Annotated in this window: 53 protein-coding genes and 1 riboswitch; of the genes, 26 read left to right on the plus strand and 27 right to left on the minus strand. The window is 69.8% G+C overall.

Going from position 1 to position 57671, the window contains the following annotated elements; all coding sequences use genetic code 11:
- The first annotated feature begins 26 nt into the window (after nt 1–26).
- Nucleotides 27–1115: a Glu/Leu/Phe/Val dehydrogenase gene (locus M1M07_RS06475; RefSeq protein ID WP_248673617.1), complete on the plus strand. Its 1089-nt coding sequence runs from the start codon at nt 27–29 to the stop codon at nt 1113–1115.
- A gap of 83 nt (nt 1116–1198) precedes the next feature.
- Here M1M07_RS06475 and M1M07_RS06480 read toward each other — a convergent pair whose 3' ends face one another.
- On the minus strand, nt 1199–1708 hold the full coding sequence (locus M1M07_RS06480; protein ID WP_248673618.1) for an Lrp/AsnC family transcriptional regulator: 510 nt from the start codon (nt 1706–1708) through the stop codon (nt 1199–1201).
- A gap of 218 nt (nt 1709–1926) precedes the next feature.
- Here M1M07_RS06480 and M1M07_RS06485 point away from each other — a divergent pair, with 218 nt between their 5' ends.
- Nucleotides 1927–3483 (plus strand): amino acid permease, encoded by a 1557-nt coding sequence (locus M1M07_RS06485; RefSeq protein WP_248673619.1) that lies wholly within the window; start codon nt 1927–1929, stop codon nt 3481–3483.
- Between the two features lie 153 nt (nt 3484–3636).
- On the opposite strand, the gene glnA is transcribed toward M1M07_RS06485, so the two are convergent.
- A complete protein-coding gene (gene glnA, locus M1M07_RS06490) occupies nt 3637–5073 on the minus strand; it encodes a type I glutamate--ammonia ligase (protein ID WP_197251007.1) in 1437 nt (478 codons plus the stop codon).
- A gap of 211 nt (nt 5074–5284) precedes the next feature.
- Between glnA and M1M07_RS06495 the strand changes: the two genes are divergently transcribed.
- Complete coding sequence (locus tag M1M07_RS06495) at nt 5285–5761, plus strand: RDD family protein (protein ID WP_197251008.1); 477 nt, start codon at nt 5285–5287, stop codon at nt 5759–5761.
- Nucleotides 5762–5942: 181 nt separating this feature from the next.
- Here M1M07_RS06495 and M1M07_RS06500 read toward each other — a convergent pair whose 3' ends face one another.
- The 5 genes from M1M07_RS06500 to M1M07_RS06520 all read right to left on the minus strand — a co-directional run bounded on the left by M1M07_RS06500 (nt 5943) and on the right by M1M07_RS06520 (nt 12303).
- Nucleotides 5943–6683: a DUF4191 domain-containing protein gene (locus M1M07_RS06500; RefSeq protein WP_197251009.1), complete on the minus strand. Its 741-nt coding sequence runs from the start codon at nt 6681–6683 to the stop codon at nt 5943–5945.
- Between the two features lie 58 nt (nt 6684–6741).
- Nucleotides 6742–7752, minus strand: a complete 1011-nt coding sequence (gene lipA / locus M1M07_RS06505; RefSeq protein WP_197251010.1) for a lipoyl synthase — start codon at nt 7750–7752, stop codon at nt 6742–6744.
- A gap of 76 nt (nt 7753–7828) precedes the next feature.
- Nucleotides 7829–8608, minus strand: coding sequence for a lipoyl(octanoyl) transferase LipB (gene lipB / locus M1M07_RS06510; protein ID WP_197251011.1), 780 nt, complete (start codon nt 8606–8608; stop codon nt 7829–7831).
- A 174-nt stretch (nt 8609–8782) separates the two neighbouring features.
- Nucleotides 8783–10525 (minus strand): 2-oxoglutarate dehydrogenase, E2 component, dihydrolipoamide succinyltransferase, encoded by a 1743-nt coding sequence (gene sucB, locus M1M07_RS06515; RefSeq protein WP_248673620.1) that lies wholly within the window; start codon nt 10523–10525, stop codon nt 8783–8785.
- Nucleotides 10526–10788: 263 nt separating this feature from the next.
- A complete protein-coding gene (locus M1M07_RS06520; RefSeq protein WP_248673621.1) occupies nt 10789–12303 on the minus strand; it encodes a leucyl aminopeptidase in 1515 nt (504 codons plus the stop codon).
- A 99-nt stretch (nt 12304–12402) separates the two neighbouring features.
- Here M1M07_RS06520 and gcvT point away from each other — a divergent pair, with 99 nt between their 5' ends.
- Entirely contained in the window at nt 12403–13503 is a 1101-nt protein-coding gene (gene gcvT, locus M1M07_RS06525) for a glycine cleavage system aminomethyltransferase GcvT (RefSeq protein WP_248673622.1), read from the plus strand.
- Nucleotides 13504–13535: 32 nt separating this feature from the next.
- Nucleotides 13536–14648, plus strand: a complete 1113-nt coding sequence (locus M1M07_RS06530; protein WP_197254054.1) for a branched-chain amino acid aminotransferase — start codon at nt 13536–13538, stop codon at nt 14646–14648.
- 98 nt (nt 14649–14746) lie between these two features.
- Here the strand turns inward: M1M07_RS06530 and M1M07_RS06535 are convergent, their stop codons facing one another.
- Together M1M07_RS06535 and cobT are read right to left on the minus strand one after the other, a co-directional pair.
- Entirely contained in the window at nt 14747–15496 is a 750-nt protein-coding gene (locus M1M07_RS06535) for an adenosylcobinamide-GDP ribazoletransferase (RefSeq protein WP_197254057.1), read from the minus strand.
- Nucleotides 15496–16614, minus strand: a complete 1119-nt coding sequence (gene cobT, locus M1M07_RS06540; RefSeq protein ID WP_197254058.1) for a nicotinate-nucleotide--dimethylbenzimidazole phosphoribosyltransferase — start codon at nt 16612–16614, stop codon at nt 15496–15498. Before cobT ends, M1M07_RS06535 begins: the two co-directional genes overlap by 1 nt.
- A 120-nt stretch (nt 16615–16734) precedes the next feature.
- Here cobT and M1M07_RS06545 point away from each other — a divergent pair, with 120 nt between their 5' ends.
- Nucleotides 16735–16944, plus strand: coding sequence for a hypothetical protein (locus M1M07_RS06545; protein ID WP_197254059.1), 210 nt, complete (start codon nt 16735–16737; stop codon nt 16942–16944).
- Nucleotides 16945–16971: 27 nt separating this feature from the next.
- Here M1M07_RS06545 and M1M07_RS06550 read toward each other — a convergent pair whose 3' ends face one another.
- On the minus strand, nt 16972–17670 hold the full coding sequence (locus tag M1M07_RS06550) for a DUF3043 domain-containing protein (RefSeq protein ID WP_248673623.1): 699 nt from the start codon (nt 17668–17670) through the stop codon (nt 16972–16974).
- Between the two features lie 198 nt (nt 17671–17868).
- Between M1M07_RS06550 and M1M07_RS06555 the strand changes: the two genes are divergently transcribed.
- Together M1M07_RS06555 and M1M07_RS06560 are read left to right on the plus strand one after the other, a co-directional pair.
- Complete coding sequence (locus tag M1M07_RS06555; RefSeq protein ID WP_197254061.1) at nt 17869–18219, plus strand: iron-sulfur cluster assembly accessory protein; 351 nt, start codon at nt 17869–17871, stop codon at nt 18217–18219.
- A 145-nt stretch (nt 18220–18364) separates the two neighbouring features.
- Complete coding sequence (locus tag M1M07_RS06560; protein ID WP_197254062.1) at nt 18365–19336, plus strand: carbohydrate kinase family protein; 972 nt, start codon at nt 18365–18367, stop codon at nt 19334–19336.
- Between the two features lie 69 nt (nt 19337–19405).
- On the opposite strand, the gene asnB is transcribed toward M1M07_RS06560, so the two are convergent.
- Nucleotides 19406–21331 carry an asparagine synthase (glutamine-hydrolyzing) gene (gene asnB / locus M1M07_RS06565; RefSeq protein WP_248673624.1) on the minus strand — a complete coding sequence of 642 codons (1926 nt, stop codon included), beginning with the start codon at nt 21329–21331 and terminating at the stop codon, nt 19406–19408.
- A 306-nt stretch (nt 21332–21637) separates the two neighbouring features.
- Between asnB and M1M07_RS06570 the strand changes: the two genes are divergently transcribed.
- Both M1M07_RS06570 and M1M07_RS06575 read left to right on the plus strand, forming a co-directional pair.
- Nucleotides 21638–22699: a cytochrome c oxidase subunit II gene (locus M1M07_RS06570; RefSeq protein WP_248673625.1), complete on the plus strand. Its 1062-nt coding sequence runs from the start codon at nt 21638–21640 to the stop codon at nt 22697–22699.
- Between the two features lie 33 nt (nt 22700–22732).
- Nucleotides 22733–23149, plus strand: a complete 417-nt coding sequence (locus M1M07_RS06575) for a cytochrome c oxidase subunit 4 (protein ID WP_197254067.1) — start codon at nt 22733–22735, stop codon at nt 23147–23149.
- A gap of 769 nt (nt 23150–23918) precedes the next feature.
- Here the strand turns inward: M1M07_RS06575 and M1M07_RS06580 are convergent.
- The 4 genes from M1M07_RS06580 to M1M07_RS06595 all read right to left on the minus strand — a co-directional run bounded on the left by M1M07_RS06580 (nt 23919) and on the right by M1M07_RS06595 (nt 28246).
- Complete coding sequence (locus tag M1M07_RS06580) at nt 23919–25577, minus strand: cytochrome bc complex cytochrome b subunit (RefSeq protein ID WP_197254069.1); 1659 nt, start codon at nt 25575–25577, stop codon at nt 23919–23921.
- Nucleotides 25574–26701 (minus strand): ubiquinol-cytochrome c reductase iron-sulfur subunit, encoded by a 1128-nt coding sequence (locus tag M1M07_RS06585; protein WP_197254071.1) that lies wholly within the window; start codon nt 26699–26701, stop codon nt 25574–25576. The genes M1M07_RS06580 and M1M07_RS06585 overlap by 4 nt, the downstream gene beginning before the upstream one ends.
- Nucleotides 26698–27534 carry a c-type cytochrome gene (locus M1M07_RS06590; RefSeq protein WP_197254138.1) on the minus strand — a complete coding sequence of 279 codons (837 nt, stop codon included), beginning with the start codon at nt 27532–27534 and terminating at the stop codon, nt 26698–26700. The genes M1M07_RS06585 and M1M07_RS06590 overlap by 4 nt, the downstream gene beginning before the upstream one ends.
- Before the next feature lie 100 nt (nt 27535–27634).
- Nucleotides 27635–28246 (minus strand): heme-copper oxidase subunit III, encoded by a 612-nt coding sequence (locus M1M07_RS06595; protein ID WP_197254139.1) that lies wholly within the window; start codon nt 28244–28246, stop codon nt 27635–27637.
- Between the two features lie 139 nt (nt 28247–28385).
- On the opposite strand from M1M07_RS06595, the gene M1M07_RS06600 reads away from it, so the two are divergent.
- The gene (locus M1M07_RS06600) at nt 28386–28832 is read left to right on the plus strand and encodes a hypothetical protein (protein ID WP_248673626.1); all 447 of its coding nucleotides are present in this window, start codon (nt 28386–28388) and stop codon (nt 28830–28832) included.
- 65 nt (nt 28833–28897) lie between these two features.
- The gene (trpD, locus tag M1M07_RS06605) at nt 28898–29968 is read left to right on the plus strand and encodes an anthranilate phosphoribosyltransferase (RefSeq protein ID WP_197254075.1); all 1071 of its coding nucleotides are present in this window, start codon (nt 28898–28900) and stop codon (nt 29966–29968) included.
- 7 nt (nt 29969–29975) lie between these two features.
- Here the strand turns inward: trpD and M1M07_RS06610 are convergent, their stop codons facing one another.
- Together M1M07_RS06610 and M1M07_RS06615 are read right to left on the minus strand one after the other, a co-directional pair.
- Nucleotides 29976–30251 (minus strand): Lrp/AsnC family transcriptional regulator, encoded by a 276-nt coding sequence (locus tag M1M07_RS06610; protein ID WP_197254077.1) that lies wholly within the window; start codon nt 30249–30251, stop codon nt 29976–29978.
- Nucleotides 30252–30282: 31 nt separating this feature from the next.
- On the minus strand, nt 30283–32076 hold the full coding sequence (locus tag M1M07_RS06615) for a DEDD exonuclease domain-containing protein (protein ID WP_197254079.1): 1794 nt from the start codon (nt 32074–32076) through the stop codon (nt 30283–30285).
- 472 nt (nt 32077–32548) lie between these two features.
- Nucleotides 32549–32715: riboswitch (cyclic di-AMP (ydaO/yuaA leader) on the plus strand.
- A gap of 11 nt (nt 32716–32726) precedes the next feature.
- Here M1M07_RS06615 and M1M07_RS06620 point away from each other — a divergent pair.
- The 12 genes from M1M07_RS06620 to M1M07_RS06675 all read left to right on the plus strand — a co-directional run bounded on the left by M1M07_RS06620 (nt 32727) and on the right by M1M07_RS06675 (nt 43603).
- On the plus strand, nt 32727–33308 hold the full coding sequence (locus M1M07_RS06620; protein ID WP_197254081.1) for a C40 family peptidase: 582 nt from the start codon (nt 32727–32729) through the stop codon (nt 33306–33308).
- A gap of 160 nt (nt 33309–33468) precedes the next feature.
- A complete protein-coding gene (locus M1M07_RS06625) occupies nt 33469–34512 on the plus strand; it encodes a C40 family peptidase (protein ID WP_248673627.1) in 1044 nt (347 codons plus the stop codon).
- Between the two features lie 70 nt (nt 34513–34582).
- On the plus strand, nt 34583–35917 hold the full coding sequence (locus M1M07_RS06630) for a hypothetical protein (RefSeq protein ID WP_248673628.1): 1335 nt from the start codon (nt 34583–34585) through the stop codon (nt 35915–35917).
- Nucleotides 35918–35961: 44 nt separating this feature from the next.
- Nucleotides 35962–37089, plus strand: a complete 1128-nt coding sequence (locus tag M1M07_RS06635) for a glycosyltransferase family 4 protein (protein ID WP_248673629.1) — start codon at nt 35962–35964, stop codon at nt 37087–37089.
- A gap of 43 nt (nt 37090–37132) precedes the next feature.
- Nucleotides 37133–37522, plus strand: a complete 390-nt coding sequence (locus M1M07_RS06640; RefSeq protein ID WP_197254085.1) for a polyketide cyclase / dehydrase and lipid transport — start codon at nt 37133–37135, stop codon at nt 37520–37522.
- A 98-nt stretch (nt 37523–37620) separates the two neighbouring features.
- Nucleotides 37621–38058, plus strand: a complete 438-nt coding sequence (locus M1M07_RS06645) for an SRPBCC family protein (RefSeq protein ID WP_197254087.1) — start codon at nt 37621–37623, stop codon at nt 38056–38058.
- A gap of 29 nt (nt 38059–38087) precedes the next feature.
- Entirely contained in the window at nt 38088–39293 is a 1206-nt protein-coding gene (locus M1M07_RS06650; protein ID WP_248673671.1) for an ArsA family ATPase, read from the plus strand.
- Entirely contained in the window at nt 39290–39718 is a 429-nt protein-coding gene (locus M1M07_RS06655) for a hypothetical protein (protein ID WP_197254088.1), read from the plus strand. Before M1M07_RS06650 ends, M1M07_RS06655 begins: the two co-directional genes overlap by 4 nt.
- Nucleotides 39719–39735: 17 nt before the next feature.
- On the plus strand, nt 39736–40716 hold the full coding sequence (locus tag M1M07_RS06660) for an ROK family protein (protein WP_248673630.1): 981 nt from the start codon (nt 39736–39738) through the stop codon (nt 40714–40716).
- A gap of 129 nt (nt 40717–40845) precedes the next feature.
- Entirely contained in the window at nt 40846–41613 is a 768-nt protein-coding gene (locus M1M07_RS06665; RefSeq protein ID WP_248673631.1) for a 1-acyl-sn-glycerol-3-phosphate acyltransferase, read from the plus strand.
- A gap of 54 nt (nt 41614–41667) precedes the next feature.
- Nucleotides 41668–42159, plus strand: a complete 492-nt coding sequence (locus M1M07_RS06670) for a polyadenylate-specific 3'-exoribonuclease AS (protein WP_197254093.1) — start codon at nt 41668–41670, stop codon at nt 42157–42159.
- Between the two features lie 58 nt (nt 42160–42217).
- Nucleotides 42218–43603 carry a class II 3-deoxy-7-phosphoheptulonate synthase gene (locus M1M07_RS06675; RefSeq protein ID WP_197254096.1) on the plus strand — a complete coding sequence of 462 codons (1386 nt, stop codon included), beginning with the start codon at nt 42218–42220 and terminating at the stop codon, nt 43601–43603.
- Between the two features lie 76 nt (nt 43604–43679).
- Here the strand turns inward: M1M07_RS06675 and pknB are convergent, their stop codons facing one another.
- The gene (gene pknB, locus M1M07_RS06680) at nt 43680–45698 is read right to left on the minus strand and encodes a Stk1 family PASTA domain-containing Ser/Thr kinase (RefSeq protein ID WP_197254098.1); all 2019 of its coding nucleotides are present in this window, start codon (nt 45696–45698) and stop codon (nt 43680–43682) included.
- A gap of 150 nt (nt 45699–45848) precedes the next feature.
- Here pknB and M1M07_RS06685 point away from each other — a divergent pair, with 150 nt between their 5' ends.
- On the plus strand, nt 45849–46220 hold the full coding sequence (locus M1M07_RS06685) for an Rv2175c family DNA-binding protein (protein ID WP_248673632.1): 372 nt from the start codon (nt 45849–45851) through the stop codon (nt 46218–46220).
- A 44-nt stretch (nt 46221–46264) separates the two neighbouring features.
- On the opposite strand, the gene M1M07_RS06690 is transcribed toward M1M07_RS06685, so the two are convergent.
- The 4 genes from M1M07_RS06690 to M1M07_RS06705 all read right to left on the minus strand — a co-directional run bounded on the left by M1M07_RS06690 (nt 46265) and on the right by M1M07_RS06705 (nt 51584).
- A complete protein-coding gene (locus M1M07_RS06690; RefSeq protein ID WP_248673633.1) occupies nt 46265–47167 on the minus strand; it encodes a phytoene/squalene synthase family protein in 903 nt (300 codons plus the stop codon).
- Nucleotides 47160–48764, minus strand: a complete 1605-nt coding sequence (locus M1M07_RS06695) for an alpha-(1->6)-mannopyranosyltransferase A (RefSeq protein WP_248673634.1) — start codon at nt 48762–48764, stop codon at nt 47160–47162. Before M1M07_RS06695 ends, M1M07_RS06690 begins: the two co-directional genes overlap by 8 nt.
- Before the next feature lie 91 nt (nt 48765–48855).
- Nucleotides 48856–50442, minus strand: a complete 1587-nt coding sequence (crtI, locus tag M1M07_RS06700; RefSeq protein WP_248673635.1) for a phytoene desaturase family protein — start codon at nt 50440–50442, stop codon at nt 48856–48858.
- Nucleotides 50442–51584 (minus strand): polyprenyl synthetase family protein, encoded by a 1143-nt coding sequence (locus tag M1M07_RS06705; RefSeq protein ID WP_197254107.1) that lies wholly within the window; start codon nt 51582–51584, stop codon nt 50442–50444. The genes crtI and M1M07_RS06705 overlap by 1 nt, the downstream gene beginning before the upstream one ends.
- 151 nt (nt 51585–51735) lie before the next feature.
- Here M1M07_RS06705 and metF point away from each other — a divergent pair, with 151 nt between their 5' ends.
- Nucleotides 51736–52656: a methylenetetrahydrofolate reductase [NAD(P)H] gene (gene metF, locus M1M07_RS06710; RefSeq protein WP_248673672.1), complete on the plus strand. Its 921-nt coding sequence runs from the start codon at nt 51736–51738 to the stop codon at nt 52654–52656.
- 7 nt (nt 52657–52663) lie between these two features.
- Here the strand turns inward: metF and M1M07_RS06715 are convergent, their stop codons facing one another.
- Genes M1M07_RS06715 through M1M07_RS06735 form a run of 5 tightly spaced genes read right to left on the minus strand, consistent with a single transcriptional unit; the run spans nt 52664 to nt 57645 of the window.
- Nucleotides 52664–53803: a glycosyltransferase gene (locus M1M07_RS06715; protein ID WP_248673636.1), complete on the minus strand. Its 1140-nt coding sequence runs from the start codon at nt 53801–53803 to the stop codon at nt 52664–52666.
- A gap of 1 nt (nt 53804) precedes the next feature.
- Nucleotides 53805–54542 carry a DUF3153 domain-containing protein gene (locus tag M1M07_RS06720; protein ID WP_197254111.1) on the minus strand — a complete coding sequence of 246 codons (738 nt, stop codon included), beginning with the start codon at nt 54540–54542 and terminating at the stop codon, nt 53805–53807.
- 32 nt (nt 54543–54574) lie between these two features.
- Nucleotides 54575–55417, minus strand: coding sequence for a carotenoid biosynthesis protein (locus M1M07_RS06725; protein ID WP_197254113.1), 843 nt, complete (start codon nt 55415–55417; stop codon nt 54575–54577).
- Nucleotides 55414–57003 carry an NAD(P)/FAD-dependent oxidoreductase gene (locus M1M07_RS06730; protein WP_248673637.1) on the minus strand — a complete coding sequence of 530 codons (1590 nt, stop codon included), beginning with the start codon at nt 57001–57003 and terminating at the stop codon, nt 55414–55416. The genes M1M07_RS06725 and M1M07_RS06730 overlap by 4 nt, the downstream gene beginning before the upstream one ends.
- A 9-nt stretch (nt 57004–57012) precedes the next feature.
- The gene (locus M1M07_RS06735; RefSeq protein WP_197254117.1) at nt 57013–57645 is read right to left on the minus strand and encodes an N-acetyltransferase; all 633 of its coding nucleotides are present in this window, start codon (nt 57643–57645) and stop codon (nt 57013–57015) included.
- Nucleotides 57646–57671: the final 26 nt, after the last annotated feature.

The raw sequence follows: 57671 nt of genomic DNA on the forward strand, positions 1-57671 counted from the left end.
CCCACCGCCCGAAAGGAATCCGTCGCGTGAGCACCCCCACCGTCATCCGCCCCCTCGAGGACACCGCAGCAGGAGTCTTCGGCCGGTCCCGCAACCTGTCGGATCGCCCGCACGAACAGGTCGTGTTCTGTGAGGACGCCGCGACCGGGCTCCGCGCGATCATCGCGATCCATTCCACCGCACTCGGACCCGCGCTCGGCGGCACCCGCTTCTACCCGTACGCCGACGAGCGGCAGGCGCTCGACGACGTGCTGCGCCTCTCGCGGGGAATGACCTACAAGGCGGCGGTCTCCGGCGTCAACCTCGGTGGCGGCAAGGCCGTGATCATCGGCGACCCGACCACGGACAAGACCGAGGCGCTGCTCGCCGCGTACGGCCGGTTCGTCGACTCCCTCGGCGGTCGCTACATCACCGCCGCCGACGTGGGAACCTTCGCCTCCGACCTCGACGTCGTCGGCCGCAGCACCGCCCACGCGGTCGGCCGGACCGTTGCGGCCGGTGGATCCGGGGACAGCTCCCCGCTCACCGCGCTCGGCGTGTTCCAGGCGATGCGTGCCGGTTCCGAGAACGTTTGGGGCGCACCGAATCTCGACGGACGTGTCGTCGGCGTCGAGGGTCTCGGCAAGGTCGGGTATTCGCTTGTCGGCCTGCTCGCCGCGGACGGCGCCCACGTGGTGGTCTCCGACGTGAATCCGGCCGCGATCGAACGCGTCGTCGCGGACTTCCCGAACGTGCGGGTCGCCGACAGTGTCGTCGAGGCGCCGCTGGACGTCTACGCGCCGTGTGCGCTGGGCGGCACGCTCTCGCCGGTCACGGCCCGGTCCCTGGACGCGCGGCTCGTGTGCGGCGCGGCGAACAACCAGCTCGCGTCCCCCGAGGTCGAAAACCTGCTGGGGGAGCGGGGGATCACGTGGGTGCCCGACTACGTGGCCAACGCCGGCGGCCTGATCCAGGTGGCGGGCGAGGTCGACGGTTTCGACGCGGCGGCCGTGCGTTCCGACGTCGAGGCGATCTTCGACCGCACCTCCGAGATCTTCGAGATGGCACGGGTTCTGGGCACCGGGCTCGGCGCCGCCGCGAACCGGATCGCGGAGCAGCGCATCGACGCAGCGTGACATCGATGCAGTAATACGAAACAGAGGCAGGGGAGTCGCTACGGCGGCTCCCCTGCCTCGTTGCGTCCGTCCGTGTGTCGCCGTCAGGGAAGGTCCGCGACCGGCGTCGAACGGCCGTGACCGGCACCGCGGGTGAGCTGATCGAGCAGAGGCTGCGTCCGGTACGCCACAGGCGTCGTCAGGGCCAGCGTCGTGGTGGTGTGTGCGACGCCTTCGATCGAGTGGATGCGTTCGAGCACCTGCAGCAGGTTCTCCTGCGACTGGGCGGCCATGCGGATCAGCAGGTCCTCCCGGCCCGTGGTCGCGTGCACCTCGAGCACCTCGGGGAACCGTTCCAGTTCGGCGATCACGTGGCCCATGCGGGCTTGGACGAGCTCGGCGCCGATGAACGCCTGCAGTGGCAGGCCCAGCTTCGGTAGGTCGACGACCGGCCGGTATCCCGTCACGGCTCCCGACTCCTCGAGCTTCCGGATGCGCGACTGGACGGTGTTGCGTGCGACGCCGAGCTTCGCCGACAGGTCGACGATCCCGGCGCGAGGGTTGTCGGTGAGCTCGGCGAGCAGGGCCGCGTCGAGACGGTCGAGACTGAGCACGGTGACATCCTTTCCACTGTGATGCGGGTCACTAGTTGAGCATAGTGCATAGCTGTTGAAGAAGATATTGACACCATTCTCGCTGGTGCCATGATTGCTGCATAGAAATGCTCACAGAATCTCTCATCGACGCAGCATGAAGCGCCATCTGTGAGCGAACGCCCCCGGCTACCCACGAGGTCCGGTGGGGCAATACAACCCACACCGAGGAGCACAACATGCCCGGAGTCGGCATCTGGCGCACCAAATCTGTAGAGCAATCGATCGCGGACACCGATGAACCCGGTTCGAGGCTCAAGCGTGAACTCACCGCGAAAGATCTGACCGTATTCGGTGTCGCCGTCGTGGTCGGCGCCGGCATCTTCACCCTCACCGCCCGCACCGCCGGGAACGTGGCCGGCCCCTCGATCTCGCTGGCCTTCGTTCTCGCCGCCATCACCTGTGGCCTCGCCGCCCTCTGTTACGCGGAGTTCGCCTCGACGGTTCCCGTCGCCGGCAGCGCCTACACCTTCTCGTACGCGACGTTCGGCGAGTTCGTCGCCTGGATCATCGGCTGGGACCTGATCCTCGAATTCGCCCTGGCGTCCGCCGTGGTCGCGAAGGGGTGGTCCATGTATCTCGGCGGATTGTTCGGCGGCAGTGAACACACCACGATGCATCTCGGGCCCCTCGCATTCGACTGGGGTGCACTGCTCATCGTCGGTGCGATCACCGTCATCCTCGCCGTCGGTACCAAGGTGTCCTCGCGGGTGTCTGCGGTCGTCACCGCCATCAAGGTCGCGGTCGTGCTGCTCGTGATCGCCGTCGGCGTCTTCTACATCAAGGCGAGCAACTACGCGCCGTACATTCCGCAGGCCGAGGAAACGCAGACCACCGCGACCGGCGTCCACCAGTCCCTGTTCTCGGCGCTGACCGGCGCCGGTGGCAGCACCTACGGCTGGTACGGCCTCCTCGCCGCGGCGAGCCTGGTGTTCTTCGCCTTCATCGGATTCGACGTCGTCGCCACCACCGCCGAGGAAACGAAGAACCCGCAGAAGTCGCTTCCGCGCGGCATCCTCGGATCGCTCGCCATCGTCACCGTCCTCTACGTCGGCGTCACCCTGGTGCTCACCGGCATGGTCAAGTACACCGATCTGCGGACCGGCAGCGCCCTCGTGGGTGACGGCAGCGCCACCCTGGCCACCGCGTTCGAGGCACACGGCATCACGTGGGCGCAGATGGCCATCAACATCGGCGGCCTCGCCGGCCTCACCACGGTCGTGATGGTGATGATGCTGGGCCAGACCCGCGTGCTGTTCGCGATGTCCCGTGACGGACTCATGCCGAAGAAGCTCGCCACCACGAACCACAAGGGCGTCCCGGTGCGCATCACCCTGATCGTCGGCGCCGTCGTCGCCGTCCTCGCGGCGGTGTTCCCGATGGGTGTGCTCGAGGAAATGGTCAACATCGGCACGCTGTTCGCGTTCGTGCTCGTGTGCATCGGTGTCATGGTTCTCCGCCGGATCCGTCCGGACCTGCCGCGCGGTTTCCGCGTCCCGATGGTGCCGCTGGTGCCGATCCTCGCGGTGCTCGCCTGCGGCTGGCTGATGCTGAACCTGTCCGTCGAGACCTGGATCCGGTTCGTCGCCTGGATGGCCATCGGTGTGGTGGTGTACTTCGCCTACGGTCGCCGCAAGTCGGTCCTCGGACAGCGACTGCGAGCAGAGCAGCGGCGGGTCGACGAGGTCGAGCAGGTCTCCGAACCGCGCGAGGTCCCGCAACCCGAACCGGTGTAACCGCCCGTACCCGTGCGCGTTTCCGGTAGCACCAGCTACCGGAAACGCGCACGAGCCTTGTTCGGGTAGCTGCGCAAAAACGAATCGGTCCGCTCGCCCGGAGAGGGCGAGCGGACCGATTCGTGAATCGCTGTGGTCAGCGACCTACGCGACTCAGCAGTCGAAGTACAGCTGGAACTCGTAGGGGTGCGGACGCAGGTTGACCGGAGCGATCTCCTGCTCGCGCTTGAGCGAGATCCAGGTCTCGATCAGGTCGGTGGTGAACACGCCGCCCTCGGTGAGGTACTCGTGATCCTGCTCGAGACGGTCGATGACCGCGTTGAGGGACGTCGGAGCCTGCGGGATGTTCTTGGCCTCCTCCGGCGGGAGCTCGTAGAGGTCCTTGTCGACCGGAGCCATCGGCTCGATCTTGTTCTTGATGCCGTCCAGGCCGGCCATCATCTGCGCGGCGAAGTTCAGGTACGGGTTGCCCGAGGAGTCCGGCGCGCGGAACTCGAGGCGCTTGGCCTTCGGGTTGTTGCCGGTGATCGGGATGCGGACCGCGGCGGAGCGGTTGCGCTGGCTGTACACGAGGTTGATCGGAGCCTCGTAGCCCGGAACCAGGCGGTGGTACGAGTTGATCGTCGGGTTCGTGAAGGCGAGCAGCGACGGCGCGTGGTGCAGGATGCCGCCGATGTACCAGCGGGCGACGTCCGACAGGCCCGCGTAGCCGGCCTCGTCGTGGAACAGCGGCTTGCCGTCCTTCCACAGCGACTGGTGGACGTGCATGCCCGAGCCGTTGTCGCCGAACAGCGGCTTCGGCATGAAGGTGGCGGTCTTGCCGTTCTTCCACGCGGTGTTCTTGACGATGTACTTGAACAGCTGCAGGTCGTCGGCCGCGGCGAGCAGCGTGTTGAACTTGTAGTTGATCTCGGCCTGGCCGCCGGTGCCCACCTCGTGGTGGCCGCGCTCGAGCTCGAAGCCGGCGAGCTGCAGGTTGGTGGAGATCTCGTCACGCAGGTCGACGTAGTGGTCGTACGGGGCGACCGGGAAGTAGCCACCCTTCGGGCGCACCTTGTAGCCGCGGTTCGGGGTGCCGTCGGCGTTGTACTCGTTGCCGGTGTTCCAGGAGCCGGAGATCGAGTCGAGTTCGTAGAACGCGCCGTTCATCTTCGAGTCGTAGGAGACGGAGTCGAAGATGTAGAACTCGGCCTCGGCACCGAAGAACGCGGTGTCGGCGATGCCGGTGGACTTCAGGTACTCCTCGGCCTTGCGGGCGACGTTGCGCGGGTCGCGCGAGTAGGACTCGCGGGTGAAGGGGTCGTGGACGAAGAAGCTGACGTTCAGGGTCTTGGCGGCGCGGAAGGGGTCGATACGCGCGGTGGTTACGTCCGGGAGGAGGAGCATGTCCGACTCGTGGATGGACTGGAAGCCGCGGACCGAGGATCCGTCGAAGGCCAGGCCGTCCTCGAAAACATCCTGGTTGAATGCCTTCGCGGGGATCGAGAAGTGCTGCTCGATGCCGGGCAGGTCGGTGAAGCGGATATCGACGTACTCGACGTTTTCGTCCGCGATGTACTTGATGACCTCTTCGGCCGTGGTGAACGCCACGCTTGTGCTCCTTCAGTCGGTGCGCGCCAGTGTGATGGGCGCCTGCGTCGAATGCAGACGGTATGGACTCGGTGTTGCCCGCCCATCAAACCCATGTTTCGCCAGTGTTACACCTCGCGTCGTCCTGCGGTGAGGGCACAGGTTGTGGTAAAGGTCACCGGCGGTACACGGGCTCGCCCTTCTAGGGCGGTGCACAGCCTATCCTGGACGCATGGCACGGATGACGGGCAGTTGGCTTTCCGGTCCCTCGGCGGCACTGCCGAAGGACCAGCAGCGCGAGCAGGACTATCCCGGGCAGCTGCTCGGACTCCCGCAGAACGGACCCGGATCGCTCGCCACCACGGGCAAGCGTGTGCTCGCTCTGATGATCGACTGGTTCACTGCGATGGGTGTCGCGATGCTGCTCGTCGGCGAGAACCCGCTCGAGAGCTCGAACCTGTCCGCCTACACCCTGATCGTCTGGTTCGTCGTCGGCGTCCTGTGCGTGACGCTGTTCTCGTTCACCCCCGGCCAGTACATCGCCGGCCTGCAGGTCGCGCGGGTCGACGCTCCGGTGCGGGTCGGCATCATCCGCGCCCTGTCGCGTCAGCTGCTCCTCGTGTTCATCGCCCCCGCGCTGGTCACCGACCTCGACAACCGCGGCCTGCAGGATCGGGCCACCCAGACCGCCGTCGTCCGCAGCCGCTAGGGCTTTCGGTCCCGGCAATCGACGCGGTGAGTACGAAGTCGCTCACACTGCAGCGTGGGCGAATTCCGAAAGCGTGGACGGATTCCGAGGCGCGGATCGGAGACGACCTGACACGACGACCTGACACAACGAGAAGGGCCGCTCCCGTGATCGGGAGCGGCCCTTCTCGTTCGCGTTCTCGTCAGCGTCGGCGGATCGTGCGCTGCACGCTGCGCATTTTCGCGCCGGGCGGCAACGGACCCTTCGGCATCGCGGGACCGGACTTCTTGGTGCTCAGCGCCGACAGTCGGCCCTCGATGGCATCCATGCGCTTGGTGTCGATGTTGCGGGGCAGCTTCGACAGATGCTTCTGCAACTGCGACAGCTCCACCTGGCCCTCGTCGTTGCCGACCACGACCTCGTAGATCGGGGTGTCGCCGACCAGTCGTGCCACGCGCTTCTTCTCCTGCGCGATGAGACCCTTCACCCGGCCGGGCGAGCCCTCACCGACCAGGATGACGCCGGGACGACCGATCACGCGGTGCACGGCGTCGAGCTGGGTGGTGCCGGCAACGGCCTGGGTCACGCGCCACGCGCCCTGAAGGTTGTCGAGCGCCCACGCGGCCGCACCGGCCTGGCCCTCCGCTCTCGCGTAGACGGTCTTCTGCACGCGGCGACCGAAGACGATGAACGCCAGCAGCGCGCCGACGATGATGCCGATCGGCAGGAAGAACCACTGCAGCCCGAAGATCAGGCCGATCAGGAAGAACACGACGATCGACGCGACGAGCACACCGATCATCCACGGCAGCAGAAGCTTGTCTTCTTTGCGCTGGATCTGGAAGGCCTGCCAGAGCTGCGTGCGCCGCTCCTTCGATGCCTGCTTGCGCGCGGCCTTCGCCGCGGCTTTCGCTTCCTTGGTGGGTTTGCTGCCGTTCGCCATGCTTATCAGGATACGTTCCCCGTGATGGCGTCCTCGCCACCACGGGTCCCGTCTCCGGCTACTGCCCGAAGCGGGCGAGAACCGAGCTCGCCTCCTGCGACGCGGTGCCCTCCTGCGCGAGATGCGCCTGGCCCGCGGGCAACTCGCGGCCGTGATGGGCCATCGCCTGCGCGTAGAGGCGACCGGCGCGATAGGACGAACGCACCAGCGGTCCGGCCATCACGCCCGCGAAGCCGATCTCCTCGGCGGTCTTCGAGTGCGCGACGAACTCCTCGGGCTTGACCCACCGCTCCACCGGATGGTGCCGCGGGGACGGACGCAGGTACTGGGTGATGGTCACGATGTCGCAGCCGGCGTCGTGCAGGTCGTGCAGCGCCTCGGTCACTTCCTCGGGGGTCTCGCCCATGCCCAGAATCAGGTTGGACTTGGTGACCAGACCGAACTCGCGGGCGGCGGTGATCACGTCCAGGGACCGCTGGTAGCGGAACGCCGGGCGGATCCGCTTGAAGATCCGCGGAACGGTCTCGACGTTGTGCGCGAGCACCTCGGGACGGGACTCGAACACTTCCTGCAGAAGCTCGGGCTTGCCGTTGAAGTCGGGAATGAGGTTCTCGACGCCGGTGCCCGGGTTCAGTTCGTGGATCTTCCGGACGGTTTCCGCGTAGAGCCAGGCGCCGCCGTCGGGCAGGTCGTCGCGGGCGACACCGGTGATGGTCGAGTAGCGCAGGCCCATCGCCTGAACGGACTCGGCGACACGGCGCGGTTCGTCGCGGTCGAGGGCGGTGGGCTTACCGGTGTCGATCTGGCAGAAGTCGCAGCGTCGGGTGCACTGCTCGCCGCCGATGAGGAAGGTCGCTTCGCGGTCCTCCCAGCATTCGTAGATGTTGGGGCAGCCGGCTTCCTCACAGACCGTGTGCAGACCTTCGCTGCGCACCAGGCCCTTGAGCTCGGTGTACTCCGGGCCCATTTTCGCCCGGGTCTTGATCCAGTTCGGTTTGCGTTCGATCGGCGTCTGCGCGTTTCGGGTCTCGATCCGCAGCAGTTTGCGTCCTTCTGGGGCCACAGTCACGGATCCGATCGTACGCCCGGGGAAAGGTTCGGCCCCGGCCGGGGAGCGCCCGGCCGGGGCCGCCTCGAGGAAGCCGTCAGAACCGCATGGTGGTGAACTCGGGGCGCTGCGCGGGCGGCTCGGACGCGGCGACGGCCTGCTCGAACGTGACCCGCTCGATGTCGTGCTCGGTGACCGGAAGCTTCCCGTCGAGCGCATCGACGACCGCGGTCGTCACGGCGTCGGTCACCTCGTCGACGGTGACGTCGCGGCCCAGTTCGCCCGTCAGCGACGCGACGCCCGCGTCGCGGATGCCGCACGGAACGATGGAGTCGAACGCGTCGAGCGCGGAATTGCAGTTGAGGGCGAACCCGTGCATCGCGACGCCGCGCTGGACCCGGATCCCGATCGCCGCGATCTTGCGTTCGGGAAGCCACCGGCCGTCGCGCAGTTCGGCGGGCAGCCACACCCCGGAACGGCCCTCGACGCGTCCACACCGCAGTCCCATGTCGGTACACACGGTGATCAGGGCCTGCTCGAGACGTCGCACATAGTCCACGACGTCGATCGGCTCGGCGAGCCGCACGATCGGGTACCCGACGAGCTGACCCGGCCCGTGCCAGGTGATCTTGCCGCCGCGGTCGACGTCGATCACCGGTGTGCCGTCCTTGGGCCGGTCGCCGTCCTCGGTGCGCCGACCGGCGGTGTAGACGGGCGGATGCTCGAGCAGGAGAAGCGTGTCGGCGCCGATGCCCTCGGCGCGCTCGGCAGCGAGTTCACGCTGACGCTCCCATGCTTCGAGGTAACCGATCAGCCCCAGGCGGGCAACGACGACGGGATTCGGATCGAGTCGGGCGGAAGCTGTGGCGCTGCTCATGTATGTCGACCCTACGCCGTCCGGTGAGCGGTCAGAAGGGGAGGCGCTTCGCCGAGGGAACGATTTCTCGGGCGCCTTCGATCGGTCGCGGAAACACCCGTAGCGGGGCGATGCCGGTGCGGCATCGCCCCGCTACGTGAGGCTTTCGGTCACCCGCAGGAACGGGTCACCGGGTCACAGACCGAGATCGGCCTCGAACGCGCCTTCCTCGAGACGGTGCTTGACCGTGGTGAGGAAGCGGCCGGCGTCGGCGCCGTCGATGAGGCGGTGATCGTAGGTCATCGGCAGGTAGCACATCGACCGCACACCGATCGACTCGTTGCCCGCCTCGTCCTTGACGACGACCGGACGCTTGACGATCGCGCCGGTGCCGAGCATCGCCGCCTGCGGCGGAACCAGGATCGGGGTGTCGAACAACGCGCCTTGGCTGCCGATGTTGGTGATCGTGAACGTGCCACCGGCCAGCTCGTCGGGCTTGAGCCCACCGTTGCGGGCGCGGTCGGCGATGTCGACGATCGCCCGGGCGAGGCCGCCGAGGGTCAGGTCACCGGCGTTGTGGATCACCGGGGAGAGCAGGCCCTGCTCGGTGTCCACGGCGATGCCGAGGTGCTCGGCAGCGTGGTAGGTGATCTCCTTCTTGGCCTCGTCGTAGGACGCGTTGATGTTCGGGTGCACCCGCAGCGCCTCGACCACGGCCTTCGCGAAGAACGGCAGGAAGGTGAGGTTCACGCCCTCGCGTTCGGCGAACGACTTCTTCGCCTGCGCCCGCAGCTGCGCGATCTTGGTGACGTCGACCTCGAAGGTCTGCGTGAGCTGCGCGGTGCTCTGCAGCGATTCGCGGGTCTTGACCGCGGTGATCTGGCGGATGCGGTTGACCTTCTGGGTCGTGCCGCGCAGCTTCGCGAGCTCGGGGCGGACACCCGGCGCGTTCGCCGGCGCCGTCGGCGCCGCAGCGGCCGGGGCGGCAGCGGAGGGAGCCTTCGCAGCCTGGGCCGCGGCGAGCACGTCCTGCTTGCGGATACGTCCGCCGACACCGGTGCCCTTGACGGTCGACAGGTCGACGCCGTTCTCGGCGGCGAGCTTGCGGACCAGCGGGGTCACGTACGGCGTCGCCTCACCCGAGGGTGCGGCCGCAGCCGGAGCCGCGGGAGCCGCAGCGGGCTTCGGCGCAGCCGGCGCGGGCGCCGGTGCCGGAGCCGGAGCCTGGGCGGCCGGAGCCGGGGCAGGTGCGGCCGGAGCCGGAGCCGGGGCAGGTGCGGCCGGGGCCGGGGCGGGTGCTGCTGCGGCGGGTGCGCCGGAGCCGACGACGGCGAGCTGTCCGCCGACCTCGACGGTGTCGTCTTCCTGGGCGTTGATCTCGAGGAGGATGCCGGCGACAGGGGACGGGATTTCCGTGTCGACCTTGTCGGTGGAGACCTCGAGGAGGGGCTCGTCGACCGCGACCTCGTCGCCGACGGCCTTGAGCCAGCGGGTGACGGTGCCTTCGGTGACGGATTCGCCGAGTGCGGGCATGGTGACCGGGGTGCCGTTCGCGGCGCCGCCCTGGGCGGGTGCGGGAGCGGCAGCGGCGGGGGCCTCGGCGGCCGGAGCCGGAGCGGCAGGTTCGGCCGCAGCCGGAGCCGGGGCGGCGGGTTCGGCCGCGGCCGGAGCCGGGGCGGCGGCAGGAGCAGAGGCCTCGCCGGCCTCACCGATGACGGCGAGCTCGCCACCGATCTCGACGGTGTCGTCCTCCTGGGCGACGATCCTCACCAGGACACCGGCAGCGGGGGACGGGATTTCGGTGTCGACCTTGTCCGTGGAGACTTCGAGCAGGGGCTCGTCGACTTCGACCGTGTCTCCTTCCTGCTTGAGCCATCGCGTGACAGTTCCCTCGGTGACGCTCTCACCAAGCGCTGGCATCTGGACGGAGAAGGCCATGTCTGTTGACTCCTCGACGGTTGTTTCGTGTGTGTTGAGTTGTACCGACTCGTGGTCGTCCGACCATTGTGTGGTCGTTGACTATTGTGCTCGAGCCCGAAGACTCGCGCGGGTACTTCGTTGGTGCGTACGGTCCACACCCGGCAGGCATGGCCTCGACCATCCTTGCACTGATCACTTCCGGGTGTACGGCGAGGGGCACGTCACGTTGCACCGGGCGTGCCTTCCGGGCACTCGAAGGCACCCGGAAGGCACGCCTGAGGTCAGCCGTTGGCTGCGATGTCCTCGATGACCGCGAACATCGTGCGCACCGGCACACCGGTCCCGCCCTTGCCGATGTAGCCGAACGGACCGCCGGTGTTGAACGCCGGACCCGCCACGTCCAGATGCGCCCACTGCACACCCTCGGGGACGAATTCCTTCAGGAAGATCGCGGCCGCCAGCATCCCGCCCCACCGGTGCGGGGTGACGTTCGCCAGGTCCGCGACCCGCGAGTTGAGGTCGGCGCGCAGCTCCGCCGGCAGCGGCATGGCCCAGCCGTTCTCCCCGACGGACCGCGACAGCTCCGCGACCCGGTCACGGAACTCGTCGGTGCCCATCACACCCGGGGTGCGGGTGCCCAGCGCTACCATCTGCGCGCCGGTCAGCGTGGCGGTGTCGATCAGGTAGTCGGGCTCGTCCTCGCAGGCACGCACGATCGCGTCGGCCAGGATCAGGCGACCTTCCGCGTCGGTGTTGATCACCTCGACCGTCGTTCCGCCGTACTGGGTGAGCACGTCCCCGGGACGCTGCGCCGTCGACGACGGCATGTTCTCGGCCATCGGGACGGTCGCGGTGACGTCCGCGGCCACACCGAGCTTCGCGGCGAGCACGACGGTCGCGATCACCGCGGCCGCACCGCCCATGTCGGAGGTCATGTTCTCCATGCCCGCGGCGGGCTTGATGGAGATGCCACCGGTGTCGAACGTGATGCCCTTGCCGACCAGCGCGACCTTCGGGGCCTTGCGCTTCTTCGACGAGTAGCTCAGCCGCACCAGCCGCGGCGGACGCGACGAACCCTGCCCGACACCGACGATGCCGCCGAAGCCCTGCTTGGCCAGGGCCTTCTCGTCGAGCACCTCGACCTTCAGGCCCGCCGCGGTGCCGAGCGCCTTCGCGCGGTCGGCGAACTCCGCCGGGTACAGGTGACTCGGCGGGGTGTTGACGAATTCGCGGGCGGTGGCGACGGCCTCGGCGATCGCGGCCGACCGGGTCAGCGCGGCCTTGGTCTCGCGGGCACGGGGCGAGGCCACCAGGAACTCGATGCGGGCCGGCGGGCGCGCGTCGTCGCCCGGCGCGGACTTCGCGGAGCGGAACTCGGTGAACGTGTACGCGCCGAGGGCGAAGCCTTCGACGGCCGCACCGAGATCCACCTCGGACAGCGTCGTCGCGACGACCGAGGCACCGTTCAGGGCCCGTGCCGCGGAGCCGGCGGCGCGTCGCACCTGCTCGGCGTCGATCTTGTCGGCGGCACCGAGACCGACTGCCAGCACGCTCGTCACCGGCAGCGCCGCCGGGGCGGGGACCCGGGTCAGTTCCTCGGACTTGCCGGTCGCGCCGACCGCGGTCACGGCGTCGAGCACCTCGCCGAGCACGGCTTCGTCGACGACGCCGCCGAGCAGCGCCTCGGGACCGTCGTCTCCGGACGTGAGTCCGATCACGAGAACATCGGCTCGTTTCGAGAGGGACCCGGCGAGAACGAGTTCCGGGAGGGTGGGAGCGGGGGCACTCACGGGCATCTCCTATGCAGAGGGTGGCGTTGCGTCGATGCTAGTGATCGTCGGGTTCGAAGCCGTGGAGGCGGTCCCGGCCCGGCACGTGGGATACCGTCATGCGACATGAGCGACCAGCAACTTCAGCAGGGCCCGATCCACGCCGTCCACGTCGAACTCGGTGCGACCTTCGCTCCGTTCGGCGGGTGGGAGATGCCCGTCTCCTATGCCGGCACGGTCGCCGAGCACACCGCGGTCCGGGAGAACGTCGGCCTGTTCGACGTCAGCCACCTCGGCAAGGCGCTGGTCGCCGGTCCGGATGCCGCGACGTTCGTGAACTCGACGCTGACCAACGACCTGTCGAAGATCGGGCCGGGCAAGGCCCAGTACACGCTGTGCTGCACCGAATCCGGGGGAGTCGTCGACGACCTCATCGTGTACTACGTGTCGGACGACGAGCTGTTCCTCGTGCCGAACGCCGCGAACACCGCGGCGGTCGTGGCCGCGCTCGCGAAGGTCGCGCCGGCCGGTGTCACCGTGACGGATCAGCACCGCGACCACGCCGTCTTCGCCGTGCAGGGACCGAAGGCCGCCGACATCCTCACCGGTCTGGGACTGCCCACCGATATCGAGTACATGGCGTTCGTCGACGCCGAGTGGAACGGTGTGCCGGTGCGGGTGTGCCGCAGCGGCTACAGCGGTGAACGCGGCTTCGAGCTGCTGCCGCGCTGGGCCGACGCCGAGCCGCTGTTCCGCGCGCTCGTGTCCGCGGTGCAGGCCGCCGGCGGCCAGGTCGCCGGGCTCGGTGCCCGCGACACCCTGCGCACCGAGATGGGTTACCCGCTGCACGGACACGAACTGTCGACGTCGATCTCGCCGCTGCAGGCCCGCTGCGGCTGGGCCGTCGGCTGGAAGAAGCCGGAATTCTGGGGCCGGGAGGCGTTGCTCGCCGAGAAGGAGGCCGGACCCGCACGCCGGCTGTGGGGTCTGCGCGCTCTCGACCGCGGTGTCCTGCGCCAAGACCAGACGGTCCTGCGCGACGGCGAGCGTGTCGGCGTGACGACCTCCGGAACGTTCTCACCGACCCTCAAGGTCGGTATCGCGCTCGCGCTGATCGACAGCGCTGCCGGTCTGTCCGCCGGTGACGAGGTCGCCGTGGACGTCCGGGGCCGGTCGTTGCGCGCCGAGCTGGTCGTTCCACCGTTCGTCGAGGACCACACGAAGTAGGGGAGCAGGGGCGTTCGATAGGATCGGCTTTCATGACCGGTGTCCTGGAATTCGCCCACATCCCGCATCCTTCGCCGACGACCCCCGAGCGTCGGCAGGAGATTCTGTCGAATCCGGGCTTCGGGAACTTCTTCACCGACCACATGGTGACGATCACCTACACCGAGGGAACCGGCTGGCACGACGCGACGGTCGAGCCGTACGGCCCGATCCGGCTCGATCCCGCGGCGATGGTGCTGCACTACGGGCAGGCCATCTTCGAGGGACTGAAGGCCTACCGGCAGGCGGACGGGTCCATCTCGTCGTTCCGCGCGAACGCGAACGCGGCACGGCTCAACCGGTCCGCGGAGCGGATCGCGATGCCGGCGTTGCCGGAGGAGCTGTTCCACCGCGCCATCGTCGAACTGCTCGAGGTCGACCACGAGTGGGTGCCCAAGGCCGGTGGTGAGGAGTCGCTGTACCTGCGGCCGTTCGTGTTCGCGACCGAACCGGCCCTCGGGGTGCGCCCGGCCCACGAGTACAAGTTCCTGCTCATCGCATCCCCGGCGGGCGCGTACTTCCCGCGCGGTGTCAAGCCGGTGAGCGTGTGGCTCTCGCGCGAATACGTGCGCGCCGCGCCGGGTGGCACCGGTGCCGCGAAGTTCGCCGGGAACTACGCCGCGTCCCTGGTCGCGCAGGCCCACGCCGCGGAGCAGGGCTGCGATCAGGTGGTGTGGCTCGACGCGATCGAACGCAAGTACGTCGAGGAAATGGGCGGCATGAACCTGTACTTCGTGTTCGGGTCCGGTGCCGATGCCCGGCTGGTCACCCCCGAACTGTCCGGCTCGTTGCTGCCCGGTATCACCCGCGAGTCGCTGCTGACCCTCGCGAAGGACTCCGGTCTGGTCGTCGAGGAACGTCGTATCAGCACGGACGAGTGGCGCGAGAAGGCCGCATCCGGCGAGATCACCGAGGTGTTCGCGTGCGGTACCGCGGCGGTCATCACCCCGGTCGGCAGTGTGAAGGACGCCGACGGGGAGTTCTCGATCGCCGGCGGCGAGCCGGGCCCGATCACGATGGCGCTGCGCGACACGCTGACCGGTATCCAGCGCGGCACCTTCGCCGACACCCACGGCTGGATGACCACGCTGCGCGCCGCTCAGTAGCCGACACCGTACGAAGACGCCACGGGCGCGACCGTCACCGACGGTCGCGCCCGTTGTGCGTTCGTGGGTCTGCCGGGGAAGGTCATCGTATCCGGGAGTCAGAGTCCGGCGCCGAGGGTGATCGCGACGGCGGCGACGGTGCCCTCGAGTGCCGCGCCGAGCACGTCGCCGTTCACCCCCTCGAAGCGGACGACGCAGTGCCGCACGAAGAGTGCGGACAGCGCCAGCGCGACGAGAACCACGATCGGGCCGAGCCACGCGGTCGCCGGCACGCACCACACCCCGGCGACCGCGGCGAGCAGCGGCCAGCCGAACACGCTCGCCCACGACTGGGTTCCGGCGACGAGCGCACCGAACCCGCTCCCGGGGGACGCGACGATCCCGTTCCGGCACGCGAGGACCACCGCGATCCGTCCCGCCGCGACCGCGAGCACCACCGCCGGCCACGCGCGGGCCTCGGCGAGGATCCCGAACGACCACGCCTGCGCCCCGAGCACCACCACCAGGGTGGCGACGCCGAACGGTCCCGCACCCCCCGAGTGCATGACCTCACGGGCCCGCTCTGGCGGGCCGTAGCAACCCAGCCCGTCGGCGGTGTCGCTGAGACCGTCGATGTGCATGCCGCGCGTGGCGACCGCGAGGAACCCGACGCACAGCAATCCCGCGAGCGGGGGAGCGCACCCGGCGGCGAGCAGCAACCACAGCACCCCGGCCGCCGCGGCGCCGAGCAGTATGCCGGTGACCGGGGCGGCGCGGATCGCGCGAGCCGCCGCCGCCCGGTCGATGTCGGCGGGACCGCGCACCGGCAGCACCGTCAGCCACGACAGTGCGAGCGGCAGCCCGCCCATCACTCGTCGCGCGGATCGGGAACGGTGGCCTCGTCGGAATCCGTGTCGCGTCCGCTGATGCCGGCCTCGTCGAACGTGGCCATCTGTGCGAGCACCGTCACTGCGCCCTGCAGCACCGGCAGCGCCGTGACCGCGCCGGATCCTTCCCCGAGCCGCATGCCCAGGTCGACGATCGGTTCGAGATTCAGGTGACGCAGTGCGATCGCGTGCGAGGGTTCCGCGGACCGGTGCCCGGCCGCCCACCAATCGCGAGCTCCGGGGGCGAGTTCCTCGGCGACCATCGCAGCCGCGGTGACCACGACACCGTCGAGCAGCACGGGGGTGCGGCGCACAGACGCCTGCGCGAGATACCCGGCCATCGCGGCGAAGTCCGCGCCGCCGGCCGTGCGCAGCAGCGCGATCGGATTGCGGGTGTGCGGGCGGGCGCGGCGCATGGCGTCGCGGATCGCGGTCACCTTGCGCATCCAGCCGGCGTCGTCGATGCCGGTGCCGCGGCCGACCGCGGCGACCGGTTCGGTGTTGGTGAGCGTCGCGATGAGCACGGTCGCGGGAGTGGTGTTGCCGATGCCCATGTCACCGGCGATGAGCAGGTCGGCACCCTCGTCGATCTCCCGGTCCGCGATCGCCCGGCCCGCGGCGATCGCCCGGATCGTCTCGTCCTCGGTGAGCGCGTCCTCGCGGTCGATGGAGCCGCTGGAGCGGCGGATCTTGAACTCCGACACCGACGGGTCCGTGTCGGAGTCGACGGCGATGTCGACGACCCGCACCCCGGCCCCGGCGACGGTCGCGAGGATGTTCACGGCGGCGCCACCGGCCACGAAGTTCGCGACCATCTGCGCGGTGACTTCCGCCGGATACGCCGAGACGCCGTGGCGGGTGATGCCGTGGTCGCCGGCGAACACCACCACGCGCGGTCGCCGGAACGGGTGCGGCGGGACTTCACCCTGGCAGGAGGCGATCCAGCAGCCGAGGTCCTCGAGTCGGCCGAGCGAGCCGGCGGGCTTGGTGAGTGCGAGCTGGCGGGCGTCGGCGCGTCGACGGATCTCCCGGTCGGGGCTGACGACGGGAGGGAAGGTGGCGTCGAGGCCGGGAGAGGTCGGCGCGGGTTCGCTGCTCACAGTGCACCTTTCGAGAAGTGATCGGGGTAGACGCTACCAACCGCAGAATTGGCAGGAATTCGACGGGAGATGTCGTATCTGCCACTGTCGGCGGCAGTGGCGCGAGCGCAGGATCGGACCATGTTCGAATTCGCCGTGATCGTCGTGTTCATGCTCGTCGTGGCGTTCGGAACCGAACCGGCCGCCCGCAGCAACGGAGCCGCCCGATGGGCGCGCAAAGCCTGGTTGCGCCTCAACCACTTCCGGCCACAGGACCCCCGGAAATCGGAGGAACCTGTGGCCGGAGAAGAACGGTTCGTGATGGCGGCGCGCGGTGCGCCCCACCACTGAATCCCGAACGTCGGACCGTGCCGCCCGTCAGACCGCGTCGCCGGGCTTGACCCGAGGCAGGGGTGCACGCAGCTTGCGGATCTGCGAGGCGCGCACGAACGCGTACCACCCGAGACCGAAACCGCCCTCGGTCGCGTCGGGGAAGCGGGCCCGCACCTTCTTGTTGATCATCCGGCCGAGGTAGATGCCCTCGATGACCATCAGCAGCATCATCACGAACATCGCGAGCGTGACGTACTGCTGGATGACCGGGCCCAGGAACATGGTGGCGATGAGCACCAGCGCCAGCGGCATGAACATGCCCACGAGGTTGCGGCGGCTGTCGACGAGGTCGCGCACGTACGCGCGGACGGGACCGCGGTCGCGGGGGAGCAGGTACTTCTCCTCACCCGCAAGCATCCGGTTCCGTCGCTCGGAGGCGGCGGCGCGGCGTTCGGCGGCCTGAGCCTTGCGCTCGTCCTTCGACATGGACTTGCGCGCGGCCTTCTTGCGTTCGCGCGCCTCCTTCGCTGTCAGCGGTGCGGGCGCCACCGGGCCGCGGCGACGGCCCTCGGCTTCGCGGCGCTTGGGCGTCGGCCGTCCCTTGCCCGCGGTCTCCTTGCCACCGGACACCGGGGTGCCGGACTGTGCAGGCGTGACCTCGGACGCGGCGACGTCGGCGCTGCCGGACGACGAAGAGTCGTGGCTGTCGGATTCGTCGGAACTCCCGCGGCGTAGCAACTTCACCTCTCCAGGCTATGGGATATCCGGACACGTGGGGAAATCACCCCAGGTCTCGATCGGTGGAGAGGTCGGTGGCGAGACGGAGACAACGCCCCGCAGTGGGTGAGGAATAGATGTACGCGCGGTACCGTTGACTCATCGGGGTCGTCTCGACACGACCTCCAGCAACGACTGCTTGACACGAACCACCAGGGAGCGCCCATGACTGTGCAGGACGAGACCGCCACTCACGGCGTCATCATGACCGAGGCCGCCTCCGCCAAGGCGAAGGCTCTTCTCGATCAGGAGGGCCGCGACGACCTCGCGCTGCGGATCGCAGTGCAGCCCGGCGGCTGCGCCGGACTCCGGTACCAGCTGTTCTTCGACGACCGGACTCTCGACGGTGATCTCACTGTGGACTTCGGCGGCGTCACGCTCGCAGTCGACCGCATGAGCGCCCCCTACGTCGAAGGTGCGTCGATCGACTTCGTCGACACCATCGAGAAGCAGGGCTTCACCATCGACAACCCGAACGCCACCGGCTCGTGCGCGTGCGGCGATTCGTTCAACTGAGTCCGCTCGACAGGGCCCCGGCACCGTGAGGTGTCGGGGCCCTGTCGTCTGCGGGTAGCGTGTGAGCCCGGCTTTCCCGACCTCGCCGTGACCTCCGTGCCCTGGTGAGGCCCGCACTCCTGCACCCGTCGAAAGGCACAGCACCGTGACCATTGCCGTGACCGGTTCCATCGCGACCGACCACCTCATGCGATTCCCCGGTCGATTCGCCGAGCAACTCCTCGCAGACCAGCTCAACCACATCTCGCTGAGCTTCCTCGTCGACGACCTCGTGGTCCGCAGGGGCGGTGTCGGTGGGAACATCGCGTACGCCATGGGCGTGTTCGGCGGTGACCCGGTGCTCGTCGGCGCGGTCGGCGCAGATTTCGCCGAGTACCGGGCCTGGCTCGAGTCCAACGGCGTGAACTGCGACTCGGTGCTGGTGTCGACCACCGCGCACACCGCCCGTTTCGTGTGCACCACGGACGAGGACATGGCGCAGATCGCCTCGTTCTACCCGGGCGCGATGTCCGAAGCCCGCAACATCTCCCTCGCCGAGGTCGTCGAGACGCACGGCGTCGACCTGGTGCTGATCGGCGCCAACGATCCCGAGGCGATGGCCCGTCACACCGACGAGTGCCGGGAACTGGGCGTGGCGTTCGCGGCCGATCCCTCCCAGCAGCTCGCCCGCCTCAGCGGTGACGAGGCCGCCCGGCTCATCGACGGCGCGGCGTACCTGTTCACCAACCAGTACGAGTGGGGTCTGCTGCAGCAGAAGACCGGCCTCACCGAGGACGAGATCCGCGCACAGGTCGGGCTGCGGGTGACCACTCTCGGCGGCGACGGCGTCGAGATCGTCGATTCGGACGGCAACTGGGTCCGCGTGAGCGTCGTGCCCGAGCGCGCGAAGGTCGACCCCACCGGTGTCGGCGACGCCTTCCGCGCCGGCTTCCTGCTCGGTCACCGCGGCGGCCTGAGCCTCGAACGCGCCGCCCAGCTCGGCTGCCTCGTCGCCGTCTACGTGCTCGAGACCACCGGCACCCAGGAGTGGACGTTCGACCGCGCCGACGCCCTCAAGCGCCTGACCGACGCGTACGGCGAGGTCGCTGCCGAGGAGATCGGCGCGCTGCTGCCGTAGTGCGGCTTCGCCGCCCGTGTGCCTTTCTGGGGGCTCCCACCGCCAGAAAGGCACACGGGCCGTCAGCGCCTACAGGCTGACCGGGTAGACCGGCTCCTGGATCTCCGGCACGATCCGCTTCTCGACGAAGATGCCGTGCCACACCATGAAGCACAGGATCGTCCACAGTCGACGACTGTGATCGGACACCCCGTCGCGGTGCTCGTTCAGCATCCGCGCGACCGCGGCCTTGTCGAAGATGTGGTCGGTGCCGGACTCGGCGATCTGCTGGTGCGCCCAGTCGAACAGCTCGGTGCCGGCCAGCCAGTGCCGCAGCGGCACCGGGAAGCCCAGCTTCGCGCGGTGCAGCACGTGCGGCGGAACGATTCCCTCGAGCGCCTGCCGCAGCGCGTACTTGCTCGTCTGCTTGGTGATCTTCTGCTCGAGCGGAATCTGCGAGGCCACCCGGAACACCTCGGGATCGAGGAACGGGACGCGCAGCTCCAGCGAATTCGCCATCGTCATCTTGTCGGCCTTGACGAGAATGTCGCCGCGCAGCCATGTGAACAGGTCCAGGTGCTGCATGCGGGCCACAGGATCCCACCCGGCCGACCGCGCGTAGATCGGTGCCGTGACGTCCTGATGGGTCCACTCGGGGCGGAAATCGCGTAGCACCGACCGCAGCTGCGCGTCGTTGAAGCTGCGTGCATTGCCGTAGTACCGCTCCTCGAGCGGCATCGAGCCGCGATGCAGCAGCGACTTGCCGCGCGTGCCCTCCGGGATCCGCTCGGACAGCTTGCCGACGGCACGCCGCAGTCCTGCCGGAAGGTACTCGAACGGCTTGAGCGAGATGGGCTCGCGGTAGATCGTGTAGCCGCCGAACAACTCGTCGGCGCCCTCACCGGACAGCACCACCTTGACGTGCTTGCGGGCCTCCTTGGCGATGAACCACAGCGGCACCAGCGCCGGATCGGCGACCGGGTCGTCGAGGTACCAGATGATCTCCGGGATCGCCGCGGCGAACTCGGCGGGGGAGACCACCCGCACGATGTGGCGTGCCCCGATCGCGGCCGCCGACTCGGCGGCCACGTCCACCTCGGAATAGCCCTCCCGCTCGAAACCGGCGGTGAACGTGATGAGGTCGGGATTGTGCCGCTTGGCCAGCGCCGCGATCGCCGTCGAGTCGATGCCGCCGGACAGGAACGACCCGACGGTCACGTCGGCACGCATGTGCTTGGCGACCGAATCCTCGAGCGCCTCGGCGATCTCGCGGTACCGATCCTGTTCGCGGCCGGCGGCGAACGGCCGAACCGGGAAGCGCGGTTGGAAGTACCGGGTGATCTCCGGTTCGCTACCGGGCCGGACCCGCGCGTAGCAGCCGGACTCGAGGCGACGGATCTGCCGGTGCAGCGTCTCCGGTTCGGGAACGTACTGCAACACGGTGTAGTGCTCGATCGCCCGCGGATCGAGGTCGGTGCCGATGCCGATCGCACCGGCCAGCTCGAGCAGGCTCTTCTTCTCGCTGCCGAACGCGGTCCCGCCCGAACCGGTCGCCAGGAACAGCGGCTTGATGCCGAACGGGTCGCGGGCCAGGAACAGCTCCCGTGTGTGGGTGTCCCAGACGGCGAACGCGAACATGCCGCGCAGGCGACGCACCGCGTCCGCACCCCAGTGATGGAACGCCGCGACGATCGTCTCGCTGTCACCCTCCGTCGCGAAGACGGCGCCGTGTTCCTCGGTGAGTTCCTTGCGCAGCTCCAGGTAGTTGTAGATCTCGCCGTTGAAGGTCAGGGCGTACCGGTCGGGCTGGTCCTGCGGTCCCCAGCGCAGCGGCTGATGCGAATGCGCGATGTCGATGATCGACAGGCGGTTGAATCCGAAGATCAGGTCGTCGTCGTGCCAGGTGCCGTGCTCGTCCGGTCCGCGATGCCGCAGACAGTGCATGGCGGAGTCGACCAGTGCGACGGCGTCGTCGCTGGTGCCGTCAGTGGTCAGTAGCCCGAGCAATCCGCACACGGCGTCCGTTACCTCGATTCCAGTAGGGGAGTGCCGGACCCATCGGGAACTTTCCCGCGAGGGCCGACGTTCGTCATGTGGAGTATGCCGCAGTGCGGGAAATCGAGCGGAGCGCGCATACCCGGAAAGTCGCTGTGACGTCGCCTGTCACCCGGCGACACGGCGTCCTGCGACGAGGCAATGTCTCAGGATCGACACGTTGTGCGCGCCCCGAGGGTGGATAGCGCGCCGGTTTGGTCTACGCTGCGTAGTAATTGGGCCTGCCCTCCGGGGTTGCCCTAATGGAATTGCGGCGATCAGGAAGGCGTGAACGTGGCGCAAGGTCGGATCCTTCGGCGGTTCGGACTCGCAGCATCTCTTGGCATTGCAGCCATGATGTTGACCGGGTGCTCCAGCGAAGAAGTCCTTCGTTTCGGCTGGCCGGAGGGCGTGACTCCCGAGGCCGAGCGTATGCGTGAGCTGTGGACGTGGTCGGTTATCGCCGCCCTCGTCATGGGCATTTTGGTGTGGGGTCTGACCTTCTGGGTGGTCCTCTTCCACCGCAAGAAGAAGAACTCCCCCGAGTTCCCGCGGCAGACCGCGTACAACGTGCCCCTCGAGCTGGTCTACACGGCAGCTCCGTTCGTGGCCGTGTGTGTGCTCTTCTACTTCACCGTCGTGGTCCAGAACTACGTCCTGGAGAAGGAAGACAACCCGAACGTCGTGGTCGACGTGACCGGCTACCAGTGGAACTGGAAGTTCGGTTACCGCACCGTCGATCTCGGTGACGGCACCGCCAAGTACGACGGCACCGACTACGAGGCGCAGGAGGCCGTGGCTCAGCCCGAGCACGTGGCCGCCGAGGGTGACGAGCACGCGGTGGTTCCGCCGATCCACGGAAAGCCGGTCGAGGACCTCTCGTACCTGCACTACGACAAGATCGAGACGGTCGGCACCAGCAACGAGATCCCGGTCCTGGTTCTCCCGACCGGCAAGCGCATCGAGTTCGAGCTCGCCTCGTCCGACGTCATCCACGCCTTCTGGGTCCCCGAGTTCCTCTTCAAGCGCGACGTGAACCCGAACCCGCGCGAGAACAACTCCGATCCGGTCTTCCAGATCACCGAGATCGAGCGTGAAGGCGCGTTCGTCGGCCGCTGCGCCGAGATGTGCGGTACCTACCACGCGATGATGAACTTCGAGGTCCGCGCGGTGTCGCCGGAGAAGTTCGCGCAGTACATCGAGCTTCGCAAGCCGGCTGCCGAGGGCGGTCAGGGCCTGAGCAACGCCGAGGCCCTCGAAGCCATCGGCGAGTCGCCCGTCGCGACCACCACGTCCCCGTTCAAGACCGACCGCACCGACCGTTCGGCCAGCGGCGTCGCCGGCGAGTGACCGAACCCACCATCGACAAGGACAAGTGCTGATATGAAGATCGAAGCCAAGCTCTTCGAGGTCGTGACGGTGTTCTTCGTGCTCGTCGCCATCGTGTACGGAACGTTCACCGGCCTGTCCCGCACGGGCATCGAGTGGGCGGGCCTCACCGCGATCGTGCTCTCGGCAGGCCTGACCCTGATCGTTGGCACCTACTTCCGGTTCGTGGCGCGTCGCCTCGACACCCGCCCGGAGGACTACGAGGACGCCGAGATCAGTGACGGCGCCGGCGACCTCGGCTTCTTCAGCGCCGGTAGCTACTGGCCGATCCTGCTCGCGGGTGCCGCGGCTTTCGCCGCCATCGCCCTGGCGTTCTTCCACCCGTGGATGATCGTCGTGGCGGTCTTCCTGATCCTCAGCGCAGCCGCGGGCCTGGTGTTCGAGTACCACATCGGACCCGAGAAGCACTGACGCAGAACGATTCCGCGCGACGGGCGCCGCACCTTCGGGTGCGGCGCCCGTCGCCGTTTCGGATGATCCTCCGGGTCGTTCGCATCCCGGGAAAGTCCGTGCACGTCCGGGCGGAGGGACCTGACCGACGGAACGTGCCGGTCCGTCAGGAGAGCTCTACGGCGCCCAGGCACCCAAGGGAACGTACCCCGGGGCGGCGAGGGCGCCCTACAAACCCCGCAGCGGGGGCCAGGAGGCCCGCTGCGGGGTTTTCGGCATGGGGAACCCACAACGCGGGGAGGGTGTGGGCCCGTCGCGGTCCCGCACGGGAAGCCAACCCGATTCGCCGAGCAGGTAGACAGCTGTGCGCTGCCGCCGACAGCGCGCAGCTGTCTACCTGCTCGGCGGGAGCGGCTCAGCGCGGTTGCGATGATGGAGTCGCCCTCTGCCATCTGCACCTCGATGCCGGCAAGCGCTACCAGCGCAACTGCGTTCGGCGGGCCTGAACTCGTGTCTCACATCAACGTAGACAGCACATCCACGGCGTTGAAGGCTTGGGCACCCCGGTCCCCGTGCGGGACCGGGGTGGAGCCTACTCAATCCGCCGAGCCACCGGACAGCTGCGCGCTGCCGACGACAGCGCGCAGCTGTCTACCTGCTCGGCGGGAGCGGATCAGCGCGGTGGCGACGGGGGAGAAGGGGGCCCTACAGAGAGGCTCTACAGAAACGGGTGTGGCCCCGAACCTTGTCGGTTCGGGGCCACACCCGTGTGTTTCGGAACTGCCTGGCGTCAGTGCGCCTGGCCGTCGCCGTCGCCGCTGCCGGCCTCGAGGCTGTGCACGCGGTTCTGGTAGTCCCGCAGGACCGTCCGCTGCTCGATCTCGGCCTCGTGGTGGGCCGCTTCGAGCGCTGCCGCCTCGTCCGCCGGGTCGGGGGAGAGGAAGCTGCCGGCGCCGGGCTTGCCGGCGAGGCCGAGGCGGTTCATGCGCTTCGGCACCGGGGCACCCTGGTATTCCAGCGGAATCGGGTGGCCGTGCTCATCCACCGGGCCGAGGGGCTGGTGGATCTCGATGTACTCACCGTGCGGCAGGCGACGGACGATGCCCGTCTCGATGCCGTGCTCGAGCACCTGGCGGTCGCTGCGCTGCAGGCCCAGGCAGAACCGGTACGCGATGTAGTAGGCGAGCGGCGGCAGGATCACCATGCCGATGCGGCCCATCCACGTCGTCGCGTTGATCGAGATGTCGAACTTGTACGCGATGAGGTCGTTGATGCACATCAGGGTGAGCACCAGGTAGAACGTGATCGCCATTGCGCCGATACCGGTTCGAACCGGAACGTCGCGCGGACGCTGCAGCAGGTTGTGGTGCGCGTCGTCCTTGGTGAGACGCTTCTCGATCCACGGGTAGACCGTCATCAGGACGAAGACCAGACCCATGATCACCGCGACCCAGAACACGGCAGGAATCGTGTAGCGGCCGAACAGGTAGATCTCCCAGGCCGGCCACGTACGGGCCAGACCGTCGGTCCACATCATGTAGAAGTCGGGCTGCGAACCTGCCGACACCTGCGACGGGTTGTACGGGCCGATGTTCCAGATCGGGTTGATCTGGAAGAGACCACTCATCAGAGCCAGCACCGCGAACGTCATCGCGAAGAACGCGCCGGACTTGACCGCGAAGACGGGCAGGATGCGAACGCCGACGACGTTCTGCTCGGTGCGGGCAGGGCCGGGGAACTGCGTGTGCTTCTGGTACCAGACCAGCGCGAGGTGCGCGGCGATCAGGGCCAGGATGACGGCCGGGATGAGCAGCACGTGCAGGACGTAGAAGCGCGGGATGATCAGGTCGCCGGGGAAGTCACCGCCGAAGATCGCCCAGTGCATCCACGTACCGATGATCGGGATGCTCAGCGTGATGCCGGAGAACGCGGCGCGGAGGCCGGTGCCGGACAGCAGGTCGTCGGGCAGGGAGTACCCGAAGAAGCCTTCGAACATCGCCAGGATGAGCAGCAGCGAGCCGATCACCCAGTTCGCCTCACGCGGGCGACGGAACGCACCGGTGAAGAAGATGCGCGCCATGTGGACGATGATCGACGCAGCGAACATCAGCGCTGCCCAGTGATGGACCTGCCGGACGAACAGACCGCCGCGCACCTCGAAGGAGATGTTCAGGGCAGTCTCGTAGGCCCGGGACATGCCCACGCCACGCAACGGGGTGTACGCGCCGTCGTAGGTCACGTGGGCCATCGACGGGTCGAAGAACAGGGTGAGGAAGACACCCGAGATCAACAGGATGACGAAGCTGTACAGCGCGATCTCGCCCAGCAGGAAGGACCAGTGCGTGGGGAAGACCTTGTTGATCTGGCGACGGATACCGGCCGACAGGTGGTAGCGAGAGTCGAGATTCTCGCCGATCTCTGCGGCGCGGGTCGGGGTTGCGGTACTCACGGGCGACGCTCCCAAAATGCCGGGCCGAGGGCTTCGATGAAGTCACCGTTGGCGACGAGAAAACCCTCTTCGTTCACTGTAATGGGCAGCTGCGGCAGAGCGCGAGCGGCAGGTCCGAACACCGGCTTTCCGTACTCCAGGGCATTGAACTGCGACTGGTGGCACGGGCACAGAATGCGGTTGGTCTGCTGCTCGTAGAGCGACGTCGGGCAGCCGAGGTGGGTGCAGATCTTCGAGAAGGCGAAGTAGTCGCCGTAGTTGAAGCTCTCCTGACCCTTGCGCTTGATGGCGCGCTCGGCGTCCTCCGTGCGCAGACGGATCAGCATGACGGCGTTGCGGATGCCGCGCAGGCCCTCGAGCAGCGCGTGCTCGTCGCCACGATCCGACTCACGGAACGGGAAGACCGTCTCCATGCCGCCGGCGTCGAGGTCCTCGGGACGCACCAGCACGATGTCCTGGGGGCGACCCGTGTCGCGACGCAGGTAGATGGTCTCGCCCTCGTAGCGGGGGGTCCAACCCGACACCCACAGCGGGGACTCGTCACCCTGTGCCCACGGGTTCTTGATCAGGCCACCGAGCGGCATGATCAGGCCCACACCCAGGGCGCCGCCACCGAAGATCGCCGTGCGCTTGATCAGCTTGCGGCGGGGCAGCGTCGACGTTTCCAGGGAGTCGGCGAGCTCGGCGACGATCGTCTTGCGATCGACCTCCTTCGACGGGCCGTCGTGCCGATCCTGGATCGACACCTCTTCGGGGATGAACTTCTTGGTGAACTGCACCGCGCCCACGCCCACACCGAGGATCGCCAGACCGAGGGTCAGGCCGAGCAGCGGCGTGTACAGGTTGAAGAAGGTGTAGTTCTCCTCGCCCGGGCTCTGGTACTCCCACGGCCAGAAGAGGTAGATGGCGATGAACGCGAGGGCCGACAGGCCGGCGAGAGCGAACCAGAACGCGACGTTGCGCTCGGCGCGCTTCTCCGCGCGGGTGCCTTCGACGGGCCACCGCTCCTTGCGGAACGCGACATCGACACCGTCGAGGTTCGTTCCCAATGCGACGAGGTCGTCGCGGCTCATCTGATCGAGGTTCTCGATCGAGTGCTTGTTGGGCGTTTCGTCGCCACTCATGACCTTGCTCCGATCCACAGTGCAGCGCCGACGACCGCGACGATGCCGACAATCCACATGGCCGGGCCCTCGGTACCGGGGCCGAACCCGCCCAGTCCGTAGCCGCCGGGGCTCGCCGTCTCGGTGGACGCCTTGACGTACGCGATGATGTCCTGCTTCTCGTCGAGCGTGAGCTGACGATCCGAGAACTTCGGCATGTTCTGCGGGCCGGTGAGCATCGCGGTGTAGATCTGCTGCTCGCTCGCCGGATCGAGCGGCGGCGCGAACTTGCCGGACGACAGTGCGCCACCGCGACCGGTGAAGTTGTGGCACGAAGCGCAGTTCTGGCGGAACAGCTCACTACCGCGGGCCACGTCGTCGCCGCGCAGCGAGGACTGGGCGATCTCGCCGTTCTCGTCGCGGATGACGGTCGGGCCGCCGCCGTTGGCCTGGATGTACGCACCGATCGCGTCGGTCTGCGCGGCGTCGAACTTCGGTTCCTTGCGCAGGACCTGGGCCTCGTTACGCGATGCCGGCATACGGCCGGAGGAAACCTGGAAGTAGACGGCGGCCTCACCGACGCCGATCAGCGACGGACCGCGGTCCTCGACACCCTGCAGGTTGACGCCGTGGCATGTGACGCAGGAGGTCTCGTAGAGCTGCTGGCCCTTGCGGATCAACGCGACCTGGTCCTCGTTCGCCGTCGCCACCTGCGGGGCAGGGGTCAGCGCGGAGGCGATGAAGCCGGCGCTGAGCAGGCCGAGCGCGAGCACCAGCGCGCCTGTGAGGCGACGACGGAACTTCCGCTGACGACGGGACCGGGCAGCGGACGCTGCCTCGGACTGACCGGGCATGTCACCCTCGGGTGTGAGAGGTGGGGATGAACTCATCTGTATCCCTTTTTGTATGTCGGGACGGACTGGACGTCAGGGGGCTGCCTGGGCGTACAGCTGGCTAACGGATGAAATAAATCGTGGCAAACAGGGCGATCCACACGATGTCGACGAAGTGCCAGTAGTAGGACACGACGATCGCCGCGGTGGCCTGAGCCGGAGTGAACTTGCTGACCCGGGTGCGGACCAGGAGGAACACGAAGGCCACCAGGCCGCCGATCACGTGCAGGCCGTGGAAACCGGTGGTCATGTAGAACACCGAGCCGTACACGCTGCTCGAGATGGAGGTGCCTTCGCTGACCAGGTTGATGTACTCGTAGCCCTGGCCGAGCACGAAGAACGTGCCCATCGCGAGGGTCAAGACGTACCACCGGCGGAGCCCGAACACGTCACCACGCTCGGCGGCGAACACACCCAGCTGACACGTGAAGGAAGACGCGATCAGCACCAGCGTCACCGGCACCGCCAGCAACAGGTTCAAGTGGGTGGGGGCCGGCGGCCAGTCACCGTGGGCCTGAGCCCGTGCCACGAAGTACATGGCGAAGAGCCCTGCGAAAAACATGAGCTCACTGGACAACCACACAATGGTGCCGACGCTGACCAGGTTGGGCCGGTTCAGCGAGTGCACGCGCTGGGTGATTGCAGTTCCTGAAGTCCCTACTGCGCTCGTCACGCTGGCTAGTATGACCCGTCGTAGTAAGTCTTGGGCAATCGGGGCGGAATTCGGCGCGTCTTTGCAGGTAATCGCCTGGTCCTGGCCGTGCAGCGACCGGGATGTGCCCCCGGCCACCGACCGTGCGATCGTGGTGTGCATGAGCGGTGTCACAGGGATCTGGGAACGTCTCCGGCAAGCGCTGAGTGGGGGCCGCCGACCGCCCCTGGATCCGGCGCGGACGGACCTGGTCGTGGTGGTGTCGTCCTTCGACGACGCCGAGTCGTGTTCCGGTGCCCTCGAGCGAGGAGCCGCGACCGCGCCGCGCTGGGTCGATGGCGACGAAGCCGTGCTCCGGCACCATCTCGAACTCCCCGCCGACGCCGTGGACCGTGCCGTCGAGCTCGCCGGCCAGGACGGGTACGTGAAGGCAGCCCCCGTGCACACCCCCACGAACGGCCGTACCGGGTTCGTCCTGCAGCGGGTGCAGATCCTCGACGCGATGCACTGCGCCCAGGAGAAGTCGCGGATGGCGGGGCTGGCACAGCGCCTCGGCGGAACGGCCACGGGATGGGACGCACTGCAGCCCGATTCCGCAGCTGACTAAGCTCCCAGCGGAAGGGGCGCGGACGGTGCCCGGTAACGGAGCGAGGTGCGGCGAAGGTGGGTGCGATGAACGCGGGACGACCGTCGGACGAGGTGGCGCAGAGCTGGCCCGCGGTGCTCGGCGCATTGACCTCAGGCCGTGACCTGACCAGGTCCGAGGCGCAGTGGGCGATGGACGAGATCATGTCCGACAATGCGACCTCCGCGCAGATCGCCGCATTCGGCGTCGCTCTGAAGATGAAGGGGGAGACACCCGACGAAGTTCTCGGGCTCTCCGACTCCATGCTCGGGCATGCGCGACTCGTGCCGGTCGACGACGACGCCGTCGACATCGTCGGCACCGGCGGCGACCGGGCGAACACGGTGAACATCTCCACGATGGCGTCGCTGGTCGTCGCGGCGACCGGTATCCGCGTGGTCAAGCACGGCAACCGCGCGGCGTCGTCGAAGAGCGGGGGCGCCGATGTCCTCGAGGCGCTCGGTGTGCACATCACGCTCGGCCCGGAGCAGGTCGCGCAGTCGCTCGCCGATGCGGGAATCGGGTTCTGCTTCGCGCCGGTGTTCCACCCCGCGCTGCGATTCGCCGGTCCGACCCGCAAGGAGATCGGTATTCCGACGGTGTTCAACGTCCTCGGCCCGCTGACCAATCCGGCGCGGCCCCGGGCAGGGCTGATCGGGTGCGCGTTCCCGGGCCTGCTCGACACGATCGCCGGGGTGCTCGCGGCACGCGGGAATTCGGCGCTCGTGGTGCGCGGAGACGACGGGCTCGACGAACTGACCCTCTCGACGACCTCGACCGTGCGGATCGTGCACGAGGGCACGGTGCGCACGCAGACCTTCGATCCGACGGTGCTGGGCATCGCCCGGGTGCCCCTCGAGGCGTTGCGTGGTGGCGACGCCGTCGAGAACGCGGCAATCGCCCGCGCGATGCTCGCCGGGAAGACCGGGCCGGTCCGCGACGCGGTCCTGCTCAACGCGGCGGGGGCGATCGCGGCCTATCGCGGAGTGGAAGGTTCGCTCGAGGATGCGCTCGCGGCAGGTCTCGAAGAGGCCGCTGCCGCCGTCGACAGCGGCGGTGCCGAGCGCGTGCTGGCGACGTGGGCGGAAACCACGACCCGGCTCGGCGCCGCCGGCTGATCCGCGGTTATTCGCCGATCGAGAATCCGGCTTCGACGTCGGAACTCGAGTACGACCGGAACGCGATGTGCGTGACGGTCCGGGAGACGCCCTCGACCTTGTTGATGCGGCCGGTGACGACCTCCGCGATCTGCTCGTGGTCGCGGACCCGCACCATGGCGATCAGATCGACGTCGCCGGCGCAGGAATACACCTTGTCGACCCCGTCCAGGTCGGCGACCGCCTGCGCGGCTTCCTGGATCCGGTCGGCCTCGGCGTCGATCAGGACGATGGCGTTGATCATGAGCGCTCCTCACTCTTGCTCGCGGGTGTGCTCAGCCTAGAAGGTGCCGCACGCCGGCGGCGGGGGCCCCGTCGGCGGTGTCCGACCAGGCGACTCCGTCGACCGAGTTCGACCGGGCCTCCCGCGCCTTGTCCACCCAGTGCATCCATGCCCCCGCCCCACGGGCCGGTTCCGTCCAGCCGTGCGTGGCCCGGACGATCCGGATGCCGTCCTCGTCGAGCCAGCGGGCCACCAGCCCGATCTCTTCCACCGAAGCGCCACGCAGCGGCGCCGCGGTCGGTCGCACCGTTTCGGCCGCGGCCGCGATCGCCTCGACCACCGGCATCGGTGGCACGTGCCGCGCCGCGACCCCGGCCGACGCGAGTCTTCCGGAGCGGATCACGGCGAACTCCCACCCGCCCTCCGGACGCGGTTTCGCCGCGATCAACTCGTCGACGGCGGCGAGCGCGGCCAGTCGCTGCGTTCTCCGCAGTGCCCGCACGACGTCGGCGGCGCGGTCGCGCAGCCGGGCGGCGTTCTCGAACAGTTCGGCGCCGGCGAGGTCGGTGATGCGGTCGCGCAGCCGGACCAGGGCGGTGTCGTCGCTGCCGCGCAGCAGGTCGCGTGCCACCGCGACCTGCGCGGCGTACTGCTCGGCGCTCTGGAGGCCGTATGGGGCGGCACTGCAGCCTCCCACGGCCTCGGGCGGGCACCGGTCGCCGTGCCGGCCGCTGCGCGCGATCCGGCGCGTGCACGTGCGCAGTCCGCACACCTCGGCGAGTGTCGCCGCGACCTCGGCGGCGGACGCGCGCGCGGAGAACGGTCCGAGCGCGTCGACACCGGGCGTGCGGCCCACCACGAGCCGGGGGAACGCGTCGTCGGACAGATTGATCCACCAGCCGCGGGTCGGATACTTCGACCGGCGGTTGTACGGGGGAGTGTGAGCGGCGAGCAGCCGCAGTTCCCGGACCCCGGCCTCGAGCCCGTGCGTGCATTCGACGTGGTCGATGCGGGTGGTCAGCGCGACCATCTCGCGCATCCTCGGGCGCGTCTCGGACCCGGTGAAGTAGTTGCGGACGCGGCGGTGCAGGTTCACCGCCGTGCCGACGTAGAGCACCTCGTCGGACGGTCCGCGGAACATGTAGACGCCCGGCCGGTGGGGCAGGTGGGCGGCGAGCGTCCGTTTGGCCCGCTGTTCCGCGCTGATCGCGGGGATGTAGTCGCGCAGTTCGGTGAGACTGTGCACGCCCTGGTTCCCGACGCGTTCGATCAAGGCGTGCAGGACGTCGACGGTCGCGCGGGCGTCGTCGAGGGCGCGGTGCGTCGGGCGGGTGGAGACGTGGAAGAGGTCGGCGAGTGCGGACAGACGTACCGACGGTGCCTCGTCGCGCCCGAGGACCCGGCGCGCGAGTTTCACGGTGCAGACCACCGGGAACCGCGGCCAGGCCGTGTCGTTGCGCGCGGCGGCCGCGCGGAGGAAACCGACGTCGAATCCCGCGTTGTGCGCCACCAGCACGGAACCCGCGGCGAATTCGAGGAAGGACGGCAGCACCTGTTCCATCCGCGGCGCGGCCCGCACCATCGCCGTGGTGATCCCGGTCAGTTCGACGATCGCCGGCGGAATGTCGCGGCCGGGATCGACGAGGGTGGCGAATTCGCCGAGGACCTCGCCGCCGCGGACCTTGACCGCCCCGATCTCGGTGACGGCGTCGTTCTCGGCGCTGCCGCCGGTGGTCTCGAGGTCCACGACGACGAACGTGGTGTCCCGCAGCGGGGTGTCCAGTTCGTCGAAGGCGAGTTGGACGCCGGTCGGAGGTGTGGGACCGGTCCGGAGCGGGGACGTCATGGACGTCAGGTTAAGAAGCGGCACCGACAGCCTCGGGAACCGGGGCTGTGAGCGCTGCCGAAAGCCCTGAGTGGCGAGGATCACACCGGTTTTTCGCACGGGGAATCGACGGTCCTGTGCGGGTCGTCGGATCCGGCTCCGTTGTTCCGTCTCGCGAAGCCCTTGGAGGTTCGGGGTGGAGGGCGGTTCGCGGTCGGCGGCCTCGCGGCGAAAACGCGTCCCGGCCTGCGGAGACGGCGTCGTGGCGGCGGGTGCGACCGTGCTGTGGCCCCAAGCCGGGGTGGCGTGCCGCGGGTCCTACGACAGCCCGTCGTTACCGGTTCGTGATCAAGCGTGACCCGGTGTGACTTCCGGTCCGCGCCGAGCGGGCCCAACGGTCAATTCGGACGCGGGCCGGTCGACATCCGTCGATGCCGTTTCGTAATCTTCTCGAGACCAAGCGGAGAGTTTGCCGGCCCACCGGACCGGAGCCGCTAGGCCACCGCCTAATCGGCGCACCCGAGATCGGGTGCCCGTGCCGGGGACCCACTTGTTACTTGGGGTGAATCTCCTCCGGTCGCGTCAGCGGCCGAGGGGTAGGGCTGATCTTCCCGGCCCGAACCCGTCAGCTAACTCGGTCGGCGGATGACGGAAGAAGGAGCAACACCCCCGTGGCGTCTCACAAGTCCACGCGCAACATTCGTCGCGCTGTCGTCGCCGGAGCCCTCGCGCTCGGCTCTCTGACCCTCTCGGCCGCCCCTGCCATGGCCGCCCCGATCAACATCCCCGGCATCGGCGACGTCGAACTGCCCGCAAACCTGCCGCCGGAGGTCACGAACCTCATCCCGCCGGCCCCCGCGGCTCCCGCGGCCCCGCAGGCCGCCCCGGCTCAGTTCACCGCGCCCTACACCTCGGTCGGCCAGCGTGCCGCCGACGCCGCGCAGTCCAAGCTGGGTGCGCCCTACGTCTACGGCGCTGCCGGCCCGAACTCGTTCGACTGCTCCGGTCTGGTGCAGTGGGCCTACAAGCAGGCCGGTCTGAACGTGCCGCGTACCAGCTACGAGCAGGCCGGTGCGGGTCGCGCCGTGTCCATCGCCGAGCTGCTGCCCGGTGACGTCGTCTCGTTCTACGGCGGCAGCCACACCGGCCTCTACATCGGTGGCGGCAACATCGTGCACGCCTCGACCTCGGGTCAGCCGGTGAAGATCGCGCCGCTGAACTCGATGCCTGTGGACGGCGCACGCCGCTTCTGATCGCACAGGGATTCCGCCCGCGAGGGTGGTATCGGCCCACGAGCCGATACCACCCTCGCGGCGTTTCTGCACTCGGGTGACGGCGGCTACTGCCGGGTAGACACAAACCTATGCCATTCCGTAACCTTATCGAGATCTTTGGGGAAAGGACGTCGCTCTCGTGGTTTTCGACAGGACGAAGCGGACGCTGCGCGCCGGGCTCGTGGCCGGGGTGCTCCTCGCGGCGGGTTCGACCGTTCCGGCGGTCGCCGATCCCGCCGCCGACAACCCGACGGCCGCGCTCGAACACCTCGCCGACCTGTCCCGCAGGTCCGAGCAGACCAACGAGGCACTCCACAACGCCGTCATCGACCTCGAGGCCATGCAGAACGCCCAGCGTGACGCCGACGCTCGCCTCGCTGCCGACCGCGGCGTCCTGGCGCAGGCGCAGGCCGAGGTGGACCGCTTCCGCCCCACGATCGACAAGCTCGCCGCCGCGAACTACCGCGGTGCCCGCACCAACCGCCTGTACTCGGTGCTCGTCAGCGATTCCCCGCAGCAGCTGCTCGACCAGATGTCAGCGCTCGGCGTCATCGCCCAGCAGACCGCCGACGACGTCGAGGGCTACCGCGTCGCGAACAATGCGGCAGCCGAGGCGGCCGCGGCCTCCGAACGTTCCGCCGACGCCGCCCGGGTCGCCGCCGAGCAGGCCCAGACGCTGCGCGACGACCTCGAACGGCAGCAGACCGACCTCCGGAATCAGATCGAAGGCGTGTACGACGCGTTCTCGAAACTGAGCGACGACGAGAAGGCCGTGCTTGCGGGGACCCCGTTCCCACCCGGCCTCGACGCCGCGGCGATCCTGTCCAAGCTCGCCCCCGGCACCGGATCCGCAGCTCTTCGGGCCGCGATGACCCGCATCGGCGACCCCTACGTGTGGGGCGCCACCGGCCCCGACCAGTTCGACTGCTCCGGGCTCATGGTGTGGGCGTACAAGCAGGTCGGAAAGACCCTGCCGCGGTCGAGCCAGGCCCAGGCGCAGGGCGGCACCCCGGTCTCGCGCGACCAGCTGCAGCCCGGCGACCTGGTGATCTTCTACGACGACGCGTCCCACGTCGGCATGTATGCCGGTGACGGCAACATCGTGCACGCGTCGACGTTCGGTGTTCCGGTGAAGGTCCAATCGATGGACAGCTTCCCGTTCCACAGCGCCCGCCGCTACTGACCCTGCTGCCGGACCGAGGCCCGGCCCACCATTCCGGTGCTCGGTGGGGCGCGGTCTTAGACTGTCCGCCGTGCCCGATTCCTCGCCCTCTCCGCGACCGCGCGCGCCGCGGGGCTGGGAGCGGTTCGCGGTCGTCGGGCTCGCCGCTGTGGTGGCCGCCGTCGCGCTGCTGGTGTTGTTCACCCCGGACGACACGAGCCCCCGATCCGGGCCCGTCGACGGGGCGTCGGAGGAGATCCAGGCGCTGCTCGACACCTGGGCGGCCGCGGTCCGGGCCGCCGACGCGGACACGTTGCGCACGCTCGTCGACGACCGGGCCCGGCCCGGTTTCCTCGACGCGGAACTGCGCAGGGCCGCCGCGGTGGCGCAGGTCCCGCTCTCGGACTGGGGATACGAGCTCGGCAACGCGGAACCCGCCCCGGTGCCCGCCGACGTCGCCGCCCGGCTCGGCGACGCGAAGGCGCAGACACGCACCGTGTACCTGCGCTACGCGATCGAGGGAATCGACGCCGAACCCACCCGCAAGCCCGTCACCGTCGTCGTCGTGCGGCGCGACGACGGCTGGCGTCTCGTCGACGACGAACCCGGACCCGGCCGGGTCACGTGGCGTGGCCCGTGGGACTTCGGGCCGCTCGTCGTCGAACCCGTGCCGCAACGCTCCGGCGGGAGGTCGCTGGTGATCGGCCACCCGGAGCAGGAAGAGCTCGTGGATGCGATCGCCCGGGAGATGGAGCCCGCCGTCGGCGCCGTCGACCGGATCTGGGGAACGGACTGGTCGCGCCGGGCCGTGGTCCTCGTCACCTCGTCCCACGACGAGTTCACCCATCAGGTCGGCGACCGGCACAACGGCGCCGGGATCGCCGCGGTCGCGGTGTCCGATGCCGTGGATCCCCGCGCGGGCAGCGCCACCGGACAGCGCATCGTGTTCAGCCCGGCCGCCGCCGACAGGCTCGACGCCGAGGGCCTGCGGACCGTGCTGCGGCACGAACTCACCCACATCGCCGCCCGCGCTGACACCGTCGACGGCTCCCCGCTGTGGATGCTCGAGGGCTACGCCGACTACATCGGATATCTCGGTGCGGACGAGGAGTTCGACGCGACGGCGCCGACGCTCACCGCGGCCGTCACCCGGAACGGCACCCCGGCCGCGCTGCCCGAGGACGCCGAGTTCACCGACGAACGGTCGCTGCTCGCCTACGAGACGGCATGGTCGCTCGCCGCCTACACCGCCGACGACTACGGGCCCGCGCGGCTGACCGAACTGTATCGGCGGCTCGCCCGCGGGCCGATCGACGGAGCGCAGCTCGATGCCGTGCTGACCGACGTGCTCGGCACCGACACCGGCACGTTCGTCGCGGCGTGGGGGAGCTGGGTCGACGACCGCCTGGCCGCGTCCACCCGGTGACCCGCCCACCCGGCGGTCGAACCCGCACCGATACGGTGAACGTCATGCCTCGAACACTGTTGGTGACGAACGATTTTCCGCCTCGCCCGGGCGGCATACAGTCGTACCTGCAGTCGTTCGCGGCGCAATTGCCGGCCGAGGACCTCGTCGTCTACGCACCCCGGTGGCGCGGCGACAGTCACACGAAGTTCGACGCCCGGCAGCCGTTCGAGGTGGTCCGCCACCCCACGACCCTGATGCTGCCCACCCCGATGGTGGCGCGCCGCGCGACCCGGTTGCTCACCGAGCACGACTGCGAAACCGTCTGGTTCGGGGCGGCCGCACCGCTGGCGCTGCTGGCCCCGGTGCTCCGGCGCGCGGGGGCGCGGAAGATCGTCGCCAGCACACACGGGCACGAGGTCGGCTGGTCGATGCTGCCGGGAGCACGCGGTGCGCTGCGGCGCATCGGCGACGGCACCGACACTGTCACCTTCGTCAGCCGCTACACCCGTGGCCGGTTCGCCTCCGCCTTCGGGCCGAACGCCGGTCTCGAGCACCTGCCCTCGGGTGTGGACACGGAGGTGTTCCGGCCCGATCCGGCCGCACGCGCCGAATTGCGCGCCCGGTACGGGCTGGGGGACCGGCCCACGGTGCTGTGCCTGTCGCGGCTGGTACCCCGCAAGGGCCAGGACATGCTGATCCGCGCGCTGCCGCAGATCCGGCGCCGCATCGACGGGGCGGTGCTCGTGATCGTCGGTGGAGGCCCCTACGAGGGACGGCTGCGCGAGCTGGTCCGGCAGGTCGGCGTCGAGGAACACGTCGTGATCACCGGAGGGGTCCCCGCCGCGGAACTCGCCGCGCACCATACGATCGCCGACGTCTTCGCGATGCCCTGCCGGACCCGCGGTGCCGGTCTCGACGTCGAAGGCCTCGGCATCGTCTACCTCGAGGCGTCCGCGACCGGCGTCCCGGTCGTGGCCGGACGATCCGGCGGCGCACCCGAGACCGTGCAGGAGGGAAAGACCGGGCGGGTCGTCGACGGCACGAACGTCGCGCAGATCGCGGACACCATCGCCGATGTGCTCGCCGACCGTGACCGCGCCGCCGCGATGGGCGCCGCGGGCCGCGCCTGGGTCGGCGCCGAATGGCGCTGGGACACCCTCGGCGCGAAGCTGCGCAAGATCCTGAGCTGACCCCGCATCGAGCCGACCACCGCCGTATGTGAAGCTGTCCCCCGTGAGCAGCATTCAGGTGTCGGACCAGACCTTCATCGCCGCGCCGCCCGAGCGCATCGCCGCGGCCGTCGCGCGGCGCGACCGATGGCGTGTGTGGTGGCCCGATCTGGCCCTCACGGTCCGGGAAGACCGCGGCGAGAAGGGAATTCGCTGGGCGGTCACCGGTCCGCTGAACGGGACCATGGAGGTGTGGCTCGAGGAGATGCTCGACGGCGCCGTCGTCCACTACTTCCTGCACTGCGAACCGACCGGTGTCGCGCCGGAACGGGTCGGCATGCTCGACCTCGCGAAGCTGAACCGGGAACGGCGGGTTGCGGGAAAGAAGATGACCTTCGAGATCAAGCAGCAGCTCGAGGCCGGCCGGCCCGCGGGGGAGCCTCCGCAGTACTGACGATCGGCCGGTGACGGCAGCGACCGTTACGGTGTGGGGACAGACAACCGTCCCGGGGATGTGGCCGGGCGGAACAGACGGAAAGGAAGCGTCATCGCATGGCCGAGAAGACCAAGCGGTCGATCACCATCGCTGCTCCGGCCGATCGGGTGATGTCCGTGATCGCGGATTTCGACGAGTACCCGACCTGGGTGGAAGCGGCGAAGTCGGTGGAGGTGCTCGACAGGTTTCCGGACGGTCGTGCCGAGCGTGTCCGGTTCGTGCTCGACGCGGGCATCGTGAAGGACACCTACGTGCTGCGCTACGTGTGGGCGGCGGACGGCCGTTCGGTCAGCTGGGAACTCGAATCCGGTGAGATCCAGAAGGCGCAGTCCGGGACGTACGCGCTGTCCGACGCTCCGGGCGGCGGCACCACCGTCGACTACGAACTGACCGTGGATCTGACGATCCCGATGATCGGCCTGTTCAAGCGCAAGGCCGAGAAGGTGATCACCGACACCGCGCTCAAGGAACTCAAGAAGCAGGTCGAGGGCTGAGCGAGAACGAGGGCACCGCCGAGACCCGCCTGCGGCTGTTCGTCGGCAAGGGCGGCGCCGGAACCAGCACGGTGGCCGCCGCCACCGCAGTCGCGGCCGCGAGCCCGCAGCACCCGGTGCTGCTGGTGTCGCTGGATCAGGCGTCGTCGCTGTCCGACCTGTTCGGTCTCGACCGTGCGCCCGGCGTCGTCCGGTCCGTCGCCGACGGACTCGACATCCTCGAGATCGACTCGCTCGCCCTGCTCGAACAGCGCTTTGCGGCGTTGGCGAGGCTCCTCGCGGCCGCAGGGGGCGGACACGAGCACGCCGCGGGGTTCGCGCTGCCCGCGCCGGAGGAGATCACCGGTGTGCCCGGCCTGCAGGAGGTTTTCGCCCTCCACGAGATCGCCCGCCTGACCTCGGACGGCCGACGGCACACGGTCGTCGTCGACTGCCCGTCGGGGGCCGCGGCGTTCGGCACGCTGGCCGCGCCCCGCATGGCCGCCGACTACGTCGAACGGATCTGGCCGCGGCACAGCCGGATCGAGGCTGCCACCGGACCGGACCTGCGGCTCGGATTCGTCGTGGCGCTGTTCGACCGGATGATGGACCGGCTCGGGGAGATCACGGATCTGCTCGCGGATCGGCGGCGCACGTCGGTGACCCTCGTCGGCACCGCCGACCGTGTCTCGGCCGCCGAACTGCGCCGGCTCCGCTCGTGGACGGCGCTGTCCGGGCTGCGCCTCGACGGTGTGATCGTCAACGGCCTCGTGCCCGACTTCGGTGCCGGCACCGGACCGGCCGCGGACTGGCTCGCCGCGCAGCGCAGGACGCAACGGTCGGTGCTCGACGACATCGTCTCCTCGGTCGGTGACGTGCCGGTCCTCGAATGTGAGCGGCAGGCCTCGGAACCGGTAGGGTTGGCGTCTCTGGGGGCGTTTGCCCGGGCGCTCTACCGGGACGATCGGGATGTTCGGGAGCCGGCGGCCGCCGACACGACCCCGATCCGGGTCCAACACGAATCGGGGACAGGGGTGGATTCGGTGTACACGATGCGGATGCATCTGCCGCTGGCAGATCCGGCGACCTTGACCCTGGGCCGGGTCGACGACGACCTCGTGGTCGGCGCGGACGGGATCCGCCGTCGCGTCCGGCTGGCATCGGGTCTGCGGCGCTGCACGGTCTCCGGTGCCGAGTTCGACGGCGGCGACCTGGTGGTGCGATTCGTTCCGGATCCGGCGGTGTGGCCGCAGTGAGCTCCGAACACGACGCCCTCGTCGCCGAACTGCGGCTGCTCGCCGAGGCCGTTCTCGACCGTGTCGACCGTGCCGTCCAGCAGTACGCGGCCGCGCAGCCTCCCGCACCGGCGGATGCCGGGCCGGGGGACACAGCGGCCGACGCCGTCCCTTCCGGCACGCCGACCCCCGCACCCTCCGCGGGCTGCTCGTGGTGCCCGGTGTGCGCCGCCGCCGCCCTGCTGCGCGGCGAACCCCACGAACTGCTCACCCGGCTGGCCACCCAGATCGCCGCGCTCATCGCGCTGATCCGCGAACTGCTCGCCCGCTACCTCCCGCCGCCGACCGGCCCTGCGGGTTCCGGCGGTCCGGAGCCGACTCCGCCGCCGGAGCCGACCGACCGGAACGGTGGGTTCGTGTCCATTCCGGTCACGATCCGCCCCTGATCCGCGCGGGAACCGAGATGACTGAACCGGAACGGCTGACGATCGGCATCGACGTCGGCGGCACCAGCATCCGCGCCGCGGTAGTCGACGGCACGGGCACGATCGTCGATTCGGTGCGCGCGGCGACCCCGGCGTCGGCCGGCGCCCTCGAAGACGCGCTCGAGGAGACCGTCCGGTACCTGTCCGAACGCAACGATGTCGCCGCGGTGGGGCTGGCCGTCGCCGGATTCCTCGCGGTCGACCGTCGCACTGTGCTGTTCGCGCCCCACCTGGCCTGGGTGGACGCGCCGGTCGCGCAGCGGTTCACCGACCGGTTCGCGATGCCCGTCGTCCTCGAACACGACGCGAACGCCGCAGCCTGGGCCGAATATCGGTTCGGGGCCGCCGCCGGTGCGCACACCGTGGTCCTCGTCGCGCTGGGCACCGGCATCGGCGCAGCGCTGCTGCTCGACGGCCGCATCTACCGGGGCGCTCACGGTGTCGCCCCGGAACTCGGGCACCTGCAGATGGTTCCGGGCGGCCGGGTCTGCGCGTGCGGCAAACGCGGATGCTGGGAGCGGTACTGCAGCGGCACGGCACTCGTGGACACCGCCGTCGACCTGTTGCCCACGGTCCGGGGCCGCTCGCTGCTCGCCCGTGACGCCGCGGCCGATCCCGGGTCGCTCACCGGCCGCCGGATCGCGGCTGCGGCCCAGGACGGGGACGTGCTCGCGGTCGCCGCGATGGCCGAGTTCGCGCGCTGGCTCGGAGTCGGCCTGGCGGCCGTCGCGGACATCTACGATCCCGAACTCGTCGTGATCGCCGGGGGTGTGTCGGGCTCGGCCTCGCTGTTCCTCGACGACGCCCGCGACCACTACGCCGCTGCCCTCACCGGTACCGGGCATCGCCCGCTCGCGCGGATCCGCGCCGCGCATCTGGGGGACGCGGCGGGACTGATCGGCGCCGCGGATCTCGCCCGCGGCCCGGCGCACCCCGGCAGGATCGGTCCGTCCGACTGAGATGCTGGTCACGTCCGCCGGTGTGACCTCGCGTGCACGCGGGTCGCGGTGTGCACGCCGACACCGCGTGGACGTAGAGTCGATCGTCGAGCGCGCGTGGTGGTGCGGGCGGGGTTCAGGAGGGATGCCATGTGGTACTGGCTGTTCAAATACGTTCTGCTGGGGCCGCTGCTGTATCTCATGGGACGCCCGAAAATCGAAGGCGGAGAGAACATTCCGTCGGACGGCCCGGCGATCCTCGCGAGTAACCACCAGGCGGTCCTCGATTCGTTCTTCCTGCCGCTGATGGTGCGTCGGCGAATCACCTTCCTCGCGAAGAGCGAGTACTTCACCGGAACCGGCCTCAAGGGCGGATTCCAGCGTTGGTTCTTCTCCGCCGTCGGCCAGGTGCCCATCGACCGCACCAGCGCCGACGCCGCGCAGGACGCCCTCAACGCCGGCGTCCGCGTGCTCGGTCAGGGCAAACTGCTCGGCATCTACCCGGAGGGCACCCGGTCGCCGGACGGACGGCTCTACAAGGGCAAGACCGGCATGGCACGCCTCGCCCTGGAAACCGGCGTCAAGGTCATCCCCGTGGCGATGATCGGTACCGACAAGATGAACCCGATCGGCTCGAAGACGTGGCGGCCGGCGAAGATCACCGTGAAGATCGGTGAGCCGATCGACTTCTCCCGCTTCGAAGGGATGGGCGGGAACCGCTTCGTCGAGCGCACCGTCACCGACGAGGTGATGTACGCGCTGATGCAGCTGTCCGGCCAGGAGTACGTCGACATCTACGCCGCGACCCTGAAGAAGAAGGGTGCAGCCTCCGAGAAGGCAGGGGAGGACGCGGCTTCCGGGACGAATGCGCCGGCCGCAGCCGACGCCGACCGGTTGCCCGACACCCAGGCGGGCTGAATCGGGGCGACGCGAATCGTTGCCGCGCGACCCTATCGGGCATAATGTCCGCACGTGCGTTATTTCTACGACTGCGAGTTCATCGAGGATGGCCGGACCATCGAGCTCGTGTCGATCGGTGTTGCCTGCGAGGACGGCCGTGAGTTCTATGCGGTGTCCAACGAGTTCGATCCCGAACGGGCCGGTCCGTGGGTGCGTCGCAACGTGCTGCCGAAACTTCCCCCCGAAGCGCATCCCGCGTGGAAATCGCGGGCGCGCATCCGCGACGACCTGCTCGCGTTCCTGATCCCCCGACCCGGGATCCAGCCCGAGCTGTGGGCCTGGATAGGGGCCTACGACCACGTCGTCCTCGCGCAGTTGTGGGGCGCGATGCCCGAGCTGCCCGACGCCATTCCGCGTTTCACCCGGGAACTGCGCCAGCACTGGGAGCAGCACGGGCGTCCGTTGCTGCCGCCGGTGCCGGACGACAATCACGACGCGCTCGCCGACGCACGCCACAACCTCGCGAAGTTCGAGGCGATCGAAGCGGCCCGCCGCACCCGGTGAACCCGCCGGTTGCGGGGGTGCGTGACCTCCGGTGGTCAGGGGCAATATCCTGGTGAGCGTGAACTGGACTGTCGACGTGCCGATCGACCGCTTGCCCGAACTGCCCCCGCTGCCGGACGAGATGCGTGAGCAGCTCGACGCCGCGCTCGCCAAGCCGGCGCTGCAGCAGCCGAACTGGCCGGTGGATCAGGCGGCGGCGATGCGCACCGTACTCGAGAGCGTGCCGCCCATCACCGTGCCCCGCGAGGTCATCGAACTGCAGGATCATCTCGCCGCCGTCGCGCGCGGCGAGGCGTTCCTGCTGCAGGGCGGTGACTGCGCCGAGACGTTCGCCGACAACACCGAACCCCACATCAAGGGCAACATCCGCACGCTGCTGCAGATGGCCGTGGTGCTCACCTACGGTGCGTCGTTGCCGGTCGTGAAGGTCGCACGGATCGCCGGGCAGTACGCCAAGCCGCGGTCGTCGGACACCGACGCGCTCGGCCTGCCGTCCTACCGCGGCGACATGGTCAACTCGATCGTCGCCGACGCCGCGGTCCGCACCCACGACCCGTCACGGCTGGTCCGGGCGTACGCCAACGCCAGCGCGGCGATGAACCTGGTGCGCGCGATCACCGCCGGTGGCGAGGCCGACCTGCACCGCGTTCACGACTGGAACCGCGAGTTCGTGTCGAAGTCCCCGGCCGGTGCCCGCTACGAGGCACTCGCCTCGGAGATCGACCGCGGGCTGCGCTTCATGGATGCGTGCGGCGTCATCGATCCCAACCTGCGGGCCGCGACGATCTACGCCAGCCACGAGGCGCTCGTGCTGGACTACGAGCGCGCGATGCTGCGCCTCGACGACACCGACGGGCACCCGCGCCTGTACGATCTGTCCGCTCACTTCCTGTGGATCGGTGACCGCACCCGTCAGCTCGACGGTGCGCACATCGCGTTCGCCGAACTGCTCGCCAATCCGATCGGTCTCAAGATCGGCCCGAGCACCACCCCGGATCTGGCCGCCGAGTACGTCGAACGGCTCGACCCGACCAACAAGCCGGGCCGGCTGACCCTGATCTCGCGGATGGGGCACTCCAAGGTGCGCGACCTGCTGCCCGGGATCATCGAGAAGGTCGAGGCCACCGGCCACCAGGTGATCTGGCAGTGCGATCCGATGCACGGCAACACCCACGAGTCCTCGACCGGCTACAAGACCCGCCACTTCGATCGCATCGTCGACGAGGTGCAGGGCTTCTTCGAGGTGCACAACGCGCTCGGCACCCACCCGGGTGGCATCCACGTCGAGCTCACCGGTGAGAACGTCACCGAGTGCCTCGGCGGCGCCCAGGACATCTCGGACGTGGACCTGCACGGCCGCTACGAGACGGCGTGCGACCCGCGTCTGAACACCCAGCAGTCCATCGAGCTGGCGTTCCTCGTCGCCGAGATGCTGCGCGGCTGACACTTGCCCTCGACGTCCGGCCCCGGTGCTCGCGCGCCGGGGCCGGACGCGTCTCCGGTGCTCGAGATCCTCGAGATCAGGGGAGGGCGGTCAGCGTGACGGTGCCGCCCGGCTCCACCCGATCACCCGCGCCCGGACTCTGACCGATCACCACCGACCGGTCCGTGTCCGCGACCTGGCGTACCTCGACCCCGAGACCGAGCCGCTCGAGTTCGTTGCGGGCCGCCGTGACCGATCGCCCCAGCAGCGACGGAACCTTCACCGCGTTCGACACGAGCAGCGTGACGCTGCTGCCGGCCCCGACCTCGGTACCGGTCGCGGGATCCGTGCCCGCGACCCGGCCGGCGTCGACGTCCGGGTCGAACACCTCCCTCGTCTCGACCACGGTCAAGCCCGCAGCCTCGAGCTGGGACCGGGCGGCGTCGGGCTTCTTGCCCGACACGTCGGGCATCTCCACCGGGGCCGCGCCCTTGCTGATGATCACCTTCACCGGTGAACCCACGGCCAGCTCCGTGCCGGGACCCGGATCCAGCGCGGCAACCCCACCCTCGGGGACCGTGTTGCTGAAGGCCGTGCCGCCGTCGACCGGCTCGAACGTGCGCCGCCGCAGCTCGTCCTCGACGGCCGCGCGGTCGCCCCCACCGGTCAGTTTCGGAACCGTCGGCCGGCCCAGCGACACCAGCAGCGCGACCGTCTCGCCGTCGCCGACGCGTTCACCGGCGGCCGGGTCGGTACCGAGCACGGCGTCGACCGGGGCGTCGTCGGAATACTGCCCGCGAATCTCGCTCGCCACCCCCGCGGCCTCGAGCGCCGACACCGCGGCCGCCCGATCCAGGCCGGCGATCGTGGGCACCGTGGCCAGCCGTCCCGCGCCGAGCCACCACCCGCCGTAGCCGAGGAGCAGCGCGACGACCAGGATCGCGACGATCCAGCCGAGCGTCCGGCGCCGCTGGGCGCGACGTTCGAGGGCGTAGTCGGGACGCGGCACCGGCGCCTGCGCCGGCGCGAACTCACGCGGCTGTTGCTGGGTGACGACCCGCGTGTGCCGCGTCGTCACCGGCGCAGCCGGACCGGCGGGGGCCGGGACGGACGGAATCACCGTGGTCGCGGGTGCATCCGAGTGCACGGCCGAGGCCGCCGACGAAGATGCCGCCACCTCGACGGGCACGGGGGCCGGAGGCGCGGCGACAGCGGCGTCCGCGGCGGTCGGCCGGGGTGCGCGGCGCGGCGCGGGCACCCGGTACCGGGGCAACGCCAGGGTTTCGCACACCTCGGTCAGCGCCGCCGCCATCGCGCCGGCGTCGTCGAAGCGCTGACCGGGTTCGCGTTCGGTCGCGTGCCGGACCAGCTCGTCGAATTCCGGGGGCACCCCGTCGATGCAGGATCCCGGATCGGGCACGTCCTTCTCGACCCGCTGGTAGGCGACCGACAGCGACGTGTCGCCGGTGAACGGGGTGCGCCCGGTCAGCATCTCGAAGAGGACGACGCCCGCCGAGTACACGTCGCTGCGCGCGTCGGCGTTGCCGACCGTCACCTGCTCCGGCGACAGGTACGCGGCGGTGCCGAGGATCACGCTGCGGGAGGTCGTGGTGGCGGCGGCGACGGCCCGCACCAACCCGAAATCGGCGATCTTCACCTCGCCGCTCTCCGAGATCAGGATGTTCTCGGGTTTGACGTCGCGGTGCACCAGGCCCGCCCGATGCGCGACGGCGAGCGCGCCGAGCACCGGTGCCGCGACCGCGGCGGCGGCGTGCGGGGGCATCGGCCCGCGTTCGCGCAGCAGCTCACGCAGGGTGCCGCCCTCCACCAGCTCCATCACGAGGAACGCGTGCTCCCCGTCGTGCCCCTGGTCGTACACGGCGACGAGACCGGGATGGTTCAGCTTCGCGACCGCCCGGGCCTCGAACTCGAATCGGGTGCGGAACTGGGGATCGGCGGCGAGCTGCGGATCCATCACCTTGACGGCGACGGGCCGGTCGAGCCGCAGGTCCGTGCCCCGGTACACCGTCGACATGCCGCCCCGAGCGATGGGCGCTTCGATCCGGTAGCGTCCATCGAGCACGATGCCGACCATGCGGTCGCCTCCAGCGGTCACGCGGTGTACCCCCGTGTTCTGCGACGCCGGTGCACGACGTCGGTCGGTTCCTGAGTGGGTGGGGCCTGCACACCCCAGTCGATCGTAGCCAGCGCCCCGGACGGGACGGTCTCGCGCGGACAGAGGATCGAACCCGATAACGTTACCCGGGTGAGTTCAATCCCGTTCTGCGACGACGTCCTCGACCCCTCGGTCCCGGTGCTGCAACTCGTCGATGTGTCGAAACAACTCGGTGTCGTCATCACCCGCGTCCACCAGATGCTGCGGGACCGCCAGATCCTGGCGATCAAGCGCGACGGCGTGCTCGCCGTGCCGGAAGCGTTCTTCGGCGAGGACGGGCACCTCCTCAAGATCGTGCCGGGCCTGATCGCGGTCCTGCACGACGGCGGCTTCCGCGACGACGAGATCCTGACCTGGCTGTTCCGCGAGGACGACTCGCTCGAAGGGGGCAGCCCCGCGGCGGCACTGCACACCCACTCGGCGCGCGAGGTCGTCCGCCGGGCCCAAGCCCTGGGCTTCTGAGCGACAGTCTTGCCTTCCGACCGACAGCCTTGGGCTTCCGAGCCTCAGCGGCGGGTGGTGAGCTGCGTGAGCAGCACCGCCACCCGCTGCCGGCGCGGCACCACGACCCGCCGGTCGAACACCCGGTACCCGTGGTCCTCGACCTGGTCGAGAATCCGGCCGTACAAAACGAACGCCGCCCGGATGCCCGGCCGGACACGGTCCGGGAGCAGGGCCAGTCCCGGCTCGGCGCGCCGATATTCGGCACGCGCGAGCGCCACGAAATGTGCCAGCGCCCGGCGTACCCGCGGATCGGGTGTGCCGGTGCGCCGGCATTCGGCGAGCAGTTCGTCGTCCACCCCGAACGCGGCCCAGCCGTCGGCAGGGAGGTAGATCCGCCCGCGCGCCAGGTCCTCACCGACGTCCCGCACGAAGTTGGTCAGCTGGAACGCGGTGCCCAGCGCGGCCGCGTACGGGCCCGCCCGGTCGGGGTCCTCGACACCGAACACCGGTAGCAGCTGCAGGCCGATCACCACCGCCGACCCGTACATGTACTCCTGCAGCTCCGCCATGTCGCGGTACCGGTCGCGGAACTGGGCGGTCGCCGGGATGTCCATCCGCATCGACCGCACGAACGCCTCGAAATAGTCGACGGGGATCTCGTAGCGGTGAATGGTGTCGGCCGTGGCCCGGACCACGAGGCCGATGTCGTCGGCCGGGCAGGGATCACCGGCGAGCGCGGCGTGCAGACGCGCGTGCACCGCGTCGACCTGCCGGGACGCAGTGGCGGGATCGTCGACGGAGGTCACGTCGACGATGTCGTCGACGGTGCGGGCGAACCCGTAGAGGGCGTGCACACCCGCGCGACGGTCCGGGGGCAGCAGTCGTGCCGCCAGGTGGTAGGTGCGGCCGTGCGCGGCGGTCAGCCGCTCGCAGTACCGGAACGCCGCGCCCAGGTCGTCAGTCACCGGTGGAGGGCTCCGCGGATGCCGCCGGAACCCGATCGGCCGTCGGTGCGGGCGCCGGGCGCCGGGAACGCAGGTGCAGCGGATCGACGGTGCGCAGCGACAGCGCCGCGACCACCGACACGAAGATCGCGACGGCCACGTGTGCCGCGTTGTACATGCCGATCGAGCCGTCCGGGTTGAAGATCACCATCAACCAGGTGGACAGGCCCACGAGCACCATCAACGTCCGCGTCGACATCGCGAACGCCGCGGCGACGGCGAGCGGCCACGAGTAGTACCAGGGCAGCGCGGCGGGGGAGAGGACGGTCACCGCAGTCAGCACGACCACGATGCCGAGGACGGCGTCGCGTTCGGTCCGCCGGAACCGCCACCACGCCCACACGAGGATCACCAGGAGCGCCACCATGCAGATCATGCGGGTCACGTCGAGCACCGGGCCGAGCCGCCACGGCGTGAACCACGTGACGACGTGCGCCATCATCGTCGGCAGCGACAGCCAGTTGATGATCTTCGACGATCCGGACAGCGCCGTGAGCCATCCGATGCCGACACCGGCCAGCGCGGACGCGGCACCGAACACGGCGGCGAAAACGACGACGCCGATACCCGCGGTCTTGACGAACAACCGGACCGGCGCGGCCGGATCACGCCCCTCTTCACGGGCTCGCTCGCGCTCGTGCACCATCCACACCCAGACCAGGAACGGCAGGGCCAGGCCGGCGGTGGCCTTGATCGCCGCGCCGAGCGACACGAGCGCGATCCCGCCGACGTGGCGGCGCTCGAGCACGAGCACGATGCCGGCCATCATGAGGCCGACCATGAGAAGTTCGTTGTGGACACCGCCGACGAGGTGGATCAGCACGAGCGGATTGAGCACGGCCAGCCACAGCGCGATGGTCGGATCGCCGCCCATCCTGCGGGCCAGTTTCGGCACCGCCCACGCCATCAGGACCAGGCCCGGCAGCATCGTCAGCCGCCACAGCCACGTCCCCAGCACCACATTGTCCCCGGTCAGCGACGTGATCCCGGCGCCGAGCAGCAGGTGCACGGGTCCGTACGGTGTCGTCGTGGTCTTCCACACGTTGCTGACGTTGTCGAGCAGGATGCCGGGATTGACCACCGGACCGTCGACATACGGATCGAACCCGTCCCGCAGCATCGCGCCCTGGGCGAGATAGGAGTACGCGTCGCGGCTGAACAGCGGCGTCGCGATCAGCAACGGCACCACCCACACGGACAGCACCTTCCAGGTGTCGCGCAGGCTCACCAGACCGGCGCGGGCACTGCGGCCGAGCCGCACCCACGCCGCGATCATCAGCAGAACGCCCGTCCACACCAGGATCGTCGACAGCAACAGCCCGTGACCGAACCGCAGCCACGACAGGAACATCTCCTCGAGCAGCGGATCCTGCCGTCGGACGCTCCCGGCACCGAAACTGCCGAACGCCAGCAGCGCCGCGCCGACCGCCCCGAGCAGCGCGGCGTTCCCGGCGGGGCTGCGCAGGAACGGGCCGATGCCTCGGCCGGGCTGCCGCGGCTTCCCGTCCGCGGTCGGTGAGGCGTCCGGTGCGGCGTCGGAGGCAGCAGGGGACGACATGGTTACGGTTACCTCCCCCTGATGCACGCAATGACACGGTGCAGATGTGCACACGTGACACCGTGCAGATGATCTACGACGAACAGACAGTTTAGTTGAGTCCCGGAACCGCGCCGCCCACCGTGGGGGAAGGCGCGGTCGACCGGCGCCGGACCCCGAGCCGTTCGGCGGCGAGCCGACCCGAGAGCAGGACCGTCGGAACCCCTACCCCGGGCACCGTGCCGGACCCGGCCAGCACCACGTTCGGATAGCGCGGATCGAGGTTGCGCCGCCGGAACGGGCCGGTCTGCCGGAACAGATGCGCGCCGCCGAACGGGCTGCCCGCCAGCATGCCCCGCTCGAGCCACGTCTGCGGCGTGTCGACGTGGTCGATCCGGAACCCGTCGGTGATCCCGTCGAACCCGCGCCGTTCGAGTTCCGCACACAGTTCGGCCGCATACGGCCCGGCGAGCGCGTGCCAGTCGTAGGGCGCGCTGTCCAGGTTCGGGCACGGCGCCAGCACCGACAGCGGTTCGTGCTCGACGCCGTCGCGGACGAACCGCAGTCCGGGGTCGCTCAGCGCGGGCCGGGTGATCAGCAGCGACGGATCGCGCATCAGCCGGCCGCGGCCCCGGCGCGCGGTGATCTCGGCGAACGTGCTCTCCCAGGCCGTACCGAACTCGATGGTGTGATGGTGACGGGCCGCCCACTCCGCGCTGACGGCGGTCGGGATGCTGCCGTGCAGCACCACCGCGGACGGGGACGCCACCGTGCGCCGTCGCCGCGGCCGCGGCAGCAGTGCGTCCACCACCGGCAGGTCCGGTGTCAGCACGACCGCATCGCACGGGTACCGGTCGCCGCCGGTGGTGCGCACCGCGACCACCCGGCGGCCGTCGAACTCGAGGTCGCCGACCTCGGTGCCGAGCCGGAGCGTGCCGCCGGCCGCCACCAGGGCGTCGGCCATACCGCGCGCCACCGACCGCATGCCGCCCTCGACGGAGAACACCCCCAGGGAGGTGTCCATGTGGGCGATCGCCGCGTACACCGCCAGCGCCTTGGCCGGCGCCACCCCCGCGTACAGCGCCTGGAACGTGAAGATACGCCGCAACCGCGGGTCGGTGACTTTCCGGTTCACCTGGGCGCCGAGCCGGCCGAAACCGCCGAGCCGGACGAGCCGCAGCAGGTCCCGCGCCGAGGCCGGGGAGCCGACCAGGTCGAGGGGGGAGTCGAAGTTCGCGTCCATGAAGTGGGCGAACTCGGCGTCGAAGATGTCCGCGAGCCAGCGCCGAAGCCGCAGGTAGCGACGCGCCTCGTCCGGGCCGCACACGCGGGTGACCTCGGCGGCCATCCGATCCGGATCCGAGTGCACGTCGATGCTGCTGCCGTCGGCGAACCGGGCGTGATAGGCGGGCGTCATCGGATGGATGCGCAGCGGTGGATCCACCGTCGTGAAATCCGCGCCGACCGCGGCGAGTGCGTCGGCGATCAGGTCCGGCATCGTCAGGACAGTGGCGCCGTTGTCGATCTCGTAGCCGGGCCCGACGTGGGTGCCGACCCGGCCGCCCACCGACCTCTCGCGTTCGAGGACGGTGACCTCGCGGCCGTCCCCGCGCAGGTGCAGCGCCGCGGCCAGGCCCGCGAGCCCGGCGCCGACCACGACGACGCGATCCGCTCCGGCGACGGTGCGCAGCGGGCTCATCACGCTGTGCGCCGCGTCGCGGCCAGGGCCCAGTCACGCAGCATGGTCTTGCCCTGGTCGGTGGCGTCGGACGCGTCGAGCGCGGCGAACGCGTCCTCGGTGAGCGCGGCGATCCGACGTTCGACCTGGTCGACGGCTCCGAGTTCGGTCATCACCGCCCGCATCCGTTCGACCTGCTCGTCGCTCAGATCCGTGCCGATCCCGTCGCGCAGCAGCTGCGCGGCGGCCGGGTCGGTCGCGTCGGCGGCGGCGAGAGCGAGCGCGAACAGCACGGTCCGCTTCCCGGCGCGCAGGTCGTCCCCGGACGGCTTGCCGGTGACCTCCGGGTCGCCGAACACCCCGAGCAGGTCGTCGCGCAACTGGAACGCGATGCCCACGTCCGTTCCGAATCGGCGGTACGCGTCCACCAGCGCGTCGTCCGCCCCGGCCAGGACCGCACCCAGATGCAGGGGACGCTCGATCGTGTACGCCGCGGTCTTGAACCGGTTCACCCGCATCGCCGCCTCGACCGATTCGTCGCCGGCCGACTCCCCGGCGATGTCCAGGAACTGGCCGCCCAGGACCTCGGTGCGCATCGCCGACCACACCGGCGTGACCCGCGCCGCCGTCGCAGCGTCCAGCCCGGCCTCGCGCAGCATGTCGTCGGCCCACACGAGCGCCAGGTCGCCGAGCAGGATCGCCGCGGCTTCACCGAACCGCTCGGGGACACCGAGCCACTGCGCGGCGCGGTGGTGTTCCGCGTACTCGACGTGCACCGTGGGATAACCGCGGCGGGTCGTGGAGGCATCGATGATGTCGTCGTGCACGAGCGCACCGGCCTGCACCAGTTCCAGCGCCGAGCACGCGCGCAGCACCGCTCCGGCGTCCGGTCCGGACGGGTCGCCGCCGGCGCCGATCCAGCCGGTCCAGGCGAATACGGGCCGCATCCGCTTGCCGCCGCGCAGGACGAACGACTCGAGAGCCGTGACCGCTTCGGGGTAACCCCCGCCGACCGCGGCGACGATCTCGGCGCGTGAGACGAAGAAGTCCCGCAGGGCGCCCTCGACGAGTTCGGGCAGCAGCGAGGGCGGAACGTGAGCAGATCCGGTGGACAGGGGATTCCTCCTGGTCGAATGGGCGGGCGCCGACGCCGGGTGGGGCATGCACCGGGTCGGTGGAGACGTCGCGGCGCCGAAGACCACCCTATCGGGGGCACGAGGAACCCACCCCCCTCCGGCCACCTATGCTTGTCGGGTGACATGCGATTCCGTCAGCGGGGGCCAGGGCGGCGGGACCTCCCGCACACCGTCGATCGTGGACCGGCTGCGGGTACCGTCCCACCGCCGGATTCCCTTCTCCGTCGAGTTCTCCCCGCCCCGTGACGCCGACGCGGAGGCGCGGCTCTGGCGTGCCGTCCGGGAGTTCGAACGGCTCGGCCCGGCGTTCGTGTCCATGACCTACGGCGCCGGGGGTTCGACCCGGGACCGCACGGTCCGTGTGACCGGCCAGCTCGCCGAGGAGACGACCCTGCTGCCGGTCGCGCACCTGACCGCGGTCGGGCACAGCATCGACGAGTTGCGCGCGATGGTCGGGGCCTACGCGGACCGCGGAATCAGCAACATCCTGGCCCTGCGCGGCGACCCGCCCGGCGATCCGCTGGGCGAATGGACCAAGCACCCGCAGGGCGTCGAGCACGCCGAGGAACTGGTCCGGCTCGTGCGGGAACTCGGCGACTTCCACGTCGGTGTGGCGTCCTTCCCCGAGGGGCACTACCGCTCCCCGGATCTCGACCACGACACCCGGTACCTGGTGCAGAAGTTGCGGGCCGGCGCCGAGTACTCGATCACGCAGATGTTCTTCGACGTCGAGCACTACCTGCGGCTGCGGGACCGGGTCGCGGCGTGCGACGCGGAGCAGGCGCTCAAGCCGATCATTCCCGAGATCATGCCGATCACGTCGCTGCGGTCGGCGCGGCGCAGTCTCGAACTGTCGGGCTCCCGGCTCCCCGCGGCACTCGAGGAACGGCTCGTGCGGGCCGCAGGCGACGGCCCCGAGGAGAACCGTGCCGCGGTGCGCGAGGTCGGTATCGAGGTCGCGACCGAGATGTGTGAGCGGCTCATCGCCGAGGGCGCACCCGGATTGCACTTCATCACGCTGAACTTCGCGCGTGCGACCCGCGAGGTGCTGGCGCGGCTCGGGATCGAGGTCCCCACTCCGGTGGTCCAGCCCGCCTGACGAACGCTCAGGGCAGGGGCCGGTTCTTCCAGCCGGTCCGGCCCTCGCGCCGGGCGCGCAACGAGGCGACCGTCAGAGCACCGAACTCGGTGATCGCGGCGGGATGCCCGAGCGCCGCCACCGCATCCGATCCGGTCGGCGCGGTCCCCCGCTCGGCGGACCGGGCCAGCGTGCGCGAGACGAGCGCCGCGGCAGTGCCGGCCAGACCCCAGCGCCGGACGGAACCGTGCCCGGCGACCGCGGCGACCGGGGGCAGCACGTAGGCCAGCGTGTACCCGGCGAGGACCGCGACCGCACCGGCGGTGGATCCGAACGCCGACCACAGCCAGCGGGTGTATCCGGCGGTGAGCTGCCGGCGATCGAGATACATCCGGCACGACGCGAGCGGCCCGGCCGCCGCGACCACCGTGCGACGGCCCGCGGCACGCAGGGAGCGGGCGAGATCGAGGTCCTCCGTGGGACTGGACGCGACCGCGGCGTGACCGCCGATCGCGGCGTACGCGCGGGCGTCGAAGACGAGGAACTGCCCGCACGCCACCGCCATCGACGGCCGGGTCGTACGATCGGCCACCGCGACCGGCAGCGACGAGAACCAGGACCAGCACAACAGCGGCTGCAGCAGGTGCTCCGCCGGTGATCCGGCCACCTGGAACGGCCAGGGCGAGAGCAGGTCGGCGCCCATCCGCCGCAGGGACGTCACCGCCGCGGCCAGCGCCTGCGGTGCCAGACGCACGTCCGCGTCGACGAACACGATCACGCCGGTGTCCGCGGCCGGTGCCGCGACCCGGTAGGCGTGCGCGCACGCGGCAGCTTTACCCGTCCAGCCCGCCGGTGGCTGCTCCGTGCTGCGTACCACCTCGATGCGGTCGTCCCCGGCGGCGGCCCGGCGCGCGGCGTCGGCGGTGCCGTCGGACGAGTCGTCGTCGAGAACGATCACCCGCATCCCCGGTACGCCGTGCTGGGCACGCAGGTCCGCGACGAGATCCGGCACCCGGTGCGCTTCGTCGCGGGCGGGGACCAGCACCGTGACCGGTTCGGTGGTGGCGGTGCCGGGTTCGAGCCGTGGGAGCGTGAGCCGGTTGGCGACGGCGGTGACCGCGCCGAACAGTGCTACCGCCGCGCCGGCGCGGGTGACCGCGGTGATCACGCTACGAATTGTCGGAGTCCGGGGCCGGGCCGGAGCCGGAGTCGGGATCCGGCCCGGTCGCCGACGTGCGGACGGGTGCCGGGTTGCGATTGAGCCAGGCCAGGCCACCGATGATCAGTGCCACCCCGAGCGTGACCCCGGCGACGATACCGGCCCACCCGGCGAAGCCGCGGGTGTTGGGATCGGAGTAGCGGACCTCGGCGCGCAGGTTCGTCACGTCCCCGGCGGGCAGCTTCCACGTGACGACCGAGTCGGACTCGCGGGTGCCGTTGGTGGTGGCGATCCGGGCCGGGAACGCGATCGTGAACTGCACGTCCGTGCCCTGCGCGGGCACCGATTCGAGGTCGACCTTGCCGGTGAGGGACACGAGATCACCGGCCCGCTGCAACGAGATCTGGAACGAGCCCGCGCTCTGGTCGGTCATCGCGCCCAGTTGCTGCACGTCGCCGAACGACAGGTCGCTGAAGAACACCTGGCTGCCGACGTAGCCGTCCTGCTTGTACTCCTGTACCCGGACGCGTCCGGCCAGCGATTCCGGGACGACGAGCTGCGGTCCCTTGTCGTTGTCGTCGACCGGGATCGTCGCGGCGACGATCTGACCGGACACCCGGTCGTCGGCCGAGACACCCATCGTCACCTGGGCACGCAGGCAGCCCGCGAGCAGCGGAAGCAACAGGAGAAGGAGGACCGCCTGCCGGATCGGGCGGCGACGGGGAGCAGGGATGAGGGACGGCTGCACAGCGGATATCGTGCCAGCATCCTGCGGGGGTGTCAGAGGTCCGGGGGTGTTCCGGCGAGTCGCCGCAGGTTCGGGTGCGCTCGGCGAGCGTGGACCAGCGACACCAGCAGCGGGACGCCGAGCAGCCCCATCACGACGAATCCGTACATCGCCGACCAGCGCAGCTCCGGTGCGTCGAGGAAGACGGTGTGGGCGAGTGCCGACCCGAGCCACGTCCACAGGAACAGGGCGACCGGCACCGCGTCGCTCCGGGTCGTCCGGGGCCATCGTGTCGCGCCGCCCGTGGGCTGCCGGGTCACCCGGTCGAGCGCGGTGAGTGCGGTGGCCATGACGGCCGCGACGACCACCCAGCCGGCGTAGTTGGTGAGCGGGATGTGGGCGAGCCCGGGGAGCCCCGGTCCGTGACACCACGTCCACTGCCCGTCCGCGACCATCTGCGGATCCAGGTACAGGTCCCATCCGACCATGCCGACCGTCGCCGCGGCGATCCGCGGGGCGGGCCGGCGGGTCAGCCGCGTCGCCACGCACCACACGGGGTACAAGCCGGCGGTCCATGCCAGCGGTACCACGAGCGGGACGTCGAACAGCGCGGGACCGAGCCGGTCGGTGGCGTAGGCGTAGCACCCGTACGGGTATCCGGTGGCGGTACCGACGACCTCGGACGCGAATCCGAGCCCGGCCGAGATCGCGAACAGCCCGGCCGCCCACGCGCCGCCCCGGTGCGACGTGGCGTGTGCCGTACAGGCCGCGGCCAGCAGTGCCACCACGAGAACGGTGACGACGTCCCGAGCGGATCCGTGCGTGAGCGGATACGCGATCTGAGCGGCCACGGCGGCGACCGCGAGTGCCACCGCCGCGGTGGGGCGCTCGATCATCCGCTCGTCAGCCGGCGGACGAGGCGGCGCGCGGGTCCGCCGGCGGTGTCGGTCAGCGCGGCCCGGGCGGCGCTGCGTCCGCTCGCGCCCGACACGCCGCCGCCGGGATGTGTCGACGCACCGGTCAGATACAGCCCGGGCGCGTCGGGCACCCGATGCCGGGAGAGTTCCGGCAGCGGCCGCCACATGAACATCTGGTCCAGGGACATTTCCACATGCATGACGTTGCCGCCGATCATGCCCAGTTCCTGCTCGATGTTCTCGGGGGTCTGGATGTGCCGGTGCCGGATCGACGCGGTGAACCCGGGCGCACGCGACTCCATCTCGGCGACGATCCGGTCGGCCTCGGTTTCGGCGAGGTCGGTCCAGCGGCGACCACCGGACAGCCGGTGCGGATGCCACTGGGCCCACAACGTCACCTGGTGCTCACCCGCCGGTGCGATGGACGGATCCAATGCGGTGAAACTCATCCCGAGGACCGCCGGGCGCGGCGGCAGTTCGCCGGCGAGCGCGGCACCGTGTGCAAGCCGCAGGTGGGCCCGGTCCTCGACCAGCAGTTGCAGTCCGCGCGTGGTGTCGGCGGCGGACTCGGCCCCGGCGTAGGCGGGAAGCGCGTCGGTGGCCAGGCGCAGCACCATCCCGATGCCCGGCCCGACGCGGATGCGGCGACGCCAGTCGGTCAGCCGCGCGCGGTCGTAGCCGCCGCGTTCGAGCAGGTCCAGCGTGGTCAGGATGTGGCATCCGGCGACCACCGTGCGCGCGGTGACGGTGCGGCCCGATTCGGTCCGGACCACCCACCCGCCGCCCGAGCGGCGCAGTTCGGTGACGCCGTCGCCGAGGGTGACGGTGCCGCCGTCCGCGGCGAGCCGGGCAGCGAGAGCGCGGGTGAGGGCACCACTGCCGCCGACCGCCCGGCCCGGGGGCAGCGTGTGCATCAGGGCCGCGAACCCGACCATGGGCGCGGTTCCCGGTTCGGACATCGGGGGCCCCGACTGCGCGCCGAACCACGCGAGCGCGGCCTTCAGCGGCTCGTCGTCGAAGTACTCGTCGAGCAGCGCGTCGCCGGAAGCCAGGAACTGCCGCGACAGGTCGCTGCCGCCGCTGCCGGTGTCCAGACCCCAGAACGACGAGAGGAGGTGCCGTCCGGTGGGCGGCGCGGAGAACGAGCGCATCACGGCGGCACTGCGGGGACCCCACACGTCGACGAAACGCCGATAGGCGTCGGCTTCGCGTGGGCCGCATGCGGTTTCGATCGATCGGCAGGTGCGGTCGAGGTCGCGATGGAAGACGATGCCCGGACGGTCGCTGCCCGGTGGCGCGGGCGCGAACGCCCACGGGTCGCAGTCGAGGTAGCGCAACCCGAAACCGTCGAGCTCCAGTTCCTCGAGGATGCCGGTGTGCCGGATCATGATGTGCGCGGACGAACCGCGGTCGACGGCGTGGCCCGGGAACCGTTCGACGGTGGAGACGGCGCCCCCGAGCACGGTGTCGCGTTCGAGCACCTCCACCGACCGGCCGGCGCGTGCGAGATAGCACGCGGAGACGAGGGCGTTGTGCCCGGAACCCACCACGACTGCGTCGATCACGGGCTCAGGCTATCGCCGCGGTCCGGTCTCGAGCGGCGGCCGGGTCTCGATCGTGAGGGGGAGCTCGCGCCCGAGCACCGCGAACGGTCGCGCATCACCGGTGAAGACGAACCCGCGCACCACGTCGCGGAAGCCGAGGCGGCGGTACAGCCGCCACGCGCGGTTGTCCTCGTCCGGTACCTCGGGGGTGGACAGGAGCACCGCGCGCTCCGGCCGGTCGTCGAGCAGTCGCAGCAGGAGGGCTTCGCCGATGCGGTGTCCCTGCGCATCGGGATGAACGTGCAGTTCGGTCAGTTCGAAGTAGTCGCCGAGTGTGGCGTCGATCTGTTCGACGGAATATCCCGCGTGCCGCATCCCGGTGCGGACCTGCTGGTTCCACCACTGCTGCGGAGCGCCGCGGTAGCCGTACGCGATCGCGACGAGGGTCGACGGGTCGTGCGGGAGGGCGGCGGCCACGGCACGCCACCCGGGACGGCCGGCATGTTCGGACCACATCGGGGCGCGGTGGTACTCGGTTCCGCGGGGATATTTCATGGCCGCGACGTAGATGGGCAGCATCTGGGGCAGGCGCGCGCGGAATTCCGCGGGGGACAGGTCGAGAAGAATCGGCGCCGCGTCGTGCGGGATCGGGTCCGTGCTCATGCGGGGAGGAGTCCGCCTTCCCTTGA

The sequence above is a fragment of the Rhodococcus sp. HM1 genome (genome assembly GCF_023218075.1).
Lineage (GTDB): Bacteria > Actinomycetota > Actinomycetes > Mycobacteriales > Mycobacteriaceae > Rhodococcus.

Excerpts from the sequence above, each read along its gene's own strand:
- M1M07_RS06485 (WP_248673619.1), top strand. The coding sequence starts at position 1,927 with ATGCCCGGAGTCGGCATCTGGCGCACCAAATCTGTAGAGCAATCGATC.
- M1M07_RS06495 (WP_197251008.1), top strand. The coding sequence starts at position 5,285 with ATGGCACGGATGACGGGCAGTTGGCTTTCCGGTCCCTCGGCGGCACTG.
- M1M07_RS06500 (WP_197251009.1), bottom strand. The coding sequence starts at position 6,683 with ATGGCGAACGGCAGCAAACCCACCAAGGAAGCGAAAGCCGCGGCGAAG.
- lipB (WP_197251011.1), bottom strand. The coding sequence starts at position 8,608 with ATGAGCAGCGCCACAGCTTCCGCCCGACTCGATCCGAATCCCGTCGTC.
- sucB (WP_248673620.1), bottom strand. The coding sequence starts at position 10,525 with ATGGCCTTCTCCGTCCAGATGCCAGCGCTTGGTGAGAGCGTCACCGAG.
- M1M07_RS06520 (WP_248673621.1), bottom strand. The coding sequence starts at position 12,303 with ATGCCCGTGAGTGCCCCCGCTCCCACCCTCCCGGAACTCGTTCTCGCC.
- gcvT (WP_248673622.1), top strand. The coding sequence starts at position 12,403 with ATGAGCGACCAGCAACTTCAGCAGGGCCCGATCCACGCCGTCCACGTC.
- M1M07_RS06530 (WP_197254054.1), top strand. The coding sequence starts at position 13,536 with ATGACCGGTGTCCTGGAATTCGCCCACATCCCGCATCCTTCGCCGACG.
- M1M07_RS06535 (WP_197254057.1), bottom strand. The coding sequence starts at position 15,496 with ATGGGCGGGCTGCCGCTCGCACTGTCGTGGCTGACGGTGCTGCCGGTG.
- M1M07_RS06545 (WP_197254059.1), top strand. The coding sequence starts at position 16,735 with ATGTTCGAATTCGCCGTGATCGTCGTGTTCATGCTCGTCGTGGCGTTC.
- M1M07_RS06555 (WP_197254061.1), top strand. The coding sequence starts at position 17,869 with ATGACTGTGCAGGACGAGACCGCCACTCACGGCGTCATCATGACCGAG.
- M1M07_RS06575 (WP_197254067.1), top strand. The coding sequence starts at position 22,733 with ATGAAGATCGAAGCCAAGCTCTTCGAGGTCGTGACGGTGTTCTTCGTG.
- M1M07_RS06585 (WP_197254071.1), bottom strand. The coding sequence starts at position 26,701 with ATGAGTGGCGACGAAACGCCCAACAAGCACTCGATCGAGAACCTCGAT.
- M1M07_RS06590 (WP_197254138.1), bottom strand. The coding sequence starts at position 27,534 with ATGCCCGGTCAGTCCGAGGCAGCGTCCGCTGCCCGGTCCCGTCGTCAG.
- M1M07_RS06600 (WP_248673626.1), top strand. The coding sequence starts at position 28,386 with ATGAGCGGTGTCACAGGGATCTGGGAACGTCTCCGGCAAGCGCTGAGT.
- trpD (WP_197254075.1), top strand. The coding sequence starts at position 28,898 with ATGAACGCGGGACGACCGTCGGACGAGGTGGCGCAGAGCTGGCCCGCG.
- M1M07_RS06610 (WP_197254077.1), bottom strand. The coding sequence starts at position 30,251 with ATGATCAACGCCATCGTCCTGATCGACGCCGAGGCCGACCGGATCCAG.
- M1M07_RS06615 (WP_197254079.1), bottom strand. The coding sequence starts at position 32,076 with ATGACGTCCCCGCTCCGGACCGGTCCCACACCTCCGACCGGCGTCCAA.
- M1M07_RS06635 (WP_248673629.1), top strand. The coding sequence starts at position 35,962 with ATGCCTCGAACACTGTTGGTGACGAACGATTTTCCGCCTCGCCCGGGC.
- M1M07_RS06645 (WP_197254087.1), top strand. The coding sequence starts at position 37,621 with ATGGCCGAGAAGACCAAGCGGTCGATCACCATCGCTGCTCCGGCCGAT.
- M1M07_RS06660 (WP_248673630.1), top strand. The coding sequence starts at position 39,736 with ATGACTGAACCGGAACGGCTGACGATCGGCATCGACGTCGGCGGCACC.
- M1M07_RS06665 (WP_248673631.1), top strand. The coding sequence starts at position 40,846 with ATGTGGTACTGGCTGTTCAAATACGTTCTGCTGGGGCCGCTGCTGTAT.
- M1M07_RS06695 (WP_248673634.1), bottom strand. The coding sequence starts at position 48,764 with ATGTCGTCCCCTGCTGCCTCCGACGCCGCACCGGACGCCTCACCGACC.
- crtI (WP_248673635.1), bottom strand. The coding sequence starts at position 50,442 with ATGAGCCCGCTGCGCACCGTCGCCGGAGCGGATCGCGTCGTCGTGGTC.
- M1M07_RS06705 (WP_197254107.1), bottom strand. The coding sequence starts at position 51,584 with ATGCCCCACCCGGCGTCGGCGCCCGCCCATTCGACCAGGAGGAATCCC.
- M1M07_RS06725 (WP_197254113.1), bottom strand. The coding sequence starts at position 55,417 with ATGATCGAGCGCCCCACCGCGGCGGTGGCACTCGCGGTCGCCGCCGTG.
- M1M07_RS06735 (WP_197254117.1), bottom strand. The coding sequence starts at position 57,645 with ATGAGCACGGACCCGATCCCGCACGACGCGGCGCCGATTCTTCTCGAC.